Below are 57,671 nucleotides of genomic sequence, written 5' to 3'. Positions count from 1 at the left end.
ATCAAATTGTTGCAAGGTTCCGAGAACCCGTTCCACAACAGCCTCATGGACATTTAGGCTCTCGGCCAGCTCCAAAAGGTTTGCCCGAAGATAGCCAGTGTCTTCCAGATCGGCGGCAAGCTGGCCAGCGATCAGCCGCTCCTGTGGTGTGAACGCAGTGAGGGCGATCTGACGAGCGACATGGTCGTGCAATGTTTCGGCGAGGGTAGCAAACTCGTCGAGGGAAGGGCCATTGCCCGGCGGGTTGTTGGTCGTGTTGCGAAGTGATTTCCATTGCCCGAGCCGTTCAGGCGACCCTGCCCCGGTCGGACCTTCAACGACGTTTGCCCCAAAGCCGACAGGCTGATCCGCTCCCGAAATCGAAGCATCGTCAAAAGGCCCGCCATCGTTTGACGCAGATTCCAAGAGCGGGTTCTTTTCGATTTCCCCCTCCACGAACTGATGCAGTTCGGTATGCGTCAGTTGCAGCAAGCGAATCGACTCAATGAGTTGAGGCGATGCGACGATGGATTGCTTCTGGCGCTGAAACAGGCTTGCTGAAGATTGCATGGTGAGTGCGATAATCCCGTCGAGGAGCCTCTTGGGGCCTGCAATGGCGCCAGTGAGACGTTTTCTAGGTCATGCGGCGGCTTTCAGCGTTTCGAGAACGTTTTGCGGGGATGAGACGCCATACGGGTCGGCCTCGCAGTTGTCCGAGAAACCTTCCTCCTCGAACCAGTGCTCCACCACGCCATTGTTGATCAGGGCGGCGTAGCGCCATGAGCGCATCCCGAATCCGAGATTGTCCTTGGCAACCAGCATGCCCATCTTGCGTGTGAACTCGCCTGAGCCATCGGGGATGAGCTGGACCTGCTTCAGGCCCAAGGACTTCCCCCACGCATTCATGACGAAGGCATCGTTGACTGAGAGGCAGTAAATCGCGTCAATTCCCTGCTTCGCAAACTCATCATAGAGCTCTTCGAACTTGGGCAATTGGTAGGTCGAGCAGGTCGGGGTGAAGGCGCCAGGCAGCGAGAACAGGATGACCCGCTTGCCGGCAAAGTAGTCGTCAGATGTTTTTTCTTGCCAGCGATATGGATTTGGCCCCTGGACTGACTTATCGTGAACACGCGTGAGAAAGGTGACGAAGGGAACTTTCTTTCGAACTGTCATCAAGTTGCTCCTGAAGAAGACTGCGCTGAATTCTGGCAGAGGCTGGCGCAATACCGGGCAAAGGCTCGTATCCCCGGCACGGAATGAGGGCCTCGCGGCTCGCAACCTCCTTTTTTTCCTCCCGACGTACGGGAACGTCCTGGCTGCTGGCCTTTGCCATCCGAACGCAATCGATCTGAGCGAGCTGGACACCGTCGAGCCGCTTGCTTTCCACGGCTATGGCGCCGGAAGCGGGATCGGTCACTAGCGATAGTGCGTTTGGAAAAAGGATAGCGGCCGGAAGGAGCCAATATCGCAAAGCATGTGGGGGCCTGAAATGTCACTTCACGCAACAGACCCGCGTCACTGGACTCCGCGTCACTGGACTGGTTCAGCATGTTGTCGATATGTGACAGTGACCCGCCGGCCTTGGCTTGGGTGACGACCCTTTGACAAGGCTTTTCGGCACTCACATGCTGAACAGAACCGGCAAACCGCATTTGCGCGCGCGGCCCGTGTTGGCGCGCCGGCATCGGACCAGCCATGCGCAAAGCGGCCACCCAGAACGGACTTCCGGAGGAGACGATGCCCCGATGTTCAGCTGGAAGGGGCACCGTCTCCTCAGGCCACGGTCTGGAGCTTCGCGTATCGGGCATGGCACAAGTCGCTTTCATCGTGATTTGATGGTGCTCTAACCAGGAGCAGCAAGCGGCGTGCCATTTGGAATAGAGGTGCCGTTGGACCGCCCCCTTTCTTCTCGGAGGCCGTGTCTTGGAAGATCGGGCGCGCGCTATAACCGCCTCGTCACACAGGCAACAACGATGCTGTATGGTGCGGATATTCGGCGCTTCGGCCCCGGCTGGGCAAAGAAGACCGGAAGCCGAGCCGATGCACTACCTGAGGCTGGCGGGCACTCCAGTCATTGCGTAGCGTGTGCCGCTAGCATTCAAGCGCAGGCACGGCTATCGCGAACACGCGCCTGTCGCGGCAACATGAGCGCGCGCTCTTGGGCAAGCGCTTTGGCCCCGTGAGGATCGAATTCCCCAATCGTGTCTGTTTGCCGCCCTCTTATGTCCGAAACTGGACCAGAATGTCGCTAGCATGACCTAAAGGTCGCCAAGGCGTTCTGTCCGACACTGTTCCGTCGCCTTTGTTGGCCCGCGACACCGGCCTATTTCGCCTAGCTCTTCTCTGGCCTCAGGCTAAGCCCGTAAAAGCATCACAGATTTTTTTCTTAGGTCGGCCAAATTGGCACGAGTTTTGAAGCCTCTTCGTTGCGGGCCGGGAGCCGCCGACCGACTTTCATTTCGTGGATGGCACGAATGGAACGAAGAAAGAAAAGCAAAATGTCAAATCCGCGTCGGATAGCGTCTATGGGCATGGTGTGCTCGGCGAAACCGCCCTTACCCAACAGCTCGCCGCCCTTGTCGACCCTTGCGCAGGAAAGCTTGGCCGGCGGCGGCTCAAACGCTCACCGCGCCGACTTTGTCCTGACCTCGAAGGTGCAAGATAACGTTCCGCATCTCGCCGCGCGATGTGCCTAGACAGTTACGCGTTAGCCGTTCTTGATAATCGGTCTTCCTTCGGAGGACGTCATCTATATGCCGTCTTAGGTCTTCGCTGCCGCAGCGCCCGCCGGTCACCTTCCGCCCTCGCTATTGAGTGAAGTGCCACCATGTCAGAACAACCCTTGCCGACGCTGCCGATGTGGCGTCTCGATCACATTGAGCCATCGCCCGAGATGTTGGCGCTACGCACCAATGGTCCGATCCACCACGTGCGCTTCCCGTCCGGGCACGAAGGCTGGTGGGTCACAGGCTATGACGAGGCCAAGGCGGTGTTGACCGACGCGGCGTTCCGGCCCGCGGGAATGCCGCCGGCGGCATTCACCCCGGATTCGGTGATTCTCGGTTCGCCAGGATGGCTGGTCTCGCACGAGGGGGGCGAGCATACGCGGCTACGCACGATCGTGGCGCCGGCCTTCAGCAACGGCAGGGTGAAGCAGCTCGCGCAGCAGGTGGAGGCGATCGCCGCGCAGTTGTTCGAGACGCTGGCGGCCCAGCCCCAGCCCGCCGATCTGCGGCGCCACCTCTCCTTTCCGCTTCCTGCGATGGTCATTGGCGCGCTGATGGGCGTGCACTACGAGGATCACGCCTTTTTTGCAGGGCTGTCCGACGAGGTGATGACGCACCAGCATGAAAGCGGCCCGCGAAGCGCGTCGCGGTTGGCCTGGGAAGAACTCCGCGCCTACATTCGCGGCAAGATGCGGGACAAGCGCCAGGATCCGGGCGACAACGTGCTGACGGATCTGCTCGCGGCGGTCGACCAGGGCAAGGCGACCGAGGAAGAGGCGATCGGCCTGGCGGCAGGCATGCTGGTGGCGGGGCACGAGAGCACCGTGGCACAGATCGAATTTGGCCTGCTGGCCATGTTCCGCCATCCGCAACAGCGCGAACGCCTGGTGGGCGATCCATCCCTGGTGGACAACGCCGTGGAGGAAATCCTGCGCATGTACCCGCCGGGCGCCGGCTGGGACGGCATCATGCGCTATCCGAGGACCGACGTGACCATCGCGGGCGTGCATGTTCCCGCAGAGAGCAAGGTGCTGGTCGGCCTGCCGGCGACGTCGTTTGATGCGCGCCATTTCGACGATCCGGAAATCTTCGACATCGGACGTGACGAAAACCCGCACCTGGCGTTCTCCTACGGGCCGCACAGCTGCATCGGCTTGGCGCTAGCCAGGCTGGAACTCAAAGCGGTGTTCGGTTCGATCTTCCAGCGCTTTCCCGCGCTGCGCCTGGCGGTGGCGCCCGAAGAACTGGAGTTGCGCAAGGAGATCATCACTGGCGGGTTCGAGGAGTTCCCGGTGCTCTGGTGATGCGCGGACGCCACGAGGAATCGCGATGTCCTCGAATTGCCCGCGCGACTGCCGCGCGCCGATCAGATCAGCCAACCAACAGGTGACCAAGATGGACGTGCAAGAAACCACGGCAGCATGCCGGGACGCCTTCGCCGAACTCACGTCGCCAGCGTGCATCCAGGACCCGTACCCATTCATGCGGTGGTTGCGCGAGCACGATCCGGTACATCGCGCGGCGTCGGGCCTCTTTCTGTTGAGCCGCCACGCCGACATCTGCTGGGCGCTTAAAGCCACTGGCGATGCTTTTCGGGGGCCGGCACCAGGCGAACTGGCGCGCTATTTCCCGCGTGCGGCGACCAGCCTGTCGCTAAGTTTGTTGGCGTCTACTTTAGCGATGAAGGAACCTCCAACGCATACGCGTCTGCGCCGGCTGATCTCGCGCGATTTCACCATCGGCCAGATTGACAAGCTGAGGCCGACCATGGCTCGCATTGTCGCGGCGCGCCTGGACGGCATGGCGCCCGCGCTGGAGCGCGGGGAGGCAGTGGACCTGCATCAGGAATTCGCGCTGGCCTTGCCCATGCTGGTTTTCGGTGAACTGTTCGGCATGCCCCCGGACGACATTCTCGCGCTCGTCACCGGCATCAGCGCCATTCTGGAAGGCCTGAGCCCGCACGCCAGCGATCCGCAGCTCGCCGCGGGGGACCAGGCCAGCGCCAGGGTGCAGGCCTACTTCGGCGACCTCATACAGCGCAAGCGCACCGATTCCCGCCACGACATCGTGTCAATGCTGGTCGGCGCACACGACGACGATGCCGAGACGCTGTCGGATGCGGAATTGATCAGCATGCTCTGGGGCATGCTGCTGGGCGGCTTCGCCACCACTGCTGCGGCCATCGGCCATGCTGTCCTGGCGATGCTGGCGTATCCCGAACAGCGGCACTGGCTGAAGGGAGATGCCGTGGGGGTGAAGGCATTCGTCGAAGAAGCCCTGCGCTACGACGCGCCCGCCATGTTCAGCTCCATTCCGCGTATCGCCCAGCGCGACATCGAAATGGGCGGCGTCGTGATCCCGAAGAACGCGGACGTGCGCGTGCTGATCGCGGCCGGCAATCGCGACCCGGACGCCTTCGCAGATCCCGATCGCTTCGATCCCGTGCGGTTCTGCGGCACCAGTCCTGGCATGTCGATCGACGGGAAGATCATGCTGACCTTCGGCCACGGCATCCACTTCTGCCTTGGTGCGCAGCTGGCCCGGGTGCAGTTGGCCGAAAGCCTGCCGCAGATCCAGGCGCGCTTCCCCACGCTGGCATTGGCCGAGCAGCCGACCCGGGAGCCCTCCGCGTTCCTTAGGACGTTCCGCGCGCTGCCGGTGCGGCTGCATGGGCAGGAGGGCTGAGATGCGCGTCGTGGTCGATCAGGATCTGTGCGGAACTACCGGACAGTGCGTGCTGACGCTGCCGGGCACCTTTCGCCAGCGCGAACCGGACGGCGTGGCCGAAGTGTGCGTGGCGACGGTCCCGCAGGCGCTGCATGACGCCGTGCGGCTTGCGGCCAACCAGTGCCCGGTCGCCGCCATTCGGGTGATCGAAAGCGACGCCGGCCATGACGAGCGCGCCAGCGCCGACCCTGCGCCTTCTCCGGCGCAGGCCGAGCGGCATGCCCCCGAAGAACAATGCAATTCAGGAGGCACGATGGGACGGTTTGAAGGCAAGGTGGCCGTGGTGACCGGCGCCGGCGCCGGCATCGGCAAGGCATGCGCTCTCGCCATCGCGCGCGGGGGCGGCAGAGTGGTGGTGGCCGACATTGATGGCTCGGCGGCCATCGCCTGCACCGCGCAGATCGCGGCCGATGCAGGCCACGCGCTGCCCATAGCCATGGATATTGCCGATGATCAGGCGGTGGCAGCACTGTTCGAGACGGCGGAGCGGCACTTCGGGGGGGTCGACCTGCTGGTTAACAATGCGAGCGCCATGCATCTGACCCCGCGCGACTGCGCGATCCTCGACCTGGACCTGGCAGTCTGGGACCAGACCATGGCGACCAATCTGCGCGGCACGCTGCTCTGCTGCCGGCAGGCCATCCCACGGATGATCGCCCGCGGCGGTGGCGCGATCGTCAACATGTCGTCGTGCCAAGGGCTCAGCGGTGACACGGCGCAGACGTCCTATGGCGCGTCGAAGGCGGCGATGAACATGCTCTCGGCTTCGCTCGCCACCCAGTACGGTCATGCGCAGATTCGCTGCAACGCGGTTGCGCCGGGTCTTATCATGACCGAGCGTCTCCTCGCCAAGCTGGACGAGTGCATGCAACGGCATCTGCGCCGGCACCAGCTCCTGCAGCGCGTCGGCCGCCCCGAGGACGTGGCCGCGCTCGTGGCGTTCCTGCTCTCCGCCGATGCTGCGTTCATCACCGGCCAGGTCGTGTGCATCGATGGCGGCATGCTGGCGCATGTGCCGACATACGCGGACGGTGGCAACAGCTGCGCCGCGCGCCCTGCCGGCGATACCGAATCGGCGACGGCGGCGCGCTGCTGATGGACATACTGCTCAACCCACTCAACCGTCGGCACCGGCTGCGATCCGACATCCCGGTCATGCCCGGCGCTTTCCCCCTGGTCGGGCATCTTCCCGCCATTGTCTGCGACCTGCCGCGCCTGCTGCAACGCGCAGAACGGACGCTGGGCAGCCACTTCTGGCTGGATTTCGGCCCTGCCGGACATCTGATGACCTGTGTGGATCCGGACGCATTCTCTCTGCTCAAGCACAAGGACGTGTCCTCGGCGCTGATCGAAGAGATCGCGCCCGAATTGCTTGGCGGAACGTTGGTTGCCCTGGACGGCGGCGCTCACCGGCAGGCTCGCGATGCCATCAAGACAGCGTTCTTGCCCAAGGGGCTGACCCAGGCCGGGATCGGCGACCTGTTCGCGCCGGTCATCCAGGCGCGGGTGCAGGCGTGGCGCGCCTGCGGCGAGGTAACTATCCTGCGCGAGACCGGCGACCTGATGCTGAAGCTCATCTTCAGCCTCATGGGAATCCCCGCGCAGGACCTGCCGGGATGGCATCGCAAGTACCGGCAATTGCTGCAGTTGATCATCGCGCCACCGGTCGACCTGCCCGGATTGCCTTTGCGGCGCGGCCGCTCCGCCCGCGACTGGATCGACGCGCAGTTGCGCCGGTTCGTCCGCGATGCGCGCGCGCATGCCGCGCGCACCGGGTTCATCAACGACATGGTGAGCGCTTTTGACAGCAGCGACGGTCCGCTCTCCGATGACGTCCTGGTCGCGAATATTCGCTTGCTGCTGCTTGCCGGTCACGACACCACTGCCTCGACGATGGCCTGGATCGTGATCGAGCTGGCGCGGCAGCCTGTGCTGTGGGACGCCCTGGTCGAGGAGGCGCAACGCGTGGGCGCGGTGCCGACCCGGCACGCGGACCTGGCGCAGTGTCCGGTCGCCGAGGCGCTGTTCCGCGAGACACTGCGCCTGCATCCGGCGACCACGCTCCTGCCGCGTCGCGCGCTTCAGGAATTGCAACTCGGCCAACGGCGTATTCCCGCGGGCACCCACCTATGCATCCCGCTGCTGCATTTCTCGACCTCGGCGCTGCTACACGAGGCGCCTGATCAGTTCCGCCTGGCGCGGTGGCTGCTACGCACAGAACCGATCCGGCCCGTGGACATGCTGCAGTTCGGTACCGGCCCACACGTCTGCATCGGCTACCACCTGGTATGGCTGGAAATGGTGCAGTTCTGCATCGCCTTGGCGCTGACCATGCACAAGGCCGGGGTGCGGCCGCAGTTGCTGAGCGACGTCGAAAAAGGCCGGCGCTATTACCCGACCGCACATCCGTCCATGGCAATCCGCATAGGCTTCTCATGAGCTGGCGTCGCACGCCCTGTGTGGCAAGGCAGCGGCGCTGGCGGGGCGCGGCATTGCTGCACTCGGCGCACGCACTCGTGTGACGACTTGCGCTCGCCGTGGCCGTCTCAGCTACAAGGACATGAACAACATGCAAACCGGTTCCACAATACACGACGACCGAACTGGCGTTTCCGCATTCGGCGGGTTGGGCGCGCAGGCGCGTGGCGCATCCGGCGGGCTGCTCCCGGAGATCTGGATGCAGGACGGCGCAAAGCGGGTCGAACAGGCGCTGGCGCGTCTGCTCTGCGCCGAAGACGACGGTAAGACAGAGCTGATGGCAGCCATGCGCTACGCCACCTTGCATGGCGGGAAGCGCACCAGAGCCTTGCTCTGTCTGGCTGCCGGCGCACTGGCGGGCACGCCGGCGCACATGCTCGACGACGTCGGCGCCGCCATCGAGATGATGCACGCCTGTACCCTGGTCCACGACGACCTGCCCGCGATGGACGACGACGTGCTTCGCCGCGGCCTTCCGACCGTGCACGTAAAGTTCGGCGAAGCCACTGCGATCCTGGTCGGCGATGCGCTGCAGGCCCACGCCTTCCTGACGCTGGCGAGCCTGGATGCGCCGGGCGACAATCGTATAGCGCTCGTGCGCGAACTGGCGCATGCGGTGTCCGCCGAGGGTGCCGCAGGCGGGCAGGCCATGGATCTGTCGCTGGTCGGAAAGCACGCCGGGCTGGACAGGGTCCTGGGGATGCACCGGATGAAAACCGGAGCGCTAGTGCGCGCGTCGGTTCGCATGGGCGCGCTATACTCCATCGCGGAGGATGCCGCGCACTCTGCGCTGTACAGTGCGCTCGATCGCTACACCGCATGTTATGGCTTGGCGTTGCAGGTGGCCGACGACATTCTCGACGCGACGGCGGATACCGCGACTCTTGGCAAGACCCCCGGCAAGGACGCGGCGGCGCAGAAGCCGACCTGCGCGTCGATCATGGGGCTGCAGGCTGCGCGCCAGTTCGCCCTGTACTTGTTGCACGACGCCGGGGAGGCCATCGCCCCTCTGGGGCCGCGTGCGGAAGGGTTGGCGCAGATGCTGCAGCGGGCCAACGTCTATCTGTCCGCGCCATACGCATGAGCGCGCCCATCCGTAAGGACTCGCCCCTGTGCTGGTGCGATCGGCCGGCGGGCGCTGCATGCTGCACTGTGCCCGCGTCGGCGGCGGCGTGCGCGACGTCTGCCCGTTTCTGTTCTCGTTAGCCCTCTGCAGAAGGAACATCCCGCGTGAACGCGCTGTCCGAACAGATCCTTTCCGAATTGCGTCACCTGCTGAGCGAGATGAGCGACGGCGGCAGCGTCGGTCCGTCCGTATACGACACGGCGCGAGCTCTGCAGTTCGACGGCAACGTCACCGGTCGGCACGACGCATACGCGTGGCTCTTCGCGCAGCAACAGGCCGATGGCGGATGGGGAGGTGCGGACTTCCCGCTGTTTCGCCATGCGCCCACCTGGGCGGCGCTGCTGGCATTGCAGCGTGCCGATCCTCTTCCCGGCGCCGCCGACGCAGTCCAGGCTGCAATCCGGTTCCTCGAGCGCCAGCCCGATCCCTACGCGCATGCGGTGCCGGAAGACGCGCCCATCGGCGCGGAGCTGATCCTGCCGCAGTTGTGCGACGAGGCCGCATCCTTGCTGGGCGCCTTGGCGTTTCCGCGCCACCCGGCGCTGTTGCCGTTGCGGCAAGCACGCCTGGTCAAGCTGGGGGCTGTGGCGACCTTGCCGAGCGGCCATCCGTTGCTGCACTCCTGGGAAGCCTGGGGCGCGTCGCCGGCCACCGCATGCCCGGACGACGACGGCAGCATCGGCATCAGTCCGGCGGCCACCGCCGCGTGGCGTGCGCACGCCGTGACACAGGGAAGAACGCCGCAGGTCGGGCGCACCGACGGGTATCTGCAGGCGGCATCGCGGGCAACGCGCACCGGCATCGAAGGTGTCGTTCCCAACGTCTGGCCGATCAATGTGTTCGAGCCATGCTGGTCGCTGTACACCCTGCATCTGGCCGGTCTGTTCGCGCATCCCGCGCTCGCCGAGGCGGTGCAAGTGATCATCGCGCAGCTCGACGCCCGCCTCGGCGTGCGCGGTCTGGGCCCGGCCTTGCACTTCGCGGCCGATGCGGACGACACCGCCGTTGCGTTGTGCGTCCTTCGCCTTGCAGGCCGCGACCCGGCGGTCGATGCATTGCGCCATTTCGAAACCGGCGAGCTGTTCGTCACCTTCCCCGGCGAGCGCAATGCCTCGGTGTCGACCAACATCCATGCCCTGCATGCGTTGCGAATGTTGGGAAAACCCGCCGCCGGCACCAGCGCCTACGTCGAGGCCAATCGCAACCCGCACGGTCTATGGGACAACGAAAAATGGCACGTTTCGTGGCTGTATCCCACCGCGCATGCGGTCGCTGCGTTGGCGCAAGGCAAGCCCCAGTGGCGCGACGAGCGCGCGCTGGCAGCGCTGCTGCAGACGCAGCGCGACGACGGCGGCTGGGGCGCCTGTCGCGCGTCCACATTCGAGGAAACCGCCTATGCGCTGTTCGCGTTGCACGTGATGGACGGGACCGAAGAGCCGGCAGGGCGACGGCGCATCGCGCAGGCGGTGGCGCGCGCGCTGAAGTGGATGCTCGGCCGCCACGCAGCGCACGCACTGCCCCAGACGCCGCTGTGGATCGGCAAGGAACTGTATTGCCCCACCCGGGTGGTGCGCGTGGCCGAACTCGCCGGGTTGTGGCTGGCGCTTCGTTGGGGGCGGCGCGTCTCGGCCGAGGGAGCAGGAGCTGGGCCATGATCCCGACCGATCGCGCGCTGCAGCAGGTGCTAGAGTGGGGGCGTTCCCTGACCGGGTTCGCCGACGAGCATTCCGTGGAAGCAGTCCGGGGCGGCCAGTACATCCTGCAGCGCATCCAGCCGAGCCTGCGCGACACCAGCGCCCGCACCGGCCGCGATCCGCTGGACGAAACGCTGATCGTGGCGTTCTATCGCGAACTGGCGCTGCTGTTCTGGCTGGACGATTGCAACGACCTTGACCTGATCGCGCCGGAGCAGCTCGCCGCGGTGGAGCAGGCGCTGGGGCAGGGCGTGCCGTGCGCGCTACCAGGATTCGAGGGCTGTGCTGTGCTGCGCGCTTCGCTCGCCGCGCTCGCCTACGATCGTCGCGACTATGCCCAGCTTCTCGAGGATACCCGGTGCTACTGCGCGGCGCTGCGCGCCGGACACGCGCAGGCGGCAGGGGCGGAGCGATGGTCCTACGCCGAGTACTTGCAGAACGGCGTGGACGCGATCGCCTACACGAACGTGTTCTGTTGCCTGTCGTTGCTGTGGGGGCTGGACATGGCGACCTTGCGCGCGCATCCGGCGTTTCGCCAGGTCCTGCGGCTCATCTCCGCGATAGGGCGCTTGCAGAACGATCTGCATGGACGCGAAAAGGATAGGTCGGCCGGCGAGGCCGACAACGCGGCGATCCTGCTGCTGCAGCGCTATCCGGCTATGCCTGTGGTGGAGTTCCTCAAGGACGAGCTGGCCGGCCACACACGCATGCTGCACCGGGTGATGGCGCAAGAACGCTTTCCCGCGCCGTGGGGACCGTTGATCGACGCCATGGCGGCCATCCGCGCGCAGTACTACGAGACCTCAACCAGCCGCTACCGCAGCGACGCTGCGGAGGGAGGCCAGCGTGCGCCGGCCTGAACGCGCGGGAAGCGCCGGCGTGCGCGCGCTCCCGTCGGTTCGATCCGACGCAACGCCGTCGCCCGATGGGGCGGATGGAGCGAGCATCAGCGACACCAACCTGAGCCGGCGCAAGGACGACCACCTGGACATCGTGCTGGATAGTCGAACGGCACGGGCCAACGCCGCCGGCTGGGAGTACATTCGCTTCGAACACTGCGCATTGCCCGAGTTGGACCTGACGCAGATCGATCTCAGCGCCTCGCTGCTGGGCAAGACCATGCGCGCGCCTCTGCTGATCAGCTCCATGACCGGCGGCATGCCACGCGCCGAGGCCATTAACCGGCATCTGAGCGAGGCAGCGCAAGCCTTGGGGATCGCCATGTGCGTCGGTTCGCAGCGCGTGAGCCTGCAATCCCGCAACTCCCAGGGGCTGACGCGCGCGCTGCGCCGCCTCGCCCCAGACGTTCCCTTGCTGGCCAATATCGGCGCCGCGCAACTGCGTGAGGCCGACGGCCTGGACCTCGCGCGCCGGGCGGTGGATGCACTGGAGGCCGATGGACTCATCGTCCATCTCAATCCGCTGCAGGAAGCGGTACAGCCGGAGGGCGACCGTGACTGGCGCGGCGTCCTGGCGCAGATCGCTCGCGCCGCACGCAGCGTGGGCGTGCCGATCGTGGCCAAGGAAGTGGGGTCGGGCCTGTCCGCCTCGGTGGCCTGTGCACTCGTCGAGACGGGCGTGGCGGTGATCGATGTCGCCGGCGCGGGCGGCACCAACTGGGCCGCGGTGGAGGGCGAGCGCGCCCGCGATGCCGCCGACCGCGCAGTGGCGATGGCGTTCGCCGATTGGGGGATTCCGACTCCGGCCAGCGTGCAGGCGGTCCGTCGGGCGCTGCCAGCGGTGAAGCTGATCGCGTCGGGCGGGATCAGCGACGGCGTCGACATGGCGAAGGCTATCCGCCTGGGCGCGGACATCGCGGGGCAGGCAGCCGGCGTGCTGCGCGCGGCTACGGTATCCACCGAGGCGGTTGTCGCGCATTTCGAGATCGTCATCCGCCAGTTGGCCGTCGCCTGCTTCTGCACCGGCTCGGCTGATCTGGCGGCGTTGCGCCAGGCCCGCTTATTGCCCTCGGCGCATCTGCCCGCCGGTTGATGCCGACGTAGCCCGCAGGTGGCGGCGGGCGCATAGCCTTACTGAGTGAGAAAGTCTCGGAAGCGGGGACGCGCTGGTCACGGGCTTGTTCGGGTGCTGCTTCGTGATCGGGGAGGCACCCCGCCATGCCCCGAACGGACAGCCGAGAGTAAAGCGGTATTCGACGGCTATGTCGATGCTTGATCAGGGTGAGCGGTCACGCCGATCGAGCCGAGCCCCTGAAAGGGCCGGAACACCAGGTGCGGCGAAAGACCGGTAGGAGCAGATGGTGCAAATCCATAGCAATGAAGGAGTATTCCTGCAAGCAACGGAGAAGGTAAGCCAGCCTCAATCCCTTGTGTTTGCTTGGTGTTATCCAAATTAGGCACCGATCCACATTGCCCCCGAGTCATGCGCGGTCGGTCGTGAGGTGCCTCCGGCTATCCACAGCACTTCCCGGCAAGGTGCCCAACGCCCATTAGAGGGCATGGATCGGCTTGATCAGGGCGTTGGGCGCGGTCGTCATGAAGCCGTTAAGCTCGAAATCGCCGGCGCCGTCCTTGACCTTGCGCTCCCCATGCCATGGCGTTCAGAGGCCAGCGAAGAAGAAAAGCGGCCGGTCCTCATTGAGCGCGAACCAAATCCGCTGAATACCTGTCTCAGGGTCCTTATCGCCGGGTGTTGGGCTGGGCTCCGAGAAACTCGTCACAGGCACCACACAGCGATGCTCAACCCCAACATACTGCTGCCAATGGCCGTATTGTGGGTTGCGGATATTGGTCGTGCCGTAGTCGGCCCTGCCCTTGACCCGTTCGAGCGGTGTCGGCATTCCCCAAAGCAGGTTGGCGACTTCACGTTGCCCGTCTGCCGCATTGCGGACCACCGGACCGGGATGGTTGGGGGCTGGTTGGGGTAGATGTCGATGGACGGTTCAGGTTGCCTGAGATGGTCGCGCAGAGCCCTGGTGCACTGGCGTATGGCTTCTTGCGACGTGGTGATGTTGTACAGATTGCACATCTAGGAAGGAGCAACCCCGTTCTTTTTGGCAAGCATGGAAAGAGCTTTTTCCTTGATATCTGCCGCGACCAAAGTCAGAGCTTCGTCGCGATCCTTGAAACTTGCGATCGATGTTCCCTTGAGGGTCGCCTGAAAAGACCCGAAGACCTCTTCCTGCCACAGGCAATTTCTCGCGATCACTGGAATAACAACCGTCGTGTTGTTGGCCTCTCTCTCCATCGCGTGGGTTAGCTCAATCTGGTTGCAATAACGCGAGTTGATAAAGTCAACGCTTATCAGGAGGATGATAATGTCGGCGCTCTCTAGATTGCCCTTGATGGCGTCCGCCCATTTGTCGCCAGTCTCGATTTCGCCATCGTGCCAAGCCTCGACAAGACCAAGTCGGCTCAGCGGCGTAAGGTGCTTTAGAAGGTCAACCTTGATAGCCGCATCTGCATGCGAGTAGGAGATAAACGCCTTGAGAGGCTTGGGACTGGGGCTAGCCGCATTTTGGGGGAGGGACATAGTCCCACCGGGACCTCCTCTTATCAGTCCATTCTTCCTCAGGCGGTCCTTAGTTGTCGTGTAACGTTCTTCTATCCAACCCAGTTTATTGAAAAGGGCTGCGTTCTTAACGCTCACTTTTCCGCCACCCGACAATTCTCTAACGGCGTCCATAAACCGGTCTTCTAGAGTTCCAACGCGCTTCCGCGATTTTGCCTTGCTTGCCATTTTATGGAGCCCCCGAATCTAGGTCGACAGTTCCAGCGAAAGTCTTTTGCAGTCAAGTCGACGCTGGAAATTAAGCCGGGAAATCCTCTAATTGGGGAGCCGGCTTGTTGCCAGCAATAAACTCGAACGGTGCGTTGCGTCTTTGTGTTAGCTTGTCGGGTCGGAGGTCTAGCCAGCCTGAGTTAGAGCCTTCTCCAGCGCCGGTCTGGGCACCTCAAGCTGCGCCTTGTCGCCACCCCATAGTCGTCCCCGACGCTGCGAGCCGTCCAAGGGTTGTCAGCTTTGGTGATGCTGACACGGGGCCTAGCCTACGCGCTTACCGTCATCTCAGCCCCTGTCGGTTATGTCCGCGGCCAGGGCATCGATATTCCGTCGAATTGCTCTCCCAGGTCGCACCGCTCCCTGGCTCATATCGCATTCACCAAAGACTATCTCTGGAACGAGATTGACCGACCCGGGAACGCTCCAGGCCGATCCGAGCTAACCGGTCAATCCAAACAACTTCGAATTACCTTAGCGGGTATTATTCTAAAAATGCCCACAGTGCCCCGGTTACAGGCAGCCCGCGAACGCGGGCGAAAGGGTGGACGCCGTCCGAAACAAACCCAATCAGCGCTCCGAAATCACTCGACTCAGCTAAATGAAGGCTGTCCGGCATCTGAAGCAGCCCGTCTCTTTCATAGGACCACCGTCGAGCGCATCGGCGCCGAGGTCAAATAGCCGTTGGCTGAATGTTCTTTCAGTTGGCCGTCTGCAGCGACGCATGCACTAGGCCTATTACGAAGAAAAGCCGGTGGACGGTGGCCACAGCAGCTGTATGAACCGTGCTCGCCGGCGTGCCTTCGGACGTGGCAACCGCATCGGGTCGAGCCGATCTGGAAGGTGCTGCCGATCGCCCCGTCGAGCTACCACGACCATGTCGCCAAGCGCATCGATCCTCCCCGGCTGTCGGCTCGGGCGAAGCGGGATGAGGCCATGGCCTTGAAGGATGAGGTCCGACGCGTGTTCGAGGCCAACTTCCGCGTCTACGGCGTTCGCAAGGTCTGGCGGGAGTTACAGCGTGAGGGCTCGACGTCGCCCGCTGCACGGTTGCCCCACTGATGAGGGCCATGGGTCTTGAGGGCATCATCCGCGGCAAGCCGATCCGCACCACGGTGAGCGACAAGGCCGCACCTTGCCCTCTCGATCACGTTAATCGCCAGTTCCATGCCCCGGCGCCGAACATGCTGTGGGTCTCCGACTTGACCTGCGTCGCGACCTGGACGGGCTCCGTCTATGTCGCCTTTGTCATCGACACCTATGCGCGAAGGATCGTCGGCTGGCGGGTGAGCCGGACGGCGCATGCCAGCTTCGTTCTGGACGCTCTGAAACAGGCTCTCCATGATCGGCGGCCCGTGCAGGGGGCAGGCTGATCCATCACAGCGATAGAGGCCGCCCAATACGACTCTATCAGATACACCGAGCGCCTGGCGGAGGCCGGCGTTGAGCCTTCGGTAGGCAGCGTCGGCGACAGCTACGACAATGCTCTCGCCGAAACGGCCTTTACAAGGCCGAGGTGATCCATGGACGCGGACCATGGCGCAACTTCGAAGCCGTCGAGTTCGGTAGCTCGATTGGGTCGATTGGTTCAACAATCGCCGGCTGCTGGAGGCCATCGGCAACATTCCGCCGGCCGAAGCCGAGGAACGCTACTACGCCATTCTGTATGACCCAGCCATGGCCGCGTGACTCAACGAAACGGCCTCCGGAAAACCCGGTGCGGTTCAGTTCTCGGAGGAACGACGTTGCCGCGCGGCGCTAAAGAGAGAGGAAGATTGATCTCTTTCCATATCATTTTCTTCACATATGATACATAAAGAGATCATCAAAGCATATGAAACTACTCGCTGGATGAGATACTTTTGCGTACCATCGCGCATTGGAATAGATCGCATAGGTTGCGTTATGGACTCTCAATCGGAAATTCTACGGGAAATCGGTGGGTTTTTCAGGCAGGCGAGGTTGGCCGCTGCGATGACGCAGGAGCAGGTCGCCGATTTGGCGGGTATATCCCGTCCCCGATATCGCGACATCGAAAAGGGAGCCGCAGCCGCGCGTGCGACGACGCTCATGAATATCGCTCGTGCGCTCGGTCTGGAAATGATGCTGGTTCCGCAAGCCATGGTGCCGGCTGTCCAGGCTCTATTGCGTCCGCATGATGATGACGATCGACCCGCCTTTGTTTCTCAACCTGACGATGACGATCATGGCTCCAGTCTTTCGCGCACCTAAGACGATCCCGTCACTGGACGTGCTCTTGAATGCAGTGAAGATCGGCACAATCGTCAGGACGCCGGGCGATTTCAATGCGTTCAACTTCGATGACGCCTACCGCGCGACGGGCGGCTTTCCGGTTCTCAGCCTGTCGTTCCGGGCAGCGACGGGAGGATTGCGGAAAGATCCAAAGCCTCTGGCAAGCGCCTTGCCCGCTTTCTTCGCGAACCTCCTGCCGGAGGAGAAATTGCGGGAGGCGATGGAAAGGCATCACGAAGGCAATGTGCGGCCAGGCAATGATTTCGATCTTTTAGCGGCACTGGGCGCCGATCTGCCGGGAGCCGTACGGGCGTTGCCCAGTGACGGCGCGATAACGGTTTCGAAGGATGGCTCAAAGGATCACCCCAAGGCACGGTTCTCGCTTGCCGGCGTGCAGATGAAGCTTTCGGTCATGAAGAACATTGGAAAAGGCGGCGGCCTTACCTTGCCGATGGACGACGAGCAGGGCCGGTACATTGCCAAGTTCCCTTCGACGGCGTTTCCGGGCGTTTCCGAGAACGAATTCGCCAACCTGGCGCTGGCAGCAGCAATCGGCATGGAGGTTCCTGAATGCGAACTGGTCGAGAAGTCCGATTTTGAGGGCGTTCCCGAAGAATTCAATACGCTGTCGGAGGGCAAGGTCCTTCTCGTCAAACGCTTCGATCGCGGCGCCGGTGGCGAGAGGATACACATCGAGGATTTCGCTCAGGTCTTCGGTGTCTACCCCTCGCGCAAATATGAGGGGGCCGCTTATCACGACATAGCCTTGGCTCTTGGCGTGGCCGTCTCGCCTACGGCGGCTCTCGATTTCGTCCGCCGCCTGGCACTGAGCGTCATCACCGGCAAAGGCGACATGCACCTGAAGAATTGGTCTTTGATGTATCCCGGAAACGGCGACAAGCCGGCGCTTGCACCAATCTACGACGTCCTGTCCACTGTGCCATATATTCCCGCCGACGCCATGGCGCTGTCGCTTGGAGGAGAGCGCTCGTTCAAGGCGCTAGCAGCACCGCGATGGAAAGCATTTGCGAACCGCGCAAGGCTTCCGGAGCCGGCAGTCCTAAAGGCAGTGGTCGAGACGGTCAAACTCGTCAACGAGTACTGGTGGCATCTCCCTGAGCGCGACGTTGTCGCAGCGAAAGTGCTCGAGCGGATGGACGAACATGTGAAGGCGATGACGCCGATACTGAACTCCTGCGCCGATAAGTGAGCCGAGTCCCCTCGGGTTGCTGATATAGCGGAACTTTCGATCCGCGGCCCTATGGATGGCTGGATCGAAGGCATGCCAGCGTGGCGCAAGATTCCGCGGAGTGTCCACGATGACACGCGTTAGCAAGCACGTCAGCTCGCCGGAACAGACAGCATCCCGCAATTCACCCAACAGGATCGAGCTGCTGTTCGTCCACTTCAACATAACGACGCGGTTCAAACGAATTCGGTGACTGAGGATCGCGATCCGACGCTTTGTGTCGCCATTGTCGGGTCCGCTACACGGTCTGTTGCGACGATCCTTTCTTTGGCCCTCAGGCTAAACCCCTGAAAAGCAACCATCAAATTATTCTTCGGTTCGATCAGCCAAATTGGCACGAGTCTTGAGATCCTTAGGTGCGAGGCGGCTACAGCTGCCCGACCGGCATTCATGTCGCGGCAGCCGCGATGAATGGAACGAAGGAAGGAAAGCTACATGTCAGGTTTGCGTCAGATCGCCTTTTACGGCAAGGGCGGCATCGGCAAGTCCACCACCTCCCAAAATACGCTCGCCGCCCTTGTCGACCTCGGGCAGAGAATCCTCATCGTCGGCTGCGACCCCAAAGCCGACTCCACCCGCCTGATCCTGAACGCGAAGGCGCAGGATACGGTGCTGCACCTCGCGGCAGAGGAAGGTTCGGTGGAAGACCTGGAACTCGCGGACGTGCTCAAGGTCGGGTACAAAGGCATCAAATGCGTGGAGTCGGGAGGGCCCGAGCCGGGTGTCGGCTGCGCCGGCCGCGGCGTGATCACCTCAATCAACTTCCTCGAGGAGAACGGCGCCTACGACGACGTCGACTATGTCTCCTACGACGTGCTCGGGGATGTGGTGTGTGGCGGTTTCGCGATGCCGATCCGCGAGAACAAGGCCCAGGAAATCTATATCGTCATGTCCGGCGAGATGATGGCGCTCTATGCCGCCAACAACATCGCCAAGGGTATCCTGAAATACGCCCATTCGGGCGGCGTGCGGCTCGGCGGCCTGATCTGCAACGAGCGCCAAACCGACCGCGAACTCGACCTCGCCGAGGCGCTTGCTTCCAGGCTCAATTCCAAACTTATCCACTTCGTGCCGCGCGACAACATCGTCCAGCACGCCGAGCTCAGGAAGATGTCTGTGATCCAGTATGCGCCGGACTCCAAGCAGGCCGGCGAATACAGGGCGCTGGCCGAGAAGATCCATGGGAATTCGGGCCAGGGCACCATCCCGACCCCGATCACCATGGAGGAGCTCGAGGACATGCTGCTCGACTTTGGCATCATGAAGACGGACGAGCAGATGCTTGCCGAGCTTCAGGTCAAGGAAGCGGCTAAGGCGGCCGCACAGTAGCGACCACTGCCGACATGAGGCGCCGCCTGACCTGGTGCGTCTTTCAAAGAACGGCGCCTCGTCGGTGAGGCGTCACCCTGAACCTTGAAAGGGGTCCCATGAGCCTGGAATACGAGAATGACGGTGGCCTCCATGCGAGGCTAATCGAGGAAGTGCTGTCGCAATATCCTGACAAGTCGGCGAAGCGCCGCAAAAAGCACCTCAGCGTCGCAAAAAGCGGCGACGAGGCTGGCGAGGAAAGCGAGGTCCTTTCCGAATGCGAGGTCAAATCGAACATCAAGTCCATCCCCGGCGTGATGACAATTCGCGGCTGCGCCTATGCCGGCTCGAAAGGCGTGGTGTGGGGTCCAGTCAAGGATATGGTCCATATCTCGCACGGCCCGGTAGGCTGCGGGCAATATTCCTGGTCTCAGCGCCGCAACTACTACATCGGCACGACCGGCATTGACACGTTCGTCACCATGCAGTTCACCTCCGATTTCCAGGAGAAGGACATTGTTTTCGGCGGCGACAAGAAGCTCGAACGGATCATCGACGAGATCGAGGAACTGTTTCCGCTGAACAAGGGCATGACTGTGCAATCCGAATGCCCGATTGGCCTGATTGGCGACGACACCGAAGCTGTGTCCCGCAACAAGGCCAAGGAGCACGAAAAGACAATCGTGCCGGTGCGCTGCGAGGGCTTCCGCGGCGTCTCGCAATCCCTCGGCCACCACATCGCCAACGACGCGATCCGCGACTGGGTGTTCGAGAAGAAGGACCTCGAGTTCGAGGCCGGCCCGTACGATGTCAATGTAGTCGGCGACTACAATATCGGCGGCGACGCCTGGGCTTCGCGCATCCTGCTCGAAGAGATGGGTCTGCGCGTGGTCGGCAACTGGTCGGGCGACGCTACCCTGGTCGAAATAGAGCGAGCGCCAAAGGCGAAACTCAATCTCATCCATTGCTACAGGTCGATGAACTACATCTGCCGGCACATGGAGGAAAAGTATGGCATCGCCTGGATGGAGTACAATTTCTTCGGCCCCTCCCAGACCGAAGCCTCTCTGCGCAAGATAGCCAAGCACTTCGGGCCGGAAATCGAGGCCAAGGCCGAGGCGGTCATAGCCAAATACCGGCCGCTGGTCGAGGCGGTCATAGCCAAGTACCGGCCGCGCCTCGAAGGCAGGACGGTGATGCTTTATGTCGGCGGGCTGCGCCCCCGTCACGTCGTCACGGCATATGAGGACCTGGGCATGGTGATCGTCGGCACTGGCTACGAATTTGGCCATAACGACGACTATCAGCGTACCGGCCACTACGTGAAGAAGGGCACTCTGATCTACGACGACGTGACTGGTTACGAGCTGGAGAAGTTCATCGAGGGGATCCGTCCTGATCTCGTTGGCTCCGGCATCAAAGAAAAGTACGCGGTCCAGAAGATGGGCATACCGTTCCGTCAAATGCATTCCTGGGATTATTCCGGCCCGTATCACGGCTACGACGGGTTCGCCATCTTCGCGCGCGATATGGATCTGGCCATCAACAACCCGGTCTGGAACCTCTACGACGCCCCCTGGAAGAAAAAAGCCGAGCCGTCGGCGGCGATCGCAGCCGAATGAAACCCTGGCCTCCCGGAAGCCGGGAGGCCATGAACGCCTGTGGCCGCTTGTCCGCGGGAGACCTGAAACTTTCGACGTCCCTGTGCCGCCGTATGGCGGACCAGATGCAAAGAGGTAACCGCCCATGCCGCAGTCGGCTGAAAAAGTTCTCGACCACGCGCCCCTGTTCCGCGAGCCGGAATACAGGCAGATGCTCGCGGAGAAGAGGCTGAATTTCGAATGTCCTCACCCGGACCAGGTCGTTACCGACCAAGGCGAATTCACCAAGACGTGGGAATACCGCGAAAAGAACCTTGCTCGCCAAGCCCTTGTCGTGAACCCCGCCAAGGCCTGCCAGCCGCTCGGCGCGGTGTTCGCGGCCGCAGGCTTCGAGCGAACCATGTCCTTCGTCCATGGCAGCCAGGGCTGCGTGGCCTATTACCGCTCGCACCTGTCGCGCCATTTCAAGGAGCCTGCTTCGGCGGTTTCCTCCTCGATGACCGAGGACGCGGCAGTGTTCGGCGGCCTGAAGAACCTGGTCGATGGGCTCGCCAACACGTACCAACTCTACGACCCGAAGATGATCGCCGTCTCGACCACTTGTATGGCAGAGGTCATTGGCGACGATCTGCACAGCTTCATCGAGAACGCCAAGGACGAAGGCTCGGTCCCGAGCGACTTCGACGTGCCTTTCGCCCACACTCCGGCCTTCGTCGGCAGCCATGTCGACGGCTATGACGTTACGGTCAAGGGCATTTTGGAGCATTTCTGGAAAGGGGAGGAGCGAACGGAAGCCGAGGGGACCATCAACGTCATTCCGGGCTTCGACGGATTCTGTGTTGGCAACAACCGGGAACTCAAGCGCCTGCTCGACCTGATAGGCGTATCCTACACCTTCATCCAAGACGCCTCTGACCAGTTCGACACGCCGTCCGACGGCGAATACCGCATGTATGACGGCGGCACGAAGATCGAAGACGTGAGGAAGGCACTCAACGCCGAGGCGACGCTGTCGCTGCAGCATTACAACACCCGAAAAACCCTAGAGTATTGCGAGGGGGTGGGGCAGGCGACGGCCTCGTTCCATTACCCGCTCGGTGTAAAGGCGACTGACGACTTCCTGATGGAGGTTTCCGCGATTTCCGGCAAGCAAATCCCGGAGGTAATCCGCCTCGAGCGCGGCCGACTTGTCGACGCCATGGCGGACAGCCAATCCTGGCTGCACGGTAAGAAATACGCCATTTACGGCGATCCGGACTTTGTCTACGCCATGGCCCGCTTCATCATGGAGACGGGCGGCGAGCCGACCCATTGCCTCGCCACCAACGGAACGTCGGCATGGGAAGCGGAGTTGAAGGAACTGCTTGCATCATCGCCCTTCGGCAAGGATGCTCAAGTCTGGGCGGGCAAGGACCTCTGGGCGATGCGCTCGCTGCTCTTCACCGAGCCGGTGGACCTGCTGATCGGCAACTCCTATGGCAAGTATCTGGAGCGCGACACCGGCACGCCGCTGATCCGGCTGACGTTTCCGATCTTCGATCGCCACCATCACCATCGGTTTGCGCTGATGGGCTACCAAGGCGGGTTGCGCGTGCTGACGACGATCCTCGACAAGATCTTCGACAAGCTCGATCGCGAGACAAGCGAGACGGGCGTGACGGACTATTCGTATGACCTCACCCGCTAAGCTTGACGGTCGGCTTTGGCCGGTCGTCTTCCCGAGGGACTTTGGAGACCGACGCAATGTCCTTGCTCAGAGCCAAAATCCAGGATGTCTTCAACGAGCCTGGCTGCGAAAAGAACCGCGGCAAGGATGCCAAGGCGCGCAAGGAGGGCTGTTCGAAGCCACTGATCCCCGGGGCGGCGGCCGGCGGCTGTGCCTTCGATGGCGCCAAGATCGTGCTGCAGCCGATCACAGACGTCGCACACCTGGTCCATGGGCCGCTCGCCTGCGAGGGCAATTCCTGGGACAACCGCGGTGCGGCTTCGTCCGGGCCAACGCTGTGGCGCACGAGCTTCACGACCGACCTCACCGAACTCGATGTTGTCATGGGGCAGGGCGAGCGGAAGCTCTTCAAAGCGATCCGCGAGATCAAGGAAGCGTATGGGCCGCCGGCGATCTTCGTCTATCCGACCTGCGTGACGGCGCTGATCGGCGACGACATCGACGCCGTCTGCAAGCGCGCGGCGGAAAAGTTCGGCTTGGCCGTTGTACCGGTCAATGCGCCGGGCTTCGTCGGCTCCAAGAATCTCGGCAACAAGCTTGCCGGCGAGGCGTTGCTCGAGCATGTCATCGGCACGGTCGAGCCCGACGATGCCGGCCCTTACGACATCAACATTCTTGGCGAATTCAACCTCTCGGGCGAATTCTGGCTGGTGAAGCCGCTGCTGGATCGGCTCGGGATCCGGGTGCGCGCCTGCATTCCGGGTGACGCCCGTTACGTCGATGTTGCCGGCGCGCACCGCGCCCGGGCGGCTATGATGGTGTGCTCGACCGCGCTCATCAATCTGGCACGCAAGATGGACGAGCGCTGGGACATCCCGTTTTTCGAGGGCTCCTTCTACGGGATCACCGACACCTCGGAAGCGCTCCGACAGATCTCTGAGCTGCTGGTGAAGCAGGGTGCCGATCCGGAGATCCTCGGCCGCACCGAGCTATTGATTGCAGAGGAAGAGGCGATCGCCTGGAAGAACCTAGCGGCCTACCGGCCGAGGCTCGAAGGCAAGCGCGTGCTGCTCAACACCGGCGGCGTGAAGTCCTGGTCGGTCGTCCATGCGCTGATGGAGATCGGGATCGAGATCGTCGGCACCTCTGTCAAGAAGTCGACCGTCGAAGACAAAGAGCGGATCAAGCAGATCCTCAAGGACGACAACCATATATTCGAGCAGATGGCAGCGCGCGAGCTTTACGCCATGCTCTCCGAACACAAGGCCGATATCCTGCTATCAGGCGGGCGCACGCAATTCGTCGCTCTGAAGGCCAAGACGCCCTGGCTCGATATCAACCAGGAGCGCCAACATCCTTACGCCGGCTATGACGGCATGGTGGAACTCGTACGCCAGATCGACCTGGCCATTCATAACCCCATCTGGTGCCAGGTACGCGAGCCGGCACCATGGGATTGCCAGCCTGCGGTGAGGGAGGAACGGCCGTGCACGAAAAGCGAGACCGTGACCTTGCATGCTGTCCAGGAATTCTCCGGCACCACGGCCGCTGATTTCGGCGAGTGTCGAGGAAAGCCGATGGTCCGCATCCTTCCCCAGTCCAAAGCGGCGGCGGTCAATCCGCTGAAGTCATCCCAGCCGCTCGGCGCCGCCCTCGCCTTTCTTGGCGTCGACGGCGCGATGCCATTGTTCCACGGCAGCCAGGGGTGCACCAGCTTCGCGCTCGTGCTCTTCGTGCGACATTTCAAGGAAGCCATTCCCTTGCAGACAACCGCGATGGACGAGGTGGCAACGATCCTCGGCGGGGCAGACCATCTGGAAGAGGCGATCCTCAACCTCAAGGCCCGCACAAAGCCAACGCTGATCGGGGTTTGCACGACCGCGTTGGTGGAAACCCGGGGCGAAGACTGCGCAGGAGATATCGCCAATATCAGGCTGAAGCGGACCAAAGAACTCGCGGGTACGGAGGTGGTGCTGGCCAACACGCCAGATTTCGATGGTGCGATCGAAGAGGGCTGGGCCAAAGCTGTCACCGCGATGATCGAAGGGATTACACGGCCCGGCGAGCAAGCGCGGCAGTCGAAGAAAATCGTGATCCTGCCTGGCTGGAACCTCACTGTGGCTGACACCGAGCATTTACGTGAGATGGTTGAAAGCTTTGGACTGAAGCCGGTGATTCTGCCGGACATCTCCGGCTCGCTCGACGGTACGGTGCCCGACCGCTGGGTCACGACCACCTATGGCGGCACCAGCGTCGAGGATATCCGCGAGCTAGGCACGGCCGAGCAATGTATCGTCATCGGTGAGCATATGCGCCGCCCGGCCGAGCTGCTGCAGAGGTTGACCGGCGTGCCTTACGTGCTGTTCCGGTCGCTGACCGGATTGAGGGACGCCGACCGGTTCGTCTCGCTGCTGTCCGCAGTTTCGGGCGAGGCGGCGCCGGCTGAGGTGCGCCGTCGGCGGGCGCAGTTGCAGGACGCGTTGCTCGACGGACATTTCCACTTTGGAGGCAAGAAAATTGCGATCGCTGCTGAACCAGACCAACTCTACCAACTCGCGAGCTTCTTCATCGGCATGGGCTCCGAAATCGCGGCGGCGGTCACAACGGCCGCTATGTCGAAAATTCTGGAGGAAGTGCCGGCGCAGTCGGTTCAAATCGGCGATCTCGGCGATTTGGAAGCGCTTGGCGCCGGCGCTGATCTTCTCGTTACTCATTCCCACGGCCGCCAGGCGGCGCAGCGCCTCGGCATTCCGCTCATGCGGGTCGGCTTCCCGATCTTCGACCGGCTCGGGGCCCAGCACAAGCTCACCGTCCTCTACCAGGGGACCCGCGACCTGATCTTCGAGGTTGCCAACATTTTCGAAGCCAACGGGCGAGCGCCGACGCCTGAGGCGCTTGATCCACTCCGTAAGCGAGAAATGCCAGATGAGCTCCGTCCGTCGCCTCTCGCTCGTCACTGACGAGGTTCACGTACCGAAGCCGGAACGCCAAGCGGGCGCATTGCGCGTGGCGATCGCCACGCAGGACATGAAGAACCTCAACGCCCATTTCGGATCGGCCAGGCGCTTTGCTGTCTACGACGTTATGCGCGAGGAGTGGAATCTCGTGGAAGCCGTGGCCTTTGACGACGTTTCCGACGAGAGCGGGAAGCACCGAACCGAGGGCGATGACCGCATCACCCCGAAGGTGGAGGCACTAAAGGGCTGCCATTTGCTGTTTTGTCTGGCGATCGGCGGACCTTCGGCAGCCAAACTTGTTTCCGCAAAGATCCATCCGATCAAAGTGCCGCAGCCCCAGACCATCCAAGAGGTGTTGTTGCGCACGCAGATGATGCTCAGGACGTGTCCTCCCCCTTGGCTGCGCAAGGTGCTGGCGCAGGCAGGTGTCGCTGAACAGAAGCCCTCCTTCGAGGACGAAAGCTGAATGAGGAGTGGGCGAAATGTTTGAAGCCGCTGTTGGCCCTGCCGCCACCGAGGACGAGGCGGCCCTTGCCACCCCGTTCGTCAAATGCCTCGTGCGGCTGATCCGTGCCAATGATTCCCACGGGTCATGGGAAGGCAAATCGGACGCCGAGCTGCTGGGCGACTTCATCATCACCAAGGAACAGCGCCGTGCAATTCCAATCATCGGCGATCACGATCCGGACGTGCTGTGGAGGCTCGATAAGTTCTACACCGCCGTCGGGCTTGCGATTGAGGAACGCTCCGGCCTGATGGCATCCCCGATCATGGAGATGAGCCACGAGGGCTTCGGGCGCGTGCTCTTCACGGCCGGGCGGTTGGTCGTTTTGTCGAAAACCCTGCGCGACGTCCACCGGTTCGGTTTCGAGACGTTCTGGAAACTCGCCGCCGCCGGTACCCAACTGGCCGGCGATGCCACCGCAGTCATTGAGGCTTATCCCGAGGTGGCGCGGGCGGGATCTTTCGATCGAGGGGATCATGTCAGGTCTTGAGGACATGCGATGGCCAGCCCTCTCAATCGAGGCGGTCGAGGCCGATGTGGTTCTTGGGGTAGCGCTGATGAAGCCAGTGGTACTGATCTGTTCGCAAGATGCGGAGTTGTATTTGTTCCTCAGCCACATTCTGGGGGTGGACGGCTTCACGAGTGAGCCGGCAGGCGGCGTGAATGAAGCACTTGCATTTGCCAATGAACGGGAGCTCCAGGCGGTCGTGCTGGACTGCGGGCCATCAAGCGTGGCAGGCTCCACAATCTGCGCCCGGTTTAAGGGGGAGCCCCGAACCGGCCGCCTGCCCGTCATTGCGTTGATCGCGCCCGGCGCCGAGAACCAGCACCTCGATCTCTTGAAGGCAGGAATTGACGAGAGCTTTGTGCGGCCCTTCGCGCCGGCCAAGCTGCTTGACTGTCTACGCACGAAGCTGGCGCTGCCACAGCCGGGTTCAAACGGGATAAAAAACGGCAGCTGGCTCCGCTGTGGCAGGCTAGAGATGAACGTCGATGCCCGCCGAGTCCATGGTAACGGCCACGACATCCACCTTGGACCGATCCAGTTCAAGCTGCTGCGGCATTTGCTCGAGACTCCCGGCATGGTGTTCAGCCGAGTCGAGTTAAAGAACGCTGCTTGGGGGGAAAAGATCCATGTCGGTGAACGCACCGTCGATGTCCATGTCAGCCGGATCAGAAAGGAGCTGGAGAGGACGTCGGCCGGCAGCGTCATTCGAACTATCAGGTCCGACGGCTACTCGCTGGAGGAGGCGGACGTTGAGCCTGAGGCTGACGGCGAATGAGGCAGGTGCGGTGCCACTCGCTCGAGGGACCGGACGGCTGAACAGCGAAGATGTAGTGCCACCCCATCTCCGTCGTGCTGAGGGCAAGTCTTGCGGCTTCGAAACGCGCCTACAGTTACGACATACTTAGAAAGAAGCAGACAGATGGCCTTCAAGAGCGTACTCAGTGTGACGGGAGTTGACCACTCCGATCAGGATGTCAGGACAGCTGCCAGCTTGTGTGCCGAAGTCGGCGCGTATCTTTCCGTACTGGTGATGTCGCCTCCGCCGCTCGTGATGGTCGCCTCGGCCGCTAGGCGGTGGCATCCCCGAGTGGCCTGGACAACGCGCACACGCCATTGCCGCACTGGAACAACGGTACACGCAAAGAGATTTTCACAGGACACGGCCAGTTGGGAAAAAACATCCAGGGAAATTCACAAACTGCTGAAAGCCACGTGGCGGTGCTATGATGTCGATATTGCGAACTGCGAAGCATCGGTGACGCGGTGCGACAGCGGGCGCTCTGCAACGGCCCCGCACTTCTCAACGACACTAGTCTCGGAGCTCTTGTTTTCAACGGCAGCTTGTTCGATACGGCCACTGTGCTCGCGCAGCACGCAATCGATACGTCTGCCAACATGATAGTCATGGGCGCTTATGGCAGCCGACGGCTGCGCGAGCGGCTCTTCGGTGGCGTCACAAGATGGATGGTGGGCAAGCCGCCATTGCCGCTGTTTTTGGCTCGCTGACGGGTTCCGAAGCAGCACCGATGCTGTTCGAAGCTCTACTCCCTGGTCACCTATCCTGATGCCAAGTCGGAGAAAAGTCGCCGCAACGCGAAGCTCCTGGAGCAACTTGCAAGCGCCGTCGCGAAGAACATTCCCGGACGTCTCTAACGCGCGCTCGGGGTCTGCTCGCCGAGACAATCCGTAACGCGCAGACCAACGGCCGGGCAGAGGCCCAGACGTCCTCAATGCTCTCAAAACACCGATACTCGGGTCGGCGTCAGGTCGAGAAGAGAGTCGTTTCAGCGCAGCAGGCCGCGTTCGGACCGTAGCCCCATCGTATTGGCGTTATCACGATTCCCCTCACCACTGGCCGGGAGCTGAACACCGCAACCGTGCAGCGGCCAAGGCACCGACCTTCGAGTCGGACGGTCGGGCTCTTGCCGGTGGCGGGGGGGAATTGATAGCATCAATAACGTTACCATCGGCTGGGATGGTAGCCGGCTTAGCGGCGAGGACGGCGGCCGCATCTTCAGCGTTTTCAGTCTGCCCGGCCCACCGCGTGGCGACCGAGCGGCCTTAAGGCTGGTCAATTCCGACAAGCTCACATTCGCACCAGGCGGTCCCTGTAGCGCTGAGCACAGGGAACACAGAAAATATCGGCACAAAGCAGGAACCCCGGAGAGCTCACCGGCCGCACACGCCGGCACTCATCCTGGCCTTTTTTGCCAGGATCATAATCTTCGAGCTGGCGATGGCGGTATTGGCGAGCCGAAGCTGGACCGGCTTCGTCGTGAAAAATTCCCATGTCGCCAGCCAGGAATTCAATCGCAAGGCGGGCGAGGGGGCACAGGCCGCGCTCGGATGGGGCAGCCTTTGCAATCGAAAATGGCGAGATCCGCTACCGCCTGAGGGACCGGAACGGCAAGACGCTCAAGCCGGTGGCGTGAAGCGGACAATGATGACGGGCCTGGCGGCAGCCAACGCAGTCTTGATGTCCATCTGCTCGGTCCCTCAGCCGAATACATGTTGAGTCGTCCGTGGCCAGGCTTTCGTGCCGGCCCGAAGTGCCAGATGCGTGTCCAAACCGGACAGCGGCAGAAGACATGTCGCGTCCAATACAACCGGCCATCTTGGGCACCCGGACGATTTTGAAGTAGAATCAAGAAGTTACTGCGCGCCTAGCGCGTTGGCACGGCCTTTGCGATTTGAGAGTCAGCAACACTGAGTGAAGGCTGACTGCACGCAGATGCGCAAGACGAGCGATGCTCTTGAACCCTCGTGCCCCCGTCTCAAAGGGGGAACAAGCTCGCGCATAAGGTCACCCAACCTTTGGCAACAGCCTTGGAGAGCAACATGGTAGTGCAGCTGGGGTCACCGGCTCCCGAGATCAAAGTGGAGGACTGGCTGCGTGGCGAGCCCCGAGGGTGCCAAGGCGCGGTTGGCCGAGGAGGAAAGATAAAAAAATGGGTAATTGGTCGAAATGACTTACTGGTCAATTCGCCCATTTCCCTGGCGTGACCGTGCGGCAAGGAGGGTCCATGCAGAACTTGGTCGATCGTTTGCAGCAGGGTCGAGGCTCAAATCTTCATGGCCTCCGGCCGCATTGCGGCGGAAGTGATGTTCAACGCGAATTCGCGTGGAAGACTTCGCAGTCGAGGACGTGTTCAAGGTCGGCCCGAAGGACATCAATTGCGTGGAACCAGTCGCGCCGAGCCGGGCGTCGGCTGCGCAAGTGTGCCCGAAGTACGCGTCCCAGACAACAGACATCGTGCTTCGAGGAAGAGGACTGAAATGAGGAGAAGGCGAAATGTCTGACACCGCAATCAGCCCTGCCGTTGAGGAGGACGAGGCGCCTGCCACGCCATTCGTCAGATGCCTCGTGCGGCTGATCGGTGCTCAAGACTCCTACGGCTCGTGGGAAAGCAAATCGGACGCCGAACTGCTGGACGACTTCATCGTCATCAGAAAACAGCGCCGTGCGATGCCTGTCATCGGCGATCCCGAGCCGGACGTGCTTTGGAGGCTCGACATACTTTACACCGCCGTCGCGCTCGCGATCGAGGAGCGCTCCGGCCTGATGACATCGCCAATGACAAAGATGAAACCTATGGGGCTTCGGACGATCGCGTTTTACGGCCGGGCGGTTGGTCGCTCTGTCGAGACATCCACCGGTTCGGCTTAGAGATGCTCAGGAAGCTAGCGGAGGCCGGTACGAAACTGATCGACGATGCGACTGCGGCCATCGAAGCCTAACCCGACGTGGCACGGGCGTGAAGAAACCGATTTCAAGGAAGGATCTATGTCAAAGCTGGATGAGATGGGAACGGAAGTCCGAAAGCTTCAGTTGCGCGCGCCATTGCCAAGATGAAATTGCGCGACCTTGCAGAGGATCTCCCTGGAAAATGGACGGAGATAGAGGAAGTCGCCGAGGAAGCGTCGGCCGTTTTTGCCGAGTTGGATGGCGCCCAGAGAGAGCTCGCTGCAATGAAGAAGTTACGATGAGGAGCACATTCACCACGCGCGACGGCTCCGGATGGATGCCGGAATATCTCACCGCGATAGACGGCGCGACCTGCATCGGCTGCGGCCGCTGTTTCAAAGTCTGCTCGCGCGAGGTCATGCATCTTTACGGCGTCAATGACGCGGGTGAAATCCTCGCCTGCGACGGCAAAGACGACGATTTCGATGGCGAGCTCAATCGCATGATCATGGTCGTCGACCATCCCGGCCGCTGCATTGGCTGCGGAGCCTGCGCCCGCGTCTGCCCGAAGAGCTGCCAGACCCATGTTGCGGCCGACAATGTCGCTGCATGATCTGGTGGACATCCAGGAGAACGGCATTGCCCTTCAGAATCTTCTGCCGCGTCCTGGGAATGGTCCTTTGCAGCACAGCTCTGACCGCCTATTTCGCTTCTCATTCCATCGGCACAGCAATCGTCACGACGCTGGCTTGTTCGCTGCTCCTTCAGCTGGCGTATTTCGCAAGCGTGCTCTTTCTGATCTGGCGGTCTGGCCACGTTAGCCGAGCTGGCCAAAGGGCCGAGCATTTCGACAGTTGCGAGGAAGTTGGATCCGAGCCGCCAGACCTGGATGAGGTAAAGAATGAATCCGCAGAGTTGCTCCAGCGCGGTCAAATGCTGGCCACATCGCTGGAGTAGTCGTCACGATCAACGTCTCCGGATCCGGTCGTCTGTCGGCAAACAACGAAATTGCATCGTGAACCTGCTGGAAGCCTGGAGCGAGGTTCCCATACAGGAGCAGCCCCTCTTCCGTCAGCTTGATCTCGCGGTTCCAACGATCAAACAGGCGAACGCTGAGTTGAAGCTCCAATAGCTTTATCTGCTGGATTACCGCCCTGGCGTCCCGCCGCCCAGATCTTTTGCAGCGCCGTTTACGCTGCCGTGACGCCCGACCTTGACAAAGGCGCACGCCTTGGTCGCTTCGGTGATGACGCGCCTGACCTCCATCAGCTTCGACGCCTTCAGGCCGGTTTCGCTTCTTTGAGCTGACCGAGAGCTGCAGAACATGGCCGTTCATTGGTTTCGTCTTCTTCCCTCGAGGACATCAAGGAGCGCCCGCGCCGCATCGAGCACGTTCGTGCCAGGGCCAAAGATAGCCGCCACACCGCGGTCACTGAGGAACTGGTAATCCTGGCGCGGGATGACGCCACCGACCACGACGACAATGTCGTCGGCACCCTTGGCCTTTAGCGCCTCGACTAGCTGCGGCGCGAGCGTCCTGTGACCGGCCGCCAGCGAGGATACCCCCACAAGATGCACCTTCTTCTCTACTGCTAGCTGCGCGGCCTCCTCCGGCGTCTGAAAGAGCGGGCCTGCGACCACGTCGAAGCCGATGTCGCCCAAGGCGGACGCGATAACCTTGGCGCCGCGGTCGTGCCCGTCCTGACCAAGCTTCGCCACCATAATGCGCGGCCTTTGTCCAAGGGTGCAAGTGAAGTCATGGATCCGCGAGACCAGCGTCTTGAACTCCGGCTCCTGGTCAAAGGCTTTGCCATAGACGTTGCTGACCACCTCGGGTACCGCCGTATGATCGCCAAACGCCTCACGCATGGCATCTGAAATCTCCCCCACAGTCGCGCGGGCCCGTGCCGCCTCGATCGCCGCTGCGAGGATGTTGCCTTCGCCGCTAGCTGCGACCTGGCTAAGTGCGAGAAGCGTATCGCCGACGCGCTGGGGATCGCGCTGGCGCCTGGTCTTTTCGATGCGGGCAATCTGCGACTGGCGCACGGCTCCATTGTCAATGTCCAGGATATCGATCTGGTCCTCGGTCTCGAGCCGGAACTTGTTAACGCCGACTATGACCTCTTCGCCCTTATCGACGGCAGCCTGACGGCGTGTGGCCGCCTCCTCGATCAGCCGCTTGGGCAGTCCGGAGGCCACGGCTTTGGTCATGCCGCCCAGCGCCTCGATCTCTTCGATAAGCGCCCAGGCCTTTTCGGCAAGCTCATTGGTCAGGCTTTCTACGTAATAGGAGCCGGCGAGCGGATCAACGACCTTGGTCACGCCGGTCTCATGCTGCAGGATGAGCTGCGTGTTGCGCGCAATGCGGGCGGAGAATTCCGTCGGCAACGCGATCGCCTCGTCGAAAGAATTGGTGTGCAGCGACTGCGTGCCGCCAAGAACGGCGGCAAGCGCCTCATAGGCCGTGCGCACGATGTTGTTGTAGGGGTCCTGCTCCTGCAGCGACACGCCCGATGTCTGGCAATGCGTGCGCAGTATCAACGACGAAGGCTTCTTCGGATGGAACTCTTCCATGATACGCGACCACAGAAGTCGAGCTGCCCGCAGCTTGGCGGCCTCCATGAAAAAATTCATGCCGATGGCGAAGAAAAACGAAAGCCGGCCGGCGAACTCATCGACGCTCAGGCCCTTGGCGATGGCTGCGCGGACATATTCGCGCCCGTCAGCCAGCGTGAAGGCAAGTTCCTGGACCCGCGTCGCGCCGGCTTCCTGCATGTGATAGCCGGAAATCGAGATCGAATTGAATTTTGGCATCTCCCTTGCCGTGTATTCGATGACGTCGGCGATGATCCGCATCGAGGGTCCGGGCGGATAGATGTAGGTGTTGCGGACCATGAACTCCTTGAGGATGTCGTTCTGAATGGTTCCGGAGAGTTTTTCGCGCGCGACGCCCTGTTCTTCTCCCGCGACGATGAAGTTCGCCAGGATCGGGATCACCGCGCCGTTCATGGTCATCGAAACCGACATCTCGTCGAGCGGAATGCTATCGAACAGGATCTTCATGTCCTCGACAGAATCGATCGCAACGCCAGCTTTGCCGACGTCGCCCTCGACGCGGGGATGGTCTGAATTGTAGCCGCGATGCGTGGCAAGATCGAAAGCCACCGACAGGCCCTTCTGTCCGGCGGCGAGCGCCTTGCGATAGAAGGCGTTGGATTCCTCGGCTGTCGAGAAGCCGGCATACTGACGGATGGTCCAGGGCCGGCCAGCATACATTGTAGCGCGCGGCCCGCGGAGGAACGGCCTCAGGCCCGGCAACGAATTGAGGTGGGCGATCTCCTCCAGATCCGTTGCGGTATACAGCGGCTTGACGGCTATGCCTTCCGGCGTGTGCCAGACCAGATCGTCCGGCGAGGCCTTCAGTTCGCGCTCGGCGAGTTTGCGCCAGTCCTCGTACCCCACCCGGTCGCCCATTGCCCTGCCCTCACTCGAATTCCATGATCAGTTCATCGACGGCCAGGCTGGCGCCGGCTTCCGTGGCGATGCGCCGGATCGTTGCCCGGCGCTCGGCGCGCAGCACGTTTTCCATTTTCATGGCTTCGACCGTCGCAAGCGCCTGCCCTGCCTCGACCTGATCCCCCGCCTTAACCGAGACGGCGGTTATCACGCCGGGCATCGGACAGAGCAGCATCTTGGAGGTGTCTGGTGGCAGCTTTTCCGGCATCAGCAGCGCCAGCTCGGCAATGCGGGGCGTGCGGACATGGGCCAACACATCCATGCCTCGCCATCGCAAACGGATGCCCGTCGCCACGTTTGACGTCTTCACGCCAAGCGTCTCATCGTCGATCGTGAACCGAGCTTGGCTGCACCCCGGCTGCCAGTCGCTGCCGACTGCGACCGGAGTCTCGCCGCCGAGGGCGACGACGACCTTGCCGCCCTTTTCACCAATCGTGATGCCAAAGCTTTTGCCGGCTAACATCGCGACCCAGTCGTGCCCCACCAGCCGACGGTGATTGTCCATCGCACTAGAAATCAGCACGTTGCGTTCCTGCATCCGCAGATTGATGAAGGCGGCGATCACCGCCAGCTTCCTGGCATCCTCCGCGGACGGTTCGACCCCAGAAAACCCGTCCGGATATTCCTCGGCGATAAACGCAGTCGTCAGCCTTCCCTGGCGAAAGCGCGGATGGTCGATGACAGCGGACAGGAACGGCAGATTGTGGCCGATACCCTCCACTTCGAAGTCGTCGAGGGCGCGGGCCATGGCATCGATAGCCGCCAGCCGGGCGGATGTCCCCTGTCCGTCCGGCGCCCAGGCGCACAGCTTGGCGATCATCGGATCATAATACATGGAAATCTCGCCGCCCTCGAAGACACCGGTATCGTTGCGCACGATCGCCCCGTCGTCGAGTACGCCTTCCATCGGCGGACGATAACGGCTCAGCCTGCCAATCGACGGCAGGAAGTTTCGATAGGGATCTTCGGCATACAGCCGGCTTTCGATCGCCCAACCTGTCAACCTCACCTCGTCCTGCGTCAGGCGAAGCGGTTCACCGGCCGCAATGCGGATCATCTCCTCGACTAGGTCGATACCGGTGATCAACTCCGTCACCGGATGCTCGACCTGCAGCCTCGTGTTCATTTCGAGAAAATAGAACTTCTTTTGCGCATCGACGATGAACTCGACCGTGCCAGCCGAAAAGTAACCGACAGCCTTGGCGAGTGCCACCGCCTGCTCACCCATGGCCTTGCGCGTCGATGCGTCGAGAAAAGGCGACGGCGCTTCCTCGACGACCTTCTGGTTGCGGCGCTGGATCGAGCATTCTCGTTCGCCAAGATGGATCAGGTTGCCATGCTGGTCGCCGAGCACCTGAATCTCGATGTGGCGCGGCTGGGTAACGAACTTCTCGATGAAGATGCGGTCGTCGCCGAAAGACGATTTCGCCTCGTTCTTCGACGATTGAAACCCCTCGCGCGCCTCGATATCGTTCCAGGCGATCCGCATGCCTTTGCCGCCACCGCCCGCCGACGCCTTGATCATCACCGGATAGCCGATCTCGTCGGCGATCTTCACCGCCTCGTCGGCATCCGCGATCAACCCCATATGGCCAGGCACGATCGAGACCCCGGCCGATGCGGCGATCTTCTTCGACGTGATCTTGTCGCCCATCGCCTCGATCGCCACCGGCGGTGGCCCGATGAAGGCGACGCCCATGGGTTTCAACGCCTCGGCGAAATTAGCGTTCTCCGACAGGAAGCCATAGCCCGGATGCACGGCGTCGGCGCCGGTCTGCTTCACCGCTTCGAGGATCTTGCCGACGACGATGTAGGACTGGCTCGAAGGCGGCGGACCGATATGCACGGCTTCGTCGGCCATCTTGACATGCAACGCCTCGCGATCGGCATCTGAATAGACTGCGACAGTGGCAATGCCGAGCTTCCTTGCGGTCTTGATGACACGGCAGGCGATTTCGCCACGATTGGCGATGAGGATTTTCTCGAACATTCTTTGCCTATCGTTCAACTGTGAAAGTCGACGCGTCGGTATCCTGCTTCCAACTGAGCTTGGCGCGATTCAGCGTCGTCGGCAGGTCGATGGCGCAAAGGCACCAATCCATTTCACCGGCGTGCCCCAACCAGACTAGACCTCGTGGCCCGCCGACGAGATCGGAAAGCTGTCCCGGCGTCACATAAATGCGTTCACCGCAGAACACGTGATTGCACATAGTTTCACCTCTACAGCGGCATCGTGTCGTGTTTCTTCCAGCGCGCATCGACGCTCTTGCCCCGTAACGCCGCGAAGGCACGGGCAATGCGTCGGCGCGAGGAATGCGGCATGATCACCTCGTCGATGAAGCCACGTTCGGCAGCGACGAAAGGATTGGCGAAACGCTCCTCATAGTCCTTGGTGCGCTGGGCGATCTTGTCCTTGTCGCCAAGTTCCGAGCGATAAAGGATTTCGGTCGCACCCTTGGCGCCCATCACCGCGATCTCGGCCGTCGGCCAGGCATAGTTGACATCGGCGCCAATATGCTTGGAGGCCATGACGTCATAGGCCCCGCCATAGGCCTTGCGCGTGATCAGCGTCACCATCGGCACCGTCGCCTGGCTGTAGGCAAACAACAGCTTCGCTCCATGCTTGATGACGCCGCCATATTCCTGCGCCGTGCCGGGCAAGAAACCGGGCACGTCGACGAGGGTCAGGATCGGGATCGAGAAGGCGTCGCAAAAGCGGACATAGCGCGCCGCCTTGCGCGAGGAGTCGATGTCGAGGCAGCCCGCCAGCACCATCGGCTGGTTGGCAACCACACCGACCGTCTGGCCCTCGATGCGTAGGAAACCGGTGAGGATGTTTCTAGCAAAGGCCTCCTGGATTTCGAAGAAATCACCCTCGTCGGCGATTGCCAGGATCAGCTCACGCATGTCGTAGGGTTTGCTGGCGCTGTCCGGCACCAGCGTGTCGAGCCGCATCTCGAGCCGTGACGGATTATCGTGGAAGGGGCGGACCGGCGGCTTTTCGCGATTGTTGAGCGGAAGGAAATCGAAGAGGGCGCGAACTTGCTCAAGGGTCTCGACGTCGTTTTCGTAGGCGCCATCGGCGACGGACGATCTGGTTGTGTGCGTGCGCGCACCGCCAAGTTCTTCGGCGGTAACAATTTCGTTGGTGACAGTCTTAACCACGTCTGGACCGGTGACGAACATGTACGACGAATCGCGGACCATGAAGATGAAATCGGTCATGGCTGGCGAATACACCGCGCCGCCGGCGCAAGGACCCATAATGACGGAGATCTGCGGTATCACCCCCGACGCATCGACATTGCGCTTGAAGACGTCGGCATAGCCGGCCAGCGAAGCCACGCCTTCCTGGATGCGCGCGCCGCCGGAATCATTCAGTCCGATAACCGGCGCGCCATTGCGCACAGCCATGTCCATGATCTTGCAGATCTTCTGGGCGTGGGTCTCCGACAACGAGCCACCAAGCACGGTGAAATCCTGGGAGAAGACATAGACCAGACGACCGTTGATCGTGCCCCAGCCCGTTACGACGCCGTCGCCCGCCACTTTCTGGGCGGCCATTCCGAAATCGACTGTGCGATGAGTGACATACATGTCGTATTCCTCGAACGACCCCTCATCGAGAAGGACGTCGAGGCGTTCACGCGCCGTCAGCTTGCCCTTGGCATGCTGCGCATCGATGCGCTTTTGCCCGCCGCCGAGGCGAGCCTCGGCGCGACGGAATTCCAACTGTTCGAGAACCGCGCGCATCAGCGGCCGGCTCGCGCGTCAACCCATTTCCATGCCGTCGGGAAAACAAGAACAGCCAGAAGCGCCTTGACGATGTCGCCGAGCATGAAGGGATAGAGTCCGAACTGGAGAATGGGCTTGTCGAAGCCGAGTACGGCGCCAAGCCACAGCAGCCCAGGTACATAAATGATAGCCCCGGCAAACAGGGCTGCAGCCATTGCGGAAAGCGGATTACGGTCCCAGCCGCGGACCGCGAGCCAACCGGCAAGGAGCACGGCCGGCAAGAAGCCAAGGAGATACCCTCCCGTCGGCCCCATCATATAGGCAAGGCCGACGCCTTTTTCCGGCGTACCGGCGAAGACCGGGAAACCGGCAGCGCCCTCGGCCAGGTAAAGAGAAACAGCGGCGACGCCGCGTGCAGGCCCCAGCGCCAATCCCAGGCCAATGACGACGAAAGTCTGCATGGTGATCGGCACCGGATGGAACGGCACCGCAACCTTGGCCGAAAGGGCGAGCAGCAGCGAGGCTGCGAAGATGGTGGTTCCGTCGACTGCAGGGTTGCTCGCCCCCCGCCGTCTCGCAATGGCGTTGTAGATGGTCATTTCGGCTCTCCTCCAAAGGTCCCCTAACTGCTGCCACCAACCTTTAGGTGGCGCGACCGAATGAGGGAACCTTTGAAAAGGAGCGAAGGTGTAATATAGCAATTTGTAATCTGCATTTGCGAAGTTGCGAACATGGCCATAGGCAAACTTTTTGTCGGTACAAAAGTCCGCGCTCTGCGCGAAAGCAGCAAGGCGACGCAGGCCGCCTTCGCCGAGCGCATTGGCATCTCGACCAGCTACCTCAATCAGATAGAAAATAATCAGCGGCCGGTTTCGGCCTCAGTGCTCTTATCGCTTGCCGAGAACTTCAAGATCGATATCGCATCCATGTCGGGAAGCGACAGCGACCGTCTGCTCTCGGCGCTTAGCGAGGCTCTTGCAGATCCGGTTTTAGGTGCCTATTCGCCGAGTTTGCAGGAGTTGAAACTCGTCACTCAGAACGCGCCGGGCTTTGCGCATGCTTTGATTGCCAGCCACCAAGCCTATCGCCGCAACAGCGAACAGCTTGCAAGCTTCGATGATCACATGGTCCGCTCAAACGCCGTCGGTGATCCGACGCCCTACGAAGAGGTCCGCGATTTCTTCCACTTCGTCGACAACTATATTTCCGACCTTGATCTGGCAGCCGAGCGCCTGGCGACGAGCCTTGGCATTCCTGACCGCGATGCTGCGCTTGTGTTGCCGACCTATCTGGAGAGCCAGCACGGTGTTCGGATCCTGCGCTCGCAATCCGGCGAGGATATCCTGCGCCGATATGACGGTGCTTCCCGCGCACTCTTCCTCAATCCCTATTCGCCGACATCGACGCGAACTTTTCAGATGGCGTTCCAGGTGGCCGCCTTGGAGATGGACAAAGAGATCGATGCGATAGTCCAGCGAACAAACTTCCGCACCCAAGAATCTGGTGAGATCTGCAAGATCGGTTTGCGCAATTACTTCGCCGGAGCGCTGACGCTGCCCTATCAGCATTTTCTGGTGGCGGCGAAAGAACTTCGTCACGACCTTGAATTGATGGCGACACGTTTTGGTGCGAGTCTTGAACAGGTCGCGCATCGTCTTTCGACCTTGCAGCGGCCGGGCGTCAAGGGCGTACCTGTGTTCTTCGCCTGCATCGATCGCGCGGGAAATATCACCAAGCGTCATAGCGCCGCCAAATTGCAATTCGCTCGCTTCGGGGCAGCATGCCCGCTTTGGAACTTACATCAGGCCTTTGAGACGCCGGGCCGCATCATCCGCCAACTGGCTGAGACGCCCGATGGCGCGCGCTATCTCAGCATAGCCACCGAAATTGCCAAAGGCAGCGGCGGATTCAATACTCCGCAACGACGATACGCCATTGCTCTTGGCTGTGAGGTAGCCCATGCGCAAGACTTCGTCTATGCCGACGGTACCGACCTGAACAATCGGTTGGCATTCGAGCCGATCGGTGTTTCATGCCGCATTTGTGAGCGGCTGAATTGCGTCCAACGTGCCGTCCCGCCGCTCAAGAGCAAGATTGCAGTCGATCAAAGCCAACGTGGCGCATTGCCGTACACCCTTCGCTGATTTTACGATCACCCAACATTGGACCTTGGGTGGCCGGAGGACTGCTTTTCGTTTTTAAGTGTTGGCGACTCAACAACGGTGGCCGACGACGTGACCTCATGCAGCATGGCAGGATCGTCAAACAGGGCGAGAAGGAAAGAGATCTTCCGACCACCTCATCACGCGTACACGGAACTGCTCGGGATTTGAACATATGTCGGCTTAAAGCGAGAATGCAGGGATTTCAACTTCTGAAGCCAACAGGCCTATGGACCGAGCCTGTGTCGCAGGCTGCGAAGCGCACTGTGGAAAGCCGTCTCATAGGTTTGTATCTTTTGCCAGGCAGCTAGGCCTCACGCGAAGGCTTCGCCGGATTTGTCGGGTTGCCCATAAAGCGATCTGTCGAGGCTGGGAGCCACCTTGAACCGTTTTCGATAGGCACGGCTCAGGCTTTCGCTTGCCGAAAAACCGCACATGAGGGCGATATTGCCTACCCGCTCTCGTGAATTTCGCAAGAGATTGCGTGCGCGATCGAGGCGTAGTTCCAGGTAGTAGGTCTGCGGTGACTGTCCGAGGTGCCGCAGGAAGAGCCGACGAAGCTTCCATTCCTTGGCCTCCAGGCGGTTGGCGATCTCCCTGATCGGAAGTGGCGATTCCATGTTCGCAAGCATCATCTCAATAGCCTTCGCGAGCGTCCGGTTGAGGCGAGGGATCGACCAGTCGAACCCGAACGATCCATCCGCGCGTTCCGATTCCAGAGGCCGATAGTTCAGGATCTCTGCGACTCGGCGCGCCAATCGTTTGTTTTCAAAATGCGAAATCATGGCCAGCGTCATGTCGATCGTTACGACTCCGCCCGCACTTGAGCAGCGATCATGATCGAGATCGAACAGGCGATCGGCGAAGAAGGCTTCGCCGCGGCTTTCACGGAACCCGACGATCGCCTCGTGGTGCGCGGCCGCAGGTCGCCTGTCGAGAAGGCCCGCCTCGGCAAAGATGAGGGCCCCGGTGTCGACGCAGCCCATAAGGGATCCAGTCCGGGCGCGGCGCCTGAGCCAGCTCAATACCGCGTTGGTCTTCATGCGGTCCGGGGCGTAGGAAGCCAACAGAATGACGGCATCTGTCGGCTGTTCATCCAGCCCGCCCTGAATCTCCAGAGCATGGCCTGAAGAGGACCGCGGTGTCGTCCCGTCAATACTCAAGACGCGCCAGCGAAAGACCGGTCCCTGACTTTCTCGATTCGCCAGCCGGAGCGGTTCCGTGATGAGCGAAAGCGACAGAAGCGGGAAGCCTTCGCCAATTACGATAGTTACCACCTTCATGTTCAGTCAGGTCATTTTTTTGTCTGCTCGGATCATCCAGGGAAGGAAGCAGATCGCTATGCTTCAGGCAAGCTTCTTATCCCCGGAAACCAGATGACACAGCCCCTCGATGCCCTCTTCCGCCCCAAATCTGTGGCGTTCATCGGGGGCAGCAATCTCAATCCCGCATTGAAATACCACCGCGACCTCGGCTTCTCCGGAGACACCTGGGTGGTGAATCCCAAATACGAGACCCTGCAAGGATTTCCTTGCGTCCCCTGGATCGAGGCGCTTCCGCAGGCGCCTGATCTGGCTTTCATCGCAATCCGGCGCGAAGCCGCGCTGGAAGCGGTCGGATCGCTCCGTGTCAAAGGCTGTAGAGCAATCGTTTGCAACGCCGCCGGTTTCGCCGAGACGGGGACCGACGGTGGCAACCTGCAGGCGGAGCTCGTCGCCGCGGCTGGCGACATGGCCATGCTCGGCCCAAACGCCGTCGGACTGGTCAACTTCGTCGATCCGATGGCAGCCATGATGGACCAGTTCGGGGTCCACTCGGTCGAAAAGGGCGTCGCCGTCGTCAGCCAGGGCGGTGGCCTTCTGTGCGACGCGGTATTCTCCGATCGAGGTCTGCCAATCACGCATCTTGTCGGTGGTGGCAATCAGGCGATTACCGGCATGGAAGCCTGCGTTGACTACCTGCTCGACGATCCGCGCGTGACTGCCGTCGGCCTGTCCTTTGAAAGTCTTCGGGATGTGTCGGTTCTCCGCAAGGCTGCGGCGAAGGCGCTTAAGCTCGGCAAGCCAATCGTCGCCATCAAGTTCGGCAAGACGGCTGCAGGCGCGCAGGCGGCGGCTTCCCATACCGCGTCGATGACCGGGGCAGGGGCTGCCTGGGAGGCACTCTTCGACAGGCTGGGCATCATCTCCACCAACTCGGAATCCGAGTTCTTCGAGACGCTGAAGCTCTTCCATTCGGGGCAGGCGCCCAAGGGACGCAGAGTTCTCGTGACGGCCGTGTCCGGGGTGCTGGGCGTGATGCTCGCCGACCACCTTAGCGCCGCAGGATTCGAGCTTCCTCAGCCGACCGGGGACCGGGTCGCCCGCCTGCGGGAAGTCCTTCCCTTGATGGCAACGCCTGGCAATCCGCAGGATGTCACCATGGGCGCCTGGAACGACAAGGACCGTCAGACGGCCATCTACTCTGCGCTGCTCGACGAAGGCTACGACGCCGCCCTGATGGTGCAGAACTATCCCCGCGAAGGCATGTGGGACATCAGCGAATACGCTGCGCAGGTCGAGGCGCTCGGCGCGGCCTGCCGAGGCCGCGACGTCGCCGCCATGCAGCTGGCCCCCATGATCGACTGCTTCCCGGCCCACGCCCGGGATCACACCCAGACCCTCGGCCTTGCCGCCATGCAGGGTCTGGAGGAATGTATGCGTGCGATGTCACACGGTGTCTGGTGGCGCGAGCGCCGCGAAGAGCTGAATGCCGCAGGGCTGGAGCAGCTGACCGCGGCCCAGTCGATTGTTCCTGAAGCCGGCACCTATCAAGACGAGGCATCAGCCAAGTCGATGCTGGCAGGGGCTGGAGTCCGGGTTCCCAAGTCGAGAGTCTCCAGTCCCGAGAAGGCCCACGAAGTCGCCACCGAAATCGGCTTCCCGGTTGTTCTCAAAGCTCTCGACCCCCGCCTCATTCACAAGTCCGAGGTCGGTGCGGTTTGCATCGGCCTGTCCTCGGCCCAGGAGGTGCGCGACGCGGTCGACAAGATGCGATCGGACATGGGCCGCCTCGCACCGAACATTCCATTGAACCTCGTCCTCGTAGAGGCGATGGCGGCGAACACCGTTGCCGAGGTCTTGGCTGCCGTGACTTACGATCCGTCCGTCGGTTCCATCATGATGATCGCCGGCGGCGGAGTGGAAGCCGAGCTCTGGAATGACAGCACTTTGGTCGCTGCGCCATTCCGCCGTGAAGAACTCTCGCGTGCGTTCGACCGTCTGAAGGTGGCCGAGCGCCTGAAGGGATGGCGGGGCCGTCCCGCAGGCGACCGCGAGGCGCTGCTCGACACGCTGGAGGCCCTGGGCCTCTTCGCCATCGCCGAGGGCGCCGAAGAAATCGAAATCAACCCGATCCTGGTCGGCCGAGAAGGCGCGCTTGCCGTGGACGCGGTTCTGAAGCTTGCACACCGCAAGAAGTGTGTCGCCTAACACAAAGGGGAAGGCCATGCAGGGTATCACTACCACCGATTACAGGCACCTTGTCTACGAGGTGGACTCCGAGCACGTCTGCTGGCTGACACTGAACAGGCCGGAGAAGCTGAATGCGATGAACCTGAGGCTTATCGCCGAACTACAGGCAGGCCTTCTGCGCGCGGACCGCGACGACAATGTCAATGTTATCGTCATCCGCGGGAACGGCCGGGGATTTTGCGCCGGACACGATCTTGATGAAGACGCCTCGGAGGACCGCACGTCGATCTACGAGTACCGCGCCCACTACATCCATCAGTTCGAGGAGTTCACCACTCCCTGGACCGTCACCAAGCCGGTCATAGCCTCGGTCCACAAGTACGCCATCGGCAAGGGGTTCGAGCTGTCCTTGTTCTGCGACGTCTCGATCGTCACCTCGGACACCCGAATGGGCTACAACGAGGTCCGCTACGGCGTGTCGGGGCACTGCATGTTCCTACCTTGGGTGGTGAACATGAAGACCGCCAAGGACCTTCTCCTGACAGGCAGGGAACTGACCGCCGCCCAGGCGAAGGAAATGGGCCTGGTCACCGACGTGGTCGAGCCGGACCAGCTCGCGGAAGCTACCTGGCGCAAGGCCACACTGATGGCGCGGATGCCGCGCGAGATGCAGCGGATGCACAAGATGTATCTGAATCGCGTCTACGAGATGCAGGGGCTCAGGACGGCGACCGACTACTACCTCGAGCAGGTTGCCATCATGGGCGCGCAGCCTGTGCCCGAATACGCGGAGTTCAGCCGGATGACCGCCGAAAAGGGACTGCGGGCCGCCCTCGATCACGCCAATGCTCGTTACGAAGGGCTGGACTGATGGACTTCTCGCTGACCGAAGAGCAGGAGATGCTCTCCAAGACGGTCCGCAACTTCTGCGAAACCGAACTCATCCCGCACGAAGCGTTGCTTGAGCGGACGAGTGAACTGCCGCGCGAACTGGAACTCGACATCCGCCGCAAGGCGATGGCACTCGGACTTCACGCCTGCAATATGCCAGAAAGCGTGGGCGGAGCCGCGTTGGACTGCGTGTCCTTCACGCTCGTCGAAAAAGGGCTGTCACGGGCATCCCTGGCCTTGGCCGAGTGCGTTCGTCGGCCAAACAACATCCTCGCGGCGTGCCAAGGAGAGCAGATTGCCCACTTCCTCGAACCTGTGATGCGGGGCGAGAAGAGGGAATGCATCGCCATGACTGAACCCGACGCTGGCTCCGATCTCAAGGGCATGAAGACCCGCGCCGTCGAGGACGGCAGCGACTGGATCATCAACGGAACTAAGCACTTCATCTCGAATGCCCAGAACTCGGATTTCGTGATCCTGTTCGCGGCGACTGGGGAGGAAGAGACGTCGAGCGGTTCCCGCAAGCGCATCTCGTGTTTCCTCGTGGACCTCGACACTCCAGGTCTCGAAGTCGCCAGGGGCTACGACCACATGGGTCACCGCGGCTACTACAACAACATCCTGAACTTCGACAGCGTCCGCGTCGGCGCCTGGCAGATGGTCGGTGACGAAGGCGAGGGTTTCAAGGTGGTGAGTGACTGGCTCGGGCCCGGCCGCCTGACGGTGGCGGCGGTCTGCGTTGCCCGTGCGGAACGTGCTTTCGAGGTCGCTGTCGACTTTGCGGCCCAGCGAAAACAGTTCGGGCAGCCGATCGGCAAGTTCCAAGGAATCAGCTTCCCGCTCGCCGACATGGCGACCGACATCCGCATCGGCGACCTTCTGCTGATGAACACGGCGTGGAAGGTGGATCAGAACGCGCCGACGATCGCCCAGGACTGCGCCATGGCGAAGGTCTGGTGCTCCGAGATGCTCGGGCGCGTGGCCGACCAAGCCATCCAGACCTGCGGCGGCATGGGCGTGATGGCCGACCTGCCGCTCGAACGTATCTACCGTGACGCTCGCGTCGAGCGCATCTGGGAGGGGACCTCCGAGATACAGCGTCACATCATCAGCCGACAGCTCATGCGTGCGAGAGGTGCGTGAACATGACGCCGAACAAGATGACGGCCGTGCACCTCGTCGGTCACGGCGGCCTCGACAAGCTGGTCGTTCGCAACGACGTTGTCGTTCGCCAGGCTGGTCCCGGGGAAGTTCTCGTCAACGTGACTGCCGCTGGCATGAACAACACGGACATCAACACGCGCACCGGCTGGTACAACAAGCAGGTCAGTTCGGGCACCACGGCGGAAGGGGGGAATCGCGGCTTCGGGGTCGCCGAGAAGGGCATGGGTGACTGGGAGGGCGGGCTTACGTTCCCGCGCATCCAGGGCGCCGACGCCGTCGGCTACATCGTGGCAGTCGGCGAGGGCGTGGACGCGAGCCGGATTGGTGAACGTGTCGTGTGCGATCCCTATATCCGCGATCCGGAAGATGTCGAAGGGTTCGACAGCGCGGGCTTCTTGGGATCCGAGCACGACGGCGCGTTCGCCCAGTTCACCACCGTCCCGTCCGTCAATGCCGTCTCGGTCCCGAAGGACTTTCCGCTCTCGGATGCGGCTCTTGCGACCCTTCCATGCTCGGGCGGCACGGCCATGAACATGCTCTCGATGGCCGCCGCAAAGGCAGGCGATCTTGCGCTCGTCACAGGCGCCTCCGGCGGCGTCGGCACGTTCCTGGTGCAGATCCTGAAGGCTCTCGGCGCGACCGTCATTGCGGTCGCGGGCATGTCGAAGATGGCGGCCGTCTCCGAACTCGGCGCCGATCACGTGATCGACCGCGAGACACCAGACCTCGTCGCTGCGGTGCTGGAGATCACGGGCGGCAGAAAGCTTAGCCTCGTGGCAGACGTGGTTGGCGGCGACCAGTTCCCCGATCTCCTGAAGTTGCTGCGCCGTGGCGGCCGCTACGTGACGGCAGGGGCCATCGGCGGCCCGAAGGTCGATCTCGACCTGCGGACGCTCTATCTCAAGAACCTGTCCCTGTTCGGTTCCACGGTCTACCTGCGCGACACGTTCCCGCGGCTCATCGACCTGGTCGTCGCGGGCCGGATCAAACCGTTCAGCACGAAGTCCTGGCCGCTGGATCAGATCCACGCCGCTCAGTCGGAGTTTTTCGAGAAGAAGCACGTCGGCAGCCTGGTCCTCCTGCCTCCCAAAGTGGAGGCGCAAAGGTGAAGATTACCGGACTCGCGGCCTACCGAGTTGTCCTCGACAAGTGGAAACCCTACACCCACGCCCTCGAGATCTCGATCCCGCTCGAAACCACTGTGCTGCGCAGCGACACGGACGAAGGGCTCGGCGGCTGGGGCGAGACGATGACCCCGCCTAGCTACTACCTGCCGACCTCGCCGCAGACGGCACACGTGGGTCTGGACCTTATCGTCTCGATCCTTCTCGGCGCTGAGCCACGCAACCACCGCGCACGGATGGAGGAGATCGCTTTCGCGATGCGCGGACACAAGCCGACGAAGTCGGTCGTCGACATGGCTCTCTGGGACCTGGGCGGAAAGGCGAGGGATCCGTTCATGGAGTGGCGGGCGTGAGTTCCCCGGTTAAGACGGAAAGGCGCGGCCGCGTGCTCGAGATCGTTCTTGACCGGCCGAAGGCGAACGCCATCAACGCCGCGACGTCGAAGGAGCTGGGCGAGGCGTTCCGCACCCTCAGCGAAGACGACAGCCTGTCGGTCGCTATCATCACTGGCGGAGGTGACAGGTTCTTTTCTGCGGGTTGGGACCTCAAGTCGGCCGCCGAGGGCGAAGCGCCGGACGCCGACCAGGGCATCGGGGGGTTCGCTGGCCTCACGGAGTACTGGGGCCTGAAGAAGCCCGTAATCGCGGCGGTGAACGGGCTGGCACTCGGCGGCGGGTTCGAGCTTGTCCTGGCCGCAGACCTGATTGTCGCGGCCTCGCATGCGAAGTTCGGCCTCACCGAAGCGGCCATAGGTCTCATTGCCGATGCTGGCGGCGTGATCCGTCTCCCGCGCCGGCTTCCACGGCCCATAGCAATGGAGATGATGTTCACCGGAAGGCAAGTCAGCGCGCACATGCTGGAGAGCTGGGGTCTCGTGAATGAGGTCGTGCCCGGCGGCCAGCTGATGTCGGCCGCGCGCGAGCTTGCCGATCGGATCGCCGCATCGGCGCCTCTCTCGTTGCAGGCGATCAAGGAGATAGACCGGGTGACCGAAGGGCTCGGCGAACGGGAAGCCTACCGGATCATGCGCGAGGCTGATCTGCCCGTGTACCGACGCGTCTATGCGAGCGAGGACGCCGCCGAAGGAATGGCCGCTCTATCGGAGAAGCGAGCACCCAACTGGAAAGGACGCTGACAATGGCGGAAGTCTATGATGCCCCGTTGCCCTGGACAGGCGATATCGAATCGCCGCTCACGCTGTTCCGGGCGAAAGTCCGGGAACAGTGGATCGACGTCTTCCAGCACGTGAATGTCGCGCATTATCTGACTATAGGTGACCATGCGAACTGGGCTTTCTGGAACTGGCTGAACGGTCCTGACAGCACGATGGAAGCGCGCGATGGCCATGAGTACGTCATCGTTGAAAACCACGTTCACTACATCAACGAGCTGGCGTTGGGCACGCCGATCCATGTCACCACGCAGCTCATCGGCGTGGACAACAAGCGCTTCGTCCTCTTCCACCACATCTGGAAGTCGGAGACGAACGAGCTGGCAGCCACGAACGAGGTGAAGTGTCTCGGGTTCAACCTGGCAGAGCGGCGGCCGGAGAACTGGCGGTCTGTCGTCGCGAAGAGGCTCGAACAGATCCTGCAGTCCCAGACCGGACAGGAAGTTCCCGCCGGCGCCGGACAGGGCATCGCCCTGAAGAAGAGGTGATCCAATGCGCATCGAGAGGATAACGCTCTACTCTGTGCCGATCGACGTCGGCATGGAGCTCACGCGGTATGTGTCGAGCCAGTCGATCAACCCGGCGCTCGACGTCCTCGTGGTGAAGATCGAAACCGATGGCGGTCTCGTCGGCTGGGGCGAAGTTTCCTCCGCGCCTCCTTATTACCTGCCGGAACTCTCGGCAGGCGCCCGCGAGGGCATCCGACACGTTTCCCCGGCGGTGCTGGGGCGAGATCCGCGACAGGTCGCGGCCATCCTGAGGGACGTGTCCGCAGCGCTTAGGGGCCATGGAAACGCCAAGACAGCGCTGGAGATGGCGCTGTGGGATCTCGCGGCGAAAGCACATGGCGTGCCGCTCATCGACCTGTGGGGCGGACGTATATCGGATTCCGTGCCGGTGCTCACCGTGGTCCGCATCGGAACACGCGACCAGACGCTTGCCGCGTTCGACAAGGAGCGGAAGAGGGGATACTCGCGGTTCCAGATCAAAGTCGGGGCAGGCGAGGTACATGAGGATATCAAGACCATCCGGATGGTCGAAGAGATAGCGCTTCCCCATGAGCGCATCTGGTACGACCCGAACCGCGGCTGGCTCGTCGATGACGCGATCCGCGTGATCAAGGCGCTACGCGATCTCTCGCCGATGATTGAGAATCCCTGCGACACCTACGAGGAGTGCCGGACCGTCGCCCGGAAAACTGGCGTGCGGATCATGCTTGACGAAGTATTGGACAGCCCGCGGCGCTTCCTTGAGGCGGTCGAAGATCAGGTCCTCGACGTCGCCTCGCTTAAGACCTCGTGCATCGGCGGTATCGAGGCCACACGGCAGGCGATGTCGCTTGCCAGAATTCTCGGAGTGCCGGTCCGCATCGAGGACTACTACGGAACGGGAATCCTCCTCGCGGCGGTGACCCACCTCGCACACTCGCTTCCGCGCAACCTCGTTTTCGGGCTGTACGACTACGTCAGCGGCGACCTCCCGCTCGTGAAGAACCCGCTTCTTGTTGTGAATGGCGAGATACGCCTGCCGGACGATTGCGGTCCGGGGCTTGGCGTGGAGGTCAACGAGACTATCCTGGGTGAGCCTGTTGCTATCCTCGGGCTAGCCTGACCGGCAGGCAATACATGGGCAGGCGGATCACATTTCAGCGGATGGGCGAACAATCTGACGGAACCGGCTGGAAGCCTACCTGGTCAATTTCGCCATTGGCTTGCGTAGCAGGAAGCACCGGCATAAGTTCGATCAGAACCTCGTGGCGGTGTCAGGAGGGGATTAGGGCCCGAGAGCACGTCATGGAGGCAGGGGACGTCCCGACGATCCCGGCCGGACACCGCACTGGCTCGGAGAAGTATTTCGCACATCAGATCTCGAAGATCAGTGCCGAGATCATGATTGCCGCTGGAGACGCTGGAGGGTGAAGACTGCTTTGACCGGCATCAGGGTGATCGACATATCGGTAAATGCGCCGGGACCGTTCTCATCTATGGTGCTTGCCGACATGGGCGCCGAAGTGGTTTCCGTCGTGAATCCCTTGCAGACGAAACCGGAGTACGCCGGTGCGGCTGACGATCCAATGCTCGCGGGACGCGGCGGTCCCAACGACGCCTTGGCCAGGGGAAAATCTCGCCTTTTGCTTAACCTCAAGTCCGAGACGGATCGGGCTGATCTGCTCGAACGCGTGGGCAGTGCGGACGTCTTCATCAGCGAAATGCGGCCCAGAAAGCTCGAGGCTCTCGGCCTAGGCTGGGACGTCTTGAAATCTCGCAATTCTCGGCTGGTGCTCTGCGAGATCACTGGCTACGGCCGAGACGTGCCTCACGCGGCAAGGGCGGGACACGACATTAACTATCTGGCGTTCTCCGGTGCGCTTTCTCTCATCCGGGACGAACATAACAAGCCCGTCGCTCCGCAGAACCTAATTGGCGACTATGCGGCGGGCGGAACGCTTGCGGTGTCAGCCATATTGGCGGCCCTCCTAGAAAGGGCAAGAACCGGGCAGGGGCAGCACATCCATCTCTCTATAGCCGACGGCATCAGGTATCTCCTTTCCGACATCTCGGCTGCGACGATCCTTGGCGGCCATTCCGAGGAATCCTGGCGGGGTTCCCTGAGCGGCGGGATGCCGACCTACGACACCTACAGCACGTCGGATGGAAAGTGGATCGCGGTCGGCGCGCTCGAACCGAAGTTCATCGCCGAAATTGGCCGGAAGCTCGGCTGGGTTGAGCTGTCGTCGTTGATGGAGCGCAAGGAAGGTTGGCCCGAAGCAAAGAGGGGATTAGCCGAACGGCTGAGGTTGCGGCCGCTTGCCGAGTGGACGGAGCTGTTCGCTGACAGCGATGCGTGCGTGACACCGGTTCTGTCGCTAGCCGAAGCTCATCCGTTTGGGCTGCCGCAGATGGCAGACGTAGTTGGCCAGGGCCAGGGCGCGGCGGAGGAATGATCCCGATACATCCTCCAATCGGCACTTCTTGAACCGACGAGCTCGGCGAATGAGCCAGAGAGGGACATAGTCCATGGTTCCGAAAACGATGACAGCCATGCATCTGGGATGACAGCCATGCATCTGGCCGGGCACGGAGGGCTCGAAAAGCTCAAGTGCTGGACGACGTGGCGGGCCAGCGTCCGTCGCGATCCTCAACTAGACTAAGACTGAGGCAAACACGCCCGAAGTCGTCGCCGTTTGAGGCGAGGACGACGGCAGCACTTGAGCTCGCTGCGCCCCGCGTGAGGAGGCGCGCAGTACATCGCAGAACGCGAACCCGGAGGCCCGACCTCACGAGCCGTAGAGGATACATGTTCTGAGTTCGTTTTAGAGATCGTCGGAACGGCGAATGCGAGCATGATCCATACCGCGATGGGGCATAGCACAGCGGATGACGAACGGGGGATGCCGCCTTAGGTCAGCGACGGCCCCTGAGATGGCAGGGGATGAGGCAGCCGGAATCGAGCGCTGCCTGGCGGCCCTTGGCGCTGGCGAGACGGCTCTCGGCCATCTCCGTGCCGACCATCGCCGCAAGCCTCTGGCGTATCGGACCTTCGAGCAGCGCTACCTCCTTGCGGTTGGCCTCCTGCAGCTCGTGGCGGCGATCGGCGACCCCTGGTTCGGCGAAACCCGCGTCGATGAGCGCCTGGAGGGCGTCCGCGGGCGGCGTGAAGGCGAATGTCAGTTGCATTTTCGAGAGCCAGGCATGAACGACGGCGCCCTCGGCCGCCCCCTCGGACCAGAGCCAATCCGCGGCAATGAACCAGCCGCCAGGCTTGAGCACGCGGAAAACCTCTGAGTAGACCGCCAGTTTGTCGGCAATGTGTACCATCGCATCCTTGGAGAAGACCAGGTCGAAGCTCGCATCCGCGAACGGGAGCTTCCCCGTGGTGACCAACTGGAAGGTGACGCGCCCGGCGAGGCCCTTCTTCGCCGCTAGGTCACGGGCCGAGTCGATCAGCTGCGGCTCGACATCGATGCCGATGACCGCAGCCGCGCCGTGCTTGGCCGCAAGCAGCACGTCGATGCCCCCTAGGCCGGAACCGATGTCGAGAACGCGGCGGCCGCAAAGGTCGATGCCCTCCAGCATCTGCGCGACCTCCTCCGGCCCGCCCGGCGAAAGGATGCCCTCGCCCCAGATGAATTCCAAGGCATCGGTCAGATTGGTAGGATACTGCATCATTGGCTCTCCAGTGACGGGAAGGATTGGCATGATTTTGTCGTCCGGCGAGCCCGATCTGCTGGCTGCTCTGGCTGCGCGGGATGTCGTCCCGGACGAAGGACCCGTTGAGGATCGACACTGGTCGGCAAGCGTTCCCCGACCTTATCCGTCGACGCCTGTGCATATCGCCAGCATGAAACGGTCATCGGCTGGGGGAGCGAAACGTCGCGATAGATGATCAGCGGGCGGACAGTGCGTGAACCGTTGCTTTGCTTCCAAGCGTGATTTGTGAAGACGAAGCCCACAAGCTGTTCGGCGAAACACTGTACCATATCATGGCGTTCGAATTCGCCGCATAAGCAACATGGGGGTCGATATCCTCCTGTCAGCCAGCGGCAATTTCCATCTCGCGCCTAAGGAAAGCTTCATTTCAGACAGTAACGACGATGTTCCCAACGTGGCGCTTTTCCATAAAAGCCTGTTGGGCCTTTGCAAGATCCGGCAGTGTATACTCCGCTGCGAGGAGAGGCCTCAGGAAGCCGCGTTCAATCAGATCGACCAGTCGCCTCACTGTTCCCGGCGGCACGATCGTCGCACCGGTCAGTTGGAGATCCTTGTAGATGAGTTGCCTGAGGTCAAAATCGACTATTGGTCCCGAAATGGCGCCGGAACTCGAATAGCGTCCACCGTGGCGCAAGGCGCAGAGAAGATGGTCAAAGATACGGCCTCCCACGACGTCGAGAGCGACGTCGACGGCGCCGCCGGCCGCAGTTCGGATCGCCTCGGACATTTCCGGCGTCTCGCGATCGACCACGGCATCAGCGCCAAGCTTCCTCAAAACGCTCGATTTGGACCTTGATGCGATAACGATGATCCGAGCTCCGCGCAATCGGCATAACTGAATCGCTGCAGTTCCCACGCCCCCGGAAGCGCCGGAGATTACGACGGTTTCTGCCGGCCTCAGGCCTGTGCGCGCCACCAAATTCTCTGCCGTGGCGTAGGCGCAAGGGAACGTTGCGAGTTGGGCGTCAGACAAATCACAGTCAACGCGAAGCGCGTTTTCGGCGCCTATGGTCGTGAATTCAGAAAAGCCCCCATTGCATTCCGATCCGAAGTAGATGGCGCTCGAAGGGTTCATCCAGTCTCCCGACCCAAGAAGCCAAGGATCCACGATGACCCTTTCGCCAATCCGGGTAGAACTAACGCCATCACCGACCGCAGCGATCCTGCCCGCCACGTCCGAACCTTGAATAAGCGGGAAGCTTATCGCAGAGCTTCCCCAACTGCCTGCGTCGAACTGAGCCTCCGCAAATCCGGCGCTTCCAGTTGCGGGCGTAATGCCGTCGGTGACACGTTTGGAGTACCAAGCCGTCCGCGTGTTGATGTCGGCGTTGTTCAGGCCACATGCGCCAACCTCAATGAGCACTTCTCCGGCGCGCGGCGTCGGAACGGGCCAGTCTTCACGATACTCAAGCTTGTCAAGACCGCCATGACCAGTGAGGATGACGGCGCGCATGAATGTCTTCAAACTCATAATGCTCTCCGAGCGTACGAGAACCTCGATACCGGACGGTCGAGACTTCAGATGTCCGGGCGACTCCAATGCCAGGGGCCCAGGGAGCACGACTGGCGATCTGGCGCGCCCTGGGTCACCCTGAAACAGGTCGCCAGCAATACAAAGCCTGTGGCCGCTGAGCTGCTCGGGATTCGATAGGAAGCCCGGGGTGCTACAGTGGAGCGTTGTGCAGGGATCTCGTTCATACGTCAGGACCTTCGTGGCCTCGCACAGGACGGCGGGACGATTAGCTTCTGGTAGAGGTCTTACGGCGGACGCTGGATGCTTAGGAGCCGTGCGTCGTCGGCCCAGTTGTTGCAAGCTCGACCCGAACGGCTTACTGCAACTCTCGCGCGCGTCCGGCTCCATCCCGGGTTTGCCAGATTGACTCAAAGTTGCGCAGCATCACTTCCGCCACACTGAAGGTCTGCTTTCCTTGCCGGGAAGTCAGGCAAGCGTCGATGTCGGGATAGATAAAGAAGGGCAGGGAAATTCGGTCAGTCGGACCGGTATGCACGACCTGATGGGGTGTGCTCTTGAATCGGTTATCACTCAAAGCCTGAAGCATGTCACCCAGATTGACCACGAGAGTGTCGGGCAAGCTCGGCGCCGGCACCCAGCGCTCCCCGAACCACACCTGCAAGGAGCGCGTGGGAAGTTCCTCCTGCAGCAGCAGCGTGAAGAACCCATTGTCGGTATGCTTTCCGGCCGTGCCGCCACTAGATGGATACCGGATCACGCGTTGCAGGACCGTCGGCGGGCTGAAATGGCGTCGGAACCAGCCCGCTTCCATATCGAGCAGGTCGGCCAGCGCAATTCCGAGCTTCGGCACAACGTCGTTGACTATGGTAGCCTGCAAAGCAAGCAGGCTTCGCGCGAAACCAGGAGCCACCGCGTCATCCGGAAGGCGTGTGCAACCAGCAAACGGACGCCGGTCGCCTTCGTTCTCGATTCCGAGGTCGAACATTTCCTTCGGATCGGGGCCAGCCTCGGGATGTAGCACCTCGCCGTACAACGGACTGTACCCACGGGCGGTAGCAGGGTATACGTCTTGGGTGGCGTGACCGTAACGTTCCTTTGTCGACTGTGGCAACGTGAAGAATCGCCGGGAAGCCTGGATCGCTTCTGCGATCTGTTCTTTCGGGATTCCGTGCTCAAGGTAGAAGAACCCGTACTCCTCGCAGGCCAGGCGTAGGCGCTCGCGCTCTTCGTGTCGGGTTGCATCGGCTGCCAGTTTTGCCAGTGAGATTTGCGGTAGTGTGGTCATAGCTGCTCCTCCGTTGGTGCGTTGGCTTTGTCGGTCACTTTGAAAACCCAATAGTGTGCGTCCTCCTCCGAGATGTATCTGCCGTCGTTTAGACAGTGTGCTGTCACAAGCACGCCCGCATCCTGCAGGCGCCGCACCTCATCTTCAAAGGATGTGGCCTCCGCATAGCTCTTGCGGGTGCTTACGATGACGAATCCATTGGGGCGCGTGACGCGAGCAAGTTCGCGCAGTGCGTCCGGTCGGATGTGACCGAGCGTGAAGACACCGCAGCAGACCGTAATATCGTAGGTTGCACTGGAGTATTCGGGGAGCAGCCCGTTAAGGTCGACATCGCCTTGGACATCGCGGTAGACGCCCGTTTGCCGGGCTTGTTCGGCCATCGCCTCGGAGAGGTCGATCCCATCGATCAACCGGAAGCCAAGGCGTTCCAGTTCGACGCCGACGAGGCCCGTTCCGCAGCCAGCGTCCAGGATTGCGATGGCTGCTCGCTCATCGGCCAAATAGGCCGTCTGAACGGTGCCCGCCAATTCCGCCACGATCATCGGCCCGCAGTACCGGTCCTGGCCAACATCCAACTCGTAGGAACTGGCCCATCCGCGATAGAAGTGGGTCAAGCGATCGACGTCGCCGTCGAGGTCATGGGAATCCTTGATGCGTTTTCGCGCAGCTTGCGCCAGTGTCGTCTGCTGATCGCGGGTGTTCATGACAGGTTCCTCCGTACAGGGACAGATGAGATTCGGTATAGTCGTCGTCTTCGCAAGCGCCGCGGCTGGATATACAAGCTGTTTGTTGTCGTACTGCCCATTTTGGCTGTCCGACCAAGCGGAAGCGCCTACGCTCCAGGTGATAACCTCGTGTATCAGGGCATCGCTCAGGCCCATTCCGCGCCCAAGATCAAACGCCTCTTCAAGAATCAGCCGATTGACGTGGGTGAGCTCACCGACCAGAGACTTGAGCAACCGTATCTGGATGCCACTGAGCGGGATGTCGTCGAGCGGAAACACATGCTCAAGCTTGGGTTTGATCCGTCCGACGGGATCGGTCAGGAATTCTTGGTCTGGCGGATGCGTGGGGTTGGCACCGTACTTGGATGGCGCGCGATAACCCGGCACTTGCAGTCGAACGCCGAAGACCACCTCCGCCAGTTCGATGACTCTCAGGTGGCTGTCGTATCGGTCGAACTTCCGTCCCGCCAAGCTAAAACGCTTTTCGACCGCCCGTCCGAGCGGCAGTCCCACGCGCAGTTGGTCGGCCAGCTGGACGGTCAAGCCCATATCCTTCACCGTGATCTCCAGGGTGCAGGAGCGGTCGTAGCTGCCATCCAGGAGAAACGGGGCGAATTGCTCGATTGCAACGGAGTTCGCCGAAGAACCGGCAAAATTCCGCCACGCCTGCTGCGCTGGAACGCCGGCCCGCACGCTTCGGCAGAGCGCGTTGCCGCTCGCAACGGCTGCAGTGTAGAAAAGTAGATTCGTCAGTAATTTGACTGATTGGCCTTGACCGATGTCTCCGACATGGAAGGAGACGGCTCCCATGATTTGCAACACCGCCTCGCAACGCACATAGGCCTCCGGTGACCCGCCGACGAAAAAGCTGACATTGGCAAAATCGACCCCCATGTGGGACAAGTTGCTTACGGGCGCCTCTAGCGAATCCACACCTATTGCTGCGGCCCGGCGGGCGATCTCGATCGTGTTGTGGTAGTCGGTGGTGGACGTATCGATCCACACGCTCCCCGGTGGCATTCCGGCCAAAGCGCCTTGCTCGCCCGTCATGTTGTCAAAGACGTCATGTGGCAGCGGCAGGCAGGTGATGACAATGTCGCAATCGCGGGCCGCGTCGCGCGGTGCCTGATGCCAGCGTGCTCCCTTTTTCAGCACGTCGGTCGCAGCCGCGGGATCGATGTCGTAGACGTCCACCTGATAGCCGGCTTGCAGGAGCTTGGCGATCATCGGTCGCCCCATGCTGCCAGTTCCAATGAATCCGATGCGTTCGACGTTGCGGGATCGAGCGGTGTGCACGGCACCTCCTCCAGCCTCTAGAGCGGTTGTGGACCTTCTTTTCAAATAAAACAGACCGTACTAAGCTACATATACACAAACCTACAGGTACAGATAGCAAGCGTAAAGTAACTCAATATTAAATTACAAGACACCACGGCCAAGCCAACATGGATCAACATCCATCGGATTTGTGGCGACAATTGGGCGATACAAATAACGTTGTATTGCGCAATTATTAAACTTCATTCATCGTCATTTAATGCATCGAAAATGTAATGTTCACATTTCGTCACGACCAAATGTCCGTTCGAGGACTTTGTGAGTCGGGAGATTCGGTCAGCGGATTTAGGCTTGCGGGGTTGGAATCGGCTGTGATTCCTTGCGTGGCACCGATTCGAGAAGGAAAGTGCGACGGGGACCGTTGAAAACCGGCCGCTACAGACGCGATCACCTGCGTTTCCGAGGACCTGACGGCGAGGAGTGATCGGGGATCGAGCCGCGGATCCACTCCGGGCAGGCGGGGCGGCGGCAAGCGGCGCGTGAACATGCGCGAGGTGTCAACGACTGGTGTATGTTCTGTGGGCCGGCTGCCAGCGGCGTGCGATCCCGAAGGACCCGCCGCCACCCTCGTCGGTTAGCGCCGTTTGGACCTACAGACCTGAGAGCACACGCTCAACCGCATCCATCATGCGCTCTACGTCACCTCGCGGGAGCAGGCGGAGCGGGAAGTTTCCCTCGCCGCGGCCATCATTGACGGCCAGAGCGTCAGAAGCGCGAAAAGGGGAGTTGCATCGACCCGCTTAGGTATGATGCGGGCAAGAAGATCAAGGCAAGAGCAGCTATTGTCGTCGACACCCAGGGCCTCTTGATACACGCCCTCGTCCATGCCGCCGACGTTCGGACTGAGACGCGGCGTGATGGTGATGGCGACCCTGTTCGGGCCGTATCCCTTCCTGCTCGAGCTCCGGAAGAGGCCGAAAAGGTCGTCGCCCAGGCGAATGTTGAGATCGTCAAGCGGTCAGAACAGGCCAACGGCTTCGTCGCGCTGGCGAAAACTCTGCAATCCACTCTTAGACGGTTTGGGGCTTACGGCCTGGATCCCGCACATGAAAGTTGTGTGCGTCAATGGCCGCACAGTTCTTCCGTGATCGCCTTCACCTTGCGGGTCGACACGCCCTGCACATACATCTCCGCCAGCGTCGCCACCAAGGCCCGCTCGGAACGCTGGTAGCGCTCGAACAGCTCGGTGGAGAAGCGCCCGGCCCGGTCCTGCGGAACCCGCA

General features: G+C 61.7%; 43 protein-coding genes and 7 pseudogenes (1 of these 50 running past the window's edge). 34 read left to right on the top strand and 16 right to left on the bottom strand.

The window, feature by feature from the left end:
• Both rpoN and NKI10_RS27240 read right to left on the bottom strand, forming a co-directional pair.
• Positions 1 to 549, bottom strand: partial view of an RNA polymerase factor sigma-54 gene (rpoN, locus tag NKI10_RS27245; protein WP_352862349.1) — the 5' portion only. Its footprint begins 888 nt before the window's first position; 549 of the gene's 1,437 nt are visible here — the first part of the coding sequence; its start codon is at positions 547 to 549; the stop codon falls past the left edge of the window.
• A gap of 69 nt (positions 550 to 618) precedes the next feature.
• Positions 619 to 1,152 (bottom strand): peroxiredoxin, encoded by a 534-nt coding sequence (locus tag NKI10_RS27240; protein WP_352662714.1) that lies wholly within the window; start codon positions 1,150 to 1,152, stop codon positions 619 to 621.
• Positions 1,153 to 2,806: 1,654 nt separating this feature from the next.
• On the opposite strand from NKI10_RS27240, the gene NKI10_RS27235 reads away from it, so the two are divergent.
• The 9 genes and pseudogenes from NKI10_RS27235 (at position 2,807) to fni (ending at position 12,722) form a co-directional block, all read left to right on the top strand.
• Positions 2,807 to 4,009 carry a cytochrome P450 gene (locus NKI10_RS27235; RefSeq protein WP_352562698.1) on the top strand — a complete coding sequence of 401 codons (1,203 nt, stop codon included), beginning with the start codon at positions 2,807 to 2,809 and terminating at the stop codon, positions 4,007 to 4,009.
• Between the two features lie 91 nt (positions 4,010 to 4,100).
• Positions 4,101 to 5,390, top strand: coding sequence for a cytochrome P450 (locus NKI10_RS27230; protein WP_352862348.1), 1,290 nt, complete (start codon positions 4,101 to 4,103; stop codon positions 5,388 to 5,390).
• A pseudogene (locus NKI10_RS30945) lies at positions 5,374 to 5,517 on the top strand (ferredoxin); the annotation flags it as partial. The gene NKI10_RS27230 and the pseudogene NKI10_RS30945, both read left to right, overlap by 17 nt.
• Before the next feature lie 168 nt (positions 5,518 to 5,685).
• A complete protein-coding gene (locus NKI10_RS27220; RefSeq protein ID WP_031204274.1) occupies positions 5,686 to 6,528 on the top strand; it encodes a glucose 1-dehydrogenase in 843 nt (280 codons plus the stop codon).
• Positions 6,528 to 7,871, top strand: a complete 1,344-nt coding sequence (locus NKI10_RS27215) for a cytochrome P450 (RefSeq protein WP_023684984.1) — start codon at positions 6,528 to 6,530, stop codon at positions 7,869 to 7,871. The genes NKI10_RS27220 and NKI10_RS27215 overlap by 1 nt, the downstream gene beginning before the upstream one ends.
• A gap of 130 nt (positions 7,872 to 8,001) precedes the next feature.
• On the top strand, positions 8,002 to 8,994 hold the full coding sequence (locus NKI10_RS27210; protein ID WP_352862347.1) for a polyprenyl synthetase family protein: 993 nt from the start codon (positions 8,002 to 8,004) through the stop codon (positions 8,992 to 8,994).
• Positions 8,995 to 9,140: 146 nt separating this feature from the next.
• Positions 9,141 to 10,691: a hypothetical protein gene (locus NKI10_RS27205; protein ID WP_352862346.1), complete on the top strand. Its 1,551-nt coding sequence runs from the start codon at positions 9,141 to 9,143 to the stop codon at positions 10,689 to 10,691.
• Positions 10,688 to 11,590: a terpene synthase family protein gene (locus NKI10_RS27200; protein WP_352862345.1), complete on the top strand. Its 903-nt coding sequence runs from the start codon at positions 10,688 to 10,690 to the stop codon at positions 11,588 to 11,590. The genes NKI10_RS27205 and NKI10_RS27200 overlap by 4 nt, the downstream gene beginning before the upstream one ends.
• An 85-nt stretch (positions 11,591 to 11,675) precedes the next feature.
• Positions 11,676 to 12,722 (top strand): type 2 isopentenyl-diphosphate Delta-isomerase, encoded by a 1,047-nt coding sequence (fni, locus tag NKI10_RS27195; RefSeq protein ID WP_352862358.1) that lies wholly within the window; start codon positions 11,676 to 11,678, stop codon positions 12,720 to 12,722.
• 568 nt (positions 12,723 to 13,290) lie between these two features.
• Here fni and NKI10_RS27190 read toward each other — a convergent pair.
• A complete protein-coding gene (locus tag NKI10_RS27190) occupies positions 13,291 to 13,584 on the bottom strand; it encodes an SOS response-associated peptidase family protein (protein WP_352862344.1) in 294 nt (97 codons plus the stop codon).
• Positions 13,585 to 13,718: 134 nt separating this feature from the next.
• Positions 13,719 to 14,429, bottom strand: a complete 711-nt coding sequence (locus NKI10_RS27185; protein WP_023816852.1) for a toll/interleukin-1 receptor domain-containing protein — start codon at positions 14,427 to 14,429, stop codon at positions 13,719 to 13,721.
• Positions 14,430 to 15,293: 864 nt separating this feature from the next.
• Between NKI10_RS27185 and NKI10_RS27180 the strand changes: the two are divergent.
• From NKI10_RS27180 to NKI10_RS27110, 15 genes and pseudogenes are all read left to right on the top strand, one after another.
• Positions 15,294 to 16,157 (top strand): annotated as a pseudogene (locus NKI10_RS27180) (IS3 family transposase); the annotation flags it as partial.
• A gap of 216 nt (positions 16,158 to 16,373) precedes the next feature.
• Complete coding sequence (locus NKI10_RS27175; RefSeq protein WP_023690557.1) at positions 16,374 to 16,700, top strand: helix-turn-helix domain-containing protein; 327 nt, start codon at positions 16,374 to 16,376, stop codon at positions 16,698 to 16,700.
• Entirely contained in the window at positions 16,675 to 17,931 is a 1,257-nt protein-coding gene (locus NKI10_RS27170) for a type II toxin-antitoxin system HipA family toxin (RefSeq protein ID WP_352862357.1), read from the top strand. Before NKI10_RS27175 ends, NKI10_RS27170 begins: the two co-directional genes overlap by 26 nt.
• Before the next feature lie 474 nt (positions 17,932 to 18,405).
• Complete coding sequence (gene nifH, locus NKI10_RS27165; protein WP_023706403.1) at positions 18,406 to 19,299, top strand: nitrogenase iron protein; 894 nt, start codon at positions 18,406 to 18,408, stop codon at positions 19,297 to 19,299.
• A 98-nt stretch (positions 19,300 to 19,397) separates the two neighbouring features.
• Entirely contained in the window at positions 19,398 to 20,900 is a 1,503-nt protein-coding gene (gene nifD, locus NKI10_RS27160; RefSeq protein ID WP_352862343.1) for a nitrogenase molybdenum-iron protein alpha chain, read from the top strand.
• Positions 20,901 to 21,024: 124 nt separating this feature from the next.
• Entirely contained in the window at positions 21,025 to 22,566 is a 1,542-nt protein-coding gene (gene nifK / locus NKI10_RS27155; RefSeq protein WP_352862342.1) for a nitrogenase molybdenum-iron protein subunit beta, read from the top strand.
• A 56-nt stretch (positions 22,567 to 22,622) separates the two neighbouring features.
• Complete coding sequence (locus NKI10_RS27150) at positions 22,623 to 25,505, top strand: bifunctional nitrogenase iron-molybdenum cofactor biosynthesis protein NifEN (protein WP_352862341.1); 2,883 nt, start codon at positions 22,623 to 22,625, stop codon at positions 25,503 to 25,505.
• Positions 25,471 to 25,968, top strand: coding sequence for a nitrogen fixation protein NifX (gene nifX, locus NKI10_RS27145; protein WP_352862340.1), 498 nt, complete (start codon positions 25,471 to 25,473; stop codon positions 25,966 to 25,968). Before NKI10_RS27150 ends, nifX begins: the two co-directional genes overlap by 35 nt.
• 16 nt (positions 25,969 to 25,984) lie before the next feature.
• A complete protein-coding gene (locus NKI10_RS27140; protein ID WP_352862339.1) occupies positions 25,985 to 26,497 on the top strand; it encodes a NifX-associated nitrogen fixation protein in 513 nt (170 codons plus the stop codon).
• The gene (locus tag NKI10_RS27135) at positions 26,484 to 27,290 is read left to right on the top strand and encodes a response regulator transcription factor (protein WP_023820227.1); all 807 of its coding nucleotides are present in this window, start codon (positions 26,484 to 26,486) and stop codon (positions 27,288 to 27,290) included. The genes NKI10_RS27140 and NKI10_RS27135 overlap by 14 nt, the downstream gene beginning before the upstream one ends.
• A 1,299-nt stretch (positions 27,291 to 28,589) precedes the next feature.
• The gene (locus NKI10_RS30940; protein WP_502897581.1) at positions 28,590 to 29,030 is read left to right on the top strand and encodes a FixH family protein; all 441 of its coding nucleotides are present in this window, start codon (positions 28,590 to 28,592) and stop codon (positions 29,028 to 29,030) included.
• Between the two features lie 777 nt (positions 29,031 to 29,807).
• Positions 29,808 to 30,253 (top strand): annotated as a pseudogene (locus NKI10_RS27125) (NifX-associated nitrogen fixation protein).
• A 46-nt stretch (positions 30,254 to 30,299) separates the two neighbouring features.
• Positions 30,300 to 30,502, top strand: a pseudogene (locus NKI10_RS27120) (CCE_0567 family metalloprotein).
• Entirely contained in the window at positions 30,499 to 30,813 is a 315-nt protein-coding gene (fdxB, locus tag NKI10_RS27115; RefSeq protein ID WP_352862338.1) for a ferredoxin III, nif-specific, read from the top strand. The pseudogene NKI10_RS27120 and the gene fdxB overlap by 4 nt, the downstream one beginning before the upstream one ends.
• A complete protein-coding gene (locus tag NKI10_RS27110; protein WP_352862337.1) occupies positions 30,810 to 31,157 on the top strand; it encodes an exopolysaccharide production repressor protein in 348 nt (115 codons plus the stop codon). Before fdxB ends, NKI10_RS27110 begins: the two co-directional genes overlap by 4 nt.
• Before the next feature lie 115 nt (positions 31,158 to 31,272).
• On the opposite strand, the pseudogene NKI10_RS27105 reads toward NKI10_RS27110, so the two are convergent.
• The 5 genes and pseudogenes from NKI10_RS27105 to NKI10_RS27085 form a co-directional block, all read right to left on the bottom strand.
• Positions 31,273 to 31,428: pseudogene (locus NKI10_RS27105) on the bottom strand (hypothetical protein); the annotation flags it as partial.
• 104 nt (positions 31,429 to 31,532) lie between these two features.
• Positions 31,533 to 33,674: a methylmalonyl-CoA mutase gene (gene scpA, locus NKI10_RS27100; protein WP_352862336.1), complete on the bottom strand. Its 2,142-nt coding sequence runs from the start codon at positions 33,672 to 33,674 to the stop codon at positions 31,533 to 31,535.
• 10 nt (positions 33,675 to 33,684) lie between these two features.
• Positions 33,685 to 35,706 (bottom strand): acetyl-CoA carboxylase biotin carboxylase subunit, encoded by a 2,022-nt coding sequence (locus NKI10_RS27095; protein WP_352862335.1) that lies wholly within the window; start codon positions 35,704 to 35,706, stop codon positions 33,685 to 33,687.
• Positions 35,707 to 35,936: 230 nt separating this feature from the next.
• Positions 35,937 to 37,469 (bottom strand): acyl-CoA carboxylase subunit beta, encoded by a 1,533-nt coding sequence (locus NKI10_RS27090; protein ID WP_352862334.1) that lies wholly within the window; start codon positions 37,467 to 37,469, stop codon positions 35,937 to 35,939.
• A complete protein-coding gene (locus NKI10_RS27085; protein WP_352862333.1) occupies positions 37,469 to 38,050 on the bottom strand; it encodes a biotin transporter BioY in 582 nt (193 codons plus the stop codon). The genes NKI10_RS27090 and NKI10_RS27085 overlap by 1 nt, the downstream gene beginning before the upstream one ends.
• Before the next feature lie 132 nt (positions 38,051 to 38,182).
• Here NKI10_RS27085 and NKI10_RS27080 point away from each other — a divergent pair, with 132 nt between their 5' ends.
• Complete coding sequence (locus tag NKI10_RS27080) at positions 38,183 to 39,595, top strand: helix-turn-helix domain-containing protein (RefSeq protein ID WP_352862332.1); 1,413 nt, start codon at positions 38,183 to 38,185, stop codon at positions 39,593 to 39,595.
• Between the two features lie 332 nt (positions 39,596 to 39,927).
• On the opposite strand, the gene NKI10_RS27075 is transcribed toward NKI10_RS27080, so the two are convergent.
• A complete protein-coding gene (locus NKI10_RS27075; protein WP_081740777.1) occupies positions 39,928 to 40,896 on the bottom strand; it encodes a GlxA family transcriptional regulator in 969 nt (322 codons plus the stop codon).
• Positions 40,897 to 40,989: 93 nt separating this feature from the next.
• On the opposite strand from NKI10_RS27075, the gene NKI10_RS27070 reads away from it, so the two are divergent.
• From NKI10_RS27070 to NKI10_RS27030, 9 genes are all read left to right on the top strand, one after another.
• Entirely contained in the window at positions 40,990 to 43,083 is a 2,094-nt protein-coding gene (locus tag NKI10_RS27070) for an acetate--CoA ligase family protein (protein WP_352862331.1), read from the top strand.
• Between the two features lie 16 nt (positions 43,084 to 43,099).
• Positions 43,100 to 43,936 carry an enoyl-CoA hydratase/isomerase family protein gene (locus tag NKI10_RS27065; RefSeq protein WP_155924295.1) on the top strand — a complete coding sequence of 279 codons (837 nt, stop codon included), beginning with the start codon at positions 43,100 to 43,102 and terminating at the stop codon, positions 43,934 to 43,936.
• Positions 43,936 to 45,099: an acyl-CoA dehydrogenase family protein gene (locus tag NKI10_RS27060; protein WP_023820210.1), complete on the top strand. Its 1,164-nt coding sequence runs from the start codon at positions 43,936 to 43,938 to the stop codon at positions 45,097 to 45,099. The genes NKI10_RS27065 and NKI10_RS27060 overlap by 1 nt, the downstream gene beginning before the upstream one ends.
• Positions 45,100 to 45,101: 2 nt before the next feature.
• Positions 45,102 to 46,229, top strand: a complete 1,128-nt coding sequence (locus NKI10_RS27055; protein ID WP_352862330.1) for an alcohol dehydrogenase family protein — start codon at positions 45,102 to 45,104, stop codon at positions 46,227 to 46,229.
• On the top strand, positions 46,226 to 46,597 hold the full coding sequence (locus NKI10_RS27050) for a hypothetical protein (RefSeq protein WP_352862329.1): 372 nt from the start codon (positions 46,226 to 46,228) through the stop codon (positions 46,595 to 46,597). The genes NKI10_RS27055 and NKI10_RS27050 overlap by 4 nt, the downstream gene beginning before the upstream one ends.
• 32 nt (positions 46,598 to 46,629) lie before the next feature.
• The gene (locus NKI10_RS27045; protein WP_348625881.1) at positions 46,630 to 47,379 is read left to right on the top strand and encodes an enoyl-CoA hydratase-related protein; all 750 of its coding nucleotides are present in this window, start codon (positions 46,630 to 46,632) and stop codon (positions 47,377 to 47,379) included.
• Positions 47,380 to 47,381: 2 nt separating this feature from the next.
• Complete coding sequence (locus tag NKI10_RS27040; RefSeq protein WP_352862328.1) at positions 47,382 to 47,903, top strand: acyl-CoA thioesterase; 522 nt, start codon at positions 47,382 to 47,384, stop codon at positions 47,901 to 47,903.
• A 4-nt stretch (positions 47,904 to 47,907) separates the two neighbouring features.
• Positions 47,908 to 49,026 (top strand): mandelate racemase/muconate lactonizing enzyme family protein, encoded by a 1,119-nt coding sequence (locus NKI10_RS27035; RefSeq protein WP_023820205.1) that lies wholly within the window; start codon positions 47,908 to 47,910, stop codon positions 49,024 to 49,026.
• 316 nt (positions 49,027 to 49,342) lie between these two features.
• Positions 49,343 to 50,359 carry a CaiB/BaiF CoA transferase family protein gene (locus NKI10_RS27030; RefSeq protein ID WP_352862327.1) on the top strand — a complete coding sequence of 339 codons (1,017 nt, stop codon included), beginning with the start codon at positions 49,343 to 49,345 and terminating at the stop codon, positions 50,357 to 50,359.
• Between the two features lie 460 nt (positions 50,360 to 50,819).
• Here NKI10_RS27030 and NKI10_RS27025 read toward each other — a convergent pair whose 3' ends face one another.
• The 6 genes and pseudogenes from NKI10_RS27025 to NKI10_RS27000 all read right to left on the bottom strand — a co-directional run.
• Complete coding sequence (locus tag NKI10_RS27025) at positions 50,820 to 51,584, bottom strand: class I SAM-dependent methyltransferase (protein ID WP_352862326.1); 765 nt, start codon at positions 51,582 to 51,584, stop codon at positions 50,820 to 50,822.
• Between the two features lie 37 nt (positions 51,585 to 51,621).
• Positions 51,622 to 51,916: pseudogene (locus NKI10_RS27020) on the bottom strand (5-methyltetrahydropteroyltriglutamate--homocysteine S-methyltransferase); the annotation flags it as partial.
• A gap of 77 nt (positions 51,917 to 51,993) precedes the next feature.
• A complete protein-coding gene (locus NKI10_RS27015; RefSeq protein WP_031194175.1) occupies positions 51,994 to 53,097 on the bottom strand; it encodes an alcohol dehydrogenase family protein in 1,104 nt (367 codons plus the stop codon).
• A 358-nt stretch (positions 53,098 to 53,455) separates the two neighbouring features.
• Entirely contained in the window at positions 53,456 to 54,385 is a 930-nt protein-coding gene (locus tag NKI10_RS27010; protein ID WP_352862325.1) for a 2-oxoglutarate and iron-dependent oxygenase domain-containing protein, read from the bottom strand.
• On the bottom strand, positions 54,382 to 56,406 hold the full coding sequence (locus tag NKI10_RS27005) for an NAD(P)-binding domain-containing protein (RefSeq protein ID WP_352862324.1): 2,025 nt from the start codon (positions 56,404 to 56,406) through the stop codon (positions 54,382 to 54,384). Before NKI10_RS27005 ends, NKI10_RS27010 begins: the two co-directional genes overlap by 4 nt.
• A gap of 1,107 nt (positions 56,407 to 57,513) precedes the next feature.
• Positions 57,514 to 57,671 (bottom strand): annotated as a pseudogene (locus NKI10_RS27000) (transposase); the annotation flags it as partial.

This window comes from Mesorhizobium sp. M0802, from assembly GCF_040320115.1.
Classification (GTDB): domain Bacteria; phylum Pseudomonadota; class Alphaproteobacteria; order Rhizobiales; family Rhizobiaceae; genus Mesorhizobium.
Note: the sequence above shows the minus strand (reverse complement) of the source record. Positions and strands in the feature narration are given on the sequence as shown.

Bases quoted from the DNA above. Each gene is read 5' to 3' on its own strand.
- NKI10_RS27240 (WP_352662714.1), bottom strand. From the start codon at position 1,152: ATGACAGTTCGAAAGAAAGTTCCCTTCGTCACCTTTCTCACGCGTGTT.
- NKI10_RS27235 (WP_352562698.1), top strand. From the start codon at position 2,807: ATGTCAGAACAACCCTTGCCGACGCTGCCGATGTGGCGTCTCGATCAC.
- NKI10_RS27230 (WP_352862348.1), top strand. From the start codon at position 4,101: ATGGACGTGCAAGAAACCACGGCAGCATGCCGGGACGCCTTCGCCGAA.
- NKI10_RS27220 (WP_031204274.1), top strand. From the start codon at position 5,686: ATGGGACGGTTTGAAGGCAAGGTGGCCGTGGTGACCGGCGCCGGCGCC.
- NKI10_RS27215 (WP_023684984.1), top strand. From the start codon at position 6,528: ATGGACATACTGCTCAACCCACTCAACCGTCGGCACCGGCTGCGATCC.
- NKI10_RS27210 (WP_352862347.1), top strand. From the start codon at position 8,002: ATGCAAACCGGTTCCACAATACACGACGACCGAACTGGCGTTTCCGCA.
- NKI10_RS27200 (WP_352862345.1), top strand. From the start codon at position 10,688: ATGATCCCGACCGATCGCGCGCTGCAGCAGGTGCTAGAGTGGGGGCGT.
- NKI10_RS27185 (WP_023816852.1), bottom strand. From the start codon at position 14,429: ATGGCAAGCAAGGCAAAATCGCGGAAGCGCGTTGGAACTCTAGAAGAC.
- NKI10_RS27175 (WP_023690557.1), top strand. From the start codon at position 16,374: ATGGACTCTCAATCGGAAATTCTACGGGAAATCGGTGGGTTTTTCAGG.
- NKI10_RS27170 (WP_352862357.1), top strand. From the start codon at position 16,675: ATGGCTCCAGTCTTTCGCGCACCTAAGACGATCCCGTCACTGGACGTG.
- nifH (WP_023706403.1), top strand. From the start codon at position 18,406: ATGTCAGGTTTGCGTCAGATCGCCTTTTACGGCAAGGGCGGCATCGGC.
- nifD (WP_352862343.1), top strand. From the start codon at position 19,398: ATGAGCCTGGAATACGAGAATGACGGTGGCCTCCATGCGAGGCTAATC.
- nifK (WP_352862342.1), top strand. From the start codon at position 21,025: ATGCCGCAGTCGGCTGAAAAAGTTCTCGACCACGCGCCCCTGTTCCGC.
- NKI10_RS27150 (WP_352862341.1), top strand. From the start codon at position 22,623: ATGTCCTTGCTCAGAGCCAAAATCCAGGATGTCTTCAACGAGCCTGGC.
- nifX (WP_352862340.1), top strand. From the start codon at position 25,471: ATGAGCTCCGTCCGTCGCCTCTCGCTCGTCACTGACGAGGTTCACGTA.
- NKI10_RS27140 (WP_352862339.1), top strand. From the start codon at position 25,985: ATGTTTGAAGCCGCTGTTGGCCCTGCCGCCACCGAGGACGAGGCGGCC.
- NKI10_RS27135 (WP_023820227.1), top strand. From the start codon at position 26,484: ATGTCAGGTCTTGAGGACATGCGATGGCCAGCCCTCTCAATCGAGGCG.
- fdxB (WP_352862338.1), top strand. From the start codon at position 30,499: ATGAGGAGCACATTCACCACGCGCGACGGCTCCGGATGGATGCCGGAA.
- NKI10_RS27110 (WP_352862337.1), top strand. From the start codon at position 30,810: ATGATCTGGTGGACATCCAGGAGAACGGCATTGCCCTTCAGAATCTTC.
- scpA (WP_352862336.1), bottom strand. From the start codon at position 33,674: ATGGGCGACCGGGTGGGGTACGAGGACTGGCGCAAACTCGCCGAGCGC.
- NKI10_RS27095 (WP_352862335.1), bottom strand. From the start codon at position 35,706: ATGTTCGAGAAAATCCTCATCGCCAATCGTGGCGAAATCGCCTGCCGT.
- NKI10_RS27090 (WP_352862334.1), bottom strand. From the start codon at position 37,469: ATGCGCGCGGTTCTCGAACAGTTGGAATTCCGTCGCGCCGAGGCTCGC.
- NKI10_RS27085 (WP_352862333.1), bottom strand. From the start codon at position 38,050: ATGACCATCTACAACGCCATTGCGAGACGGCGGGGGGCGAGCAACCCT.
- NKI10_RS27080 (WP_352862332.1), top strand. From the start codon at position 38,183: ATGGCCATAGGCAAACTTTTTGTCGGTACAAAAGTCCGCGCTCTGCGC.
- NKI10_RS27075 (WP_081740777.1), bottom strand. From the start codon at position 40,896: ATGAAGGTGGTAACTATCGTAATTGGCGAAGGCTTCCCGCTTCTGTCG.
- NKI10_RS27070 (WP_352862331.1), top strand. From the start codon at position 40,990: ATGACACAGCCCCTCGATGCCCTCTTCCGCCCCAAATCTGTGGCGTTC.
- NKI10_RS27065 (WP_155924295.1), top strand. From the start codon at position 43,100: ATGCAGGGTATCACTACCACCGATTACAGGCACCTTGTCTACGAGGTG.
- NKI10_RS27060 (WP_023820210.1), top strand. From the start codon at position 43,936: ATGGACTTCTCGCTGACCGAAGAGCAGGAGATGCTCTCCAAGACGGTC.
- NKI10_RS27055 (WP_352862330.1), top strand. From the start codon at position 45,102: ATGACGCCGAACAAGATGACGGCCGTGCACCTCGTCGGTCACGGCGGC.
- NKI10_RS27040 (WP_352862328.1), top strand. From the start codon at position 47,382: ATGGCGGAAGTCTATGATGCCCCGTTGCCCTGGACAGGCGATATCGAA.
- NKI10_RS27035 (WP_023820205.1), top strand. From the start codon at position 47,908: ATGCGCATCGAGAGGATAACGCTCTACTCTGTGCCGATCGACGTCGGC.
- NKI10_RS27025 (WP_352862326.1), bottom strand. From the start codon at position 51,584: ATGATGCAGTATCCTACCAATCTGACCGATGCCTTGGAATTCATCTGG.
- NKI10_RS27015 (WP_031194175.1), bottom strand. From the start codon at position 53,097: ATGAGTTTGAAGACATTCATGCGCGCCGTCATCCTCACTGGTCATGGC.
- NKI10_RS27010 (WP_352862325.1), bottom strand. From the start codon at position 54,385: ATGACCACACTACCGCAAATCTCACTGGCAAAACTGGCAGCCGATGCA.